This is a genomic window from Telluria sp. ZT3P26 (assembly GCF_059686035.1).
In genome coordinates this window covers 57,672-115,342 of sequence record NZ_JCASII010000003.1, presented here as the reverse complement: position 1 = coordinate 115,342, position 57,671 = coordinate 57,672, and the positions used below count along the sequence as shown (strand labels likewise).

Sequence of the window (57,671 nt, the reverse complement as noted above, 5' to 3'; positions counted from 1 at the left end):
CGCCGGCACGTCGCGCGACCATGAAGATGGCTGCGTGCTCGCAGCGCGCCGCGCCCTGGCGCAACTTGAAATCAACGGCGACGCCCTCGATGCCGCCATCGGCGCCGTGACCATGATGGAAGACGATGGTCGCTTCAACGCCGGCAGTGGCTCGGTGCTGGGCCTGGATGGCGCCACCGTCGAAATGGATGCGGCGATCATGGACACGCGCGGTCGCCTGGGCGCCGTCGCCTGCGTGCAGGCGGTGCAGAACCCGGTGCACCTGGCGCGCGCCGTGGCCGACACGCCGCACTGGCTGCTGGTCGGCGAAGGCGCCGGCCGCTTTGCACGCACGATCGGCATGCCGGATGCTTCCCCGGTATCTGAGCGCCAGCGCACGGCGCACCGCAGGCTGCTCGCGCAACTGGCGGGTTCGATGCCGGTGATGCCGGGCCTGGATCGCAGCCTGATCGAGCACTACTGGAACTACAATACGCCCATGCGACTGCCCGAAGGCGTGGCCTGCGACACCGTTGGCGCAGTCGTGCGCGGCGCCGACGGGCATTTTGCGGTGGCCTGTTCGAGCGGTGGCTCGGCGCCGGCCTTGCTGGGCCGCGTCGGCGACGCACCTATCATCGGCAGCGGTTTCTTTGCCGGGCCGGAAGGCGCGGTCGCTGCCACCGGGATCGGTGAGCAGATCGTGCGCCACCTGCTGGCGCGCACCGTGTACGGCTGGATTGCCGACGGCATCCCGCTGACGGACGCGCTACAGCGCGGCGTCGCCCTGTTCACACCGGACATCAAGGTCGGCCTGATTGCGGTCAGCCGCACGGACGCCGGCGCTTTCAGCAACAGTGATATGCCCACCTCGAAAATGGTACAACGATGAACCCAACTCTGAACGTACCGCGCAACGGCCACCTCGTCATCATTGGCGGCCACGAAGACCGCCAGCACGACATGCAGATCCTGTCGCGTTTTGTCGAACTGGCCGGCGGCATCGACGCCCGCATCGTCGTGATCACGGCCGCCAGCCAGATCGCCGATACGATGTGGCAGATCTACGATGAGGCATTCGGCGCGCTTGGCGTGACGCAGCGCAGCCACCTCGAGATCACGAGCCGCGACGACGCCAACGACGAGAATTTCGTACGCCAGGTTGCCGAAGCCGATGGCATCTTCATGACGGGCGGCGACCAGAAACGCCTGCTCGCGCTGATCGGCGGCACGGCGCTGGACGCCGAAATGCACGCGGCCCTCAAAGTGCGTGGCGCGACCATTGGCGGCACCAGCGCCGGTGCATCGGCAATGTCGGGTCACATGCTCGCGCAGGGCCGCACCGACCTGCTGCCTGAAAAAGGCTCCGTCAGCCTGGGCGCGGGTCTGGGCTTTCTGCACCGCGTCGTCGTCGACCAGCATTTCTCGGAGCGCCAGCGTTTGTCGCGCCTGTTGTCGATCGTCGCGCAGAACCCGTACCTGCAAGGCATCGGCATCGATGAAGACACGGCGCTCGTGATCGAGCGCGGCGTGGGCATCGAGGTACTGGGTGAAGGTGCGGTGACCGTCGTCGATGGCCGCTCGATGAGCAGCAACGTCGCCGAGATCAAGGACCGGGCCATCCCGGAACTGATCGACGTGCGCCTGCACCTGTTGCCCGCCGGTGCCAAGTATTCGCTGCCGATTGGCGACGAACAGGTGGGCAGGCGCATTCCCGCTTCGCTGCTGGACTTCCTGCAGATCGTCACGAAGCGCACGCCCCTCTCATGAAAATCATCGAAAAACGCTTGCTGCGGGGTCCGAACCTGTATGCCGGGACGCCGTGCCTGATGGCGGTGGTCGACAATCTGGCGACGAAGGGACGCGGCTTCGGCGCGCGCTTGCTGGCATTGATGCCGGCGCTGCCTGCGGCTGCGGCCGTGCGCTTGTCGGACGATGCCCTGCCCGTTGATGCGCTCGAACCCGTGATCATGGAACTTCAGCGTCTGGCGGGCGTGCCCGGTGAGTACAGTGCCACGCTGGCGGTGCTCGGCCGTGAACAACGCCGGCGCATCGTGTGCGGCTATGGCGTCGAGCAGGTGGCGAGTGAAGCGCTGCGCACCGGCGTCAAGCTGCTGACCGCGCTGACGCGGGATGAGCCGTTCGACCTCGATGCCGCTGTCGCGGCGCTGCAGGAGATCGCTTCGGCGCATGCGATCGGCACCAGTACCGGCGCCGTGCTCGATGCGGCGCACCGGCGCGGCATTCCATCGCGCCGTCTGACGGATGATGCCAACCTGTTCCAGCTGGGCTGGGGCAGTCGCCAGAAGCGCCTGCAGGCGACCATCACCGGCGCCACCAATTCGATCGCGGTGAGCATCGCCAGCGACAAGCACCTGACCAAGACCCTGCTCGCCCAGGCCGGTGTACCGGTCCCGCGTGGCGAGGTCGTGACCACGAGCGCGGCGGCCCAGCGCGTCGCGCGGCGCCTGGGCTGCGCGGTGGTGGTCAAGCCGCTGGACGCGAACCAGGGCAAGGGCGTGACGGTCAATTGCGCGACGCCGGACAGCGTCGAGCGGGCGTTCGAGCACGCGCGCCGCCACGGTCGCCGCGTGATCGTCGAGCAGTATCTGCGAGGACGCGACTACCGCGTGCTGGTCACGGGTGGCCGGATCGCTGCCGCGTCGTGGCGGCGCCCGCCCGGCGTGACGGGGGATGGCCATTCAACGATTCGTACGCTGGTGGAGCTCGAGAACCGCAATCCGGCGCGCGGCGACGGGCACACGAACATCCTGACCAGGATTCCCCTCGACGCACTGGCGATCGAGACGCTCGCCAGCCAGGGCTACGAGCTCGATACGGTGCTCACGTCCGGCATCGGCGCCGACTTGCGCGGCAACGCGAACCTGTCCACCGGCGGCACCGCCGAAGACGTGACCGACCTGCTGCCGGAAGAAACGCGCGACATCTGCCTGCGCGCCGCGCGCACCATCGGCCTGGACATCGCCGGCATCGACATCATCTGCGACGACATCGCCCTGCCCCTGCATGACCAGCGCGGCGGCGTCATCGAAGTCAATGCCGCACCGGGGATCCGCATGCACCAGTACCCGAGCCGCGGCGCGCCGCGCGATGCAGGTGACGCCATCGCCCGTGCCCTGTTCGGCGCGGACGATGGCCGGATTCCCGTGGTCGCCGTGACGGGCACCAACGGCAAGACCACCACCAGCCTGCTGATCGAGCATGCGGTGCGGCTGGCCGGCCTGCGCACCGGTGTCACGACGACAAGCGGCGTGTATCTTGACGGCCAACTGGCGTATGAAGGCGACTGCACCGGCTACCATTCGGCGCGCAGCGTCCTGGGGTCGCCCGAGGTCGACTTCGCGGTGCTGGAAACGGCGCGCGGCGGCATTCTCAAGCGCGGCCTGGCGTACGACCGCTGCGACGTGGCGGTGGTGCTGAATGTCTCGGCCGATCATCTGGGGCTGGATGGCATCGACACGATCGACGACCTGGCCAGGGTCAAGGCGGTCGTGGCAGCCAGGGCGACGCGCGCGGTGGTGCTCAACGCCGAAGACGCCCATTGCGTAAAGATGGCGGCCACGCTGGCAGAAGGCGTCGAGGTCATCTACTTTGCACTGGATGCCGAAGACCCGGTCCTGGTGCCGCACATCGAACACGGTGGCCGCGCCGTGTACCTGCAGGATTCGACGATCGTACTGGCGGGCGGCATGCGTCACGAGGCCTTGCTCGACGTGCGGACGATGCCCGTGTCGCTGGGCGGCCGTGCGCGCTACAACATCGCCAACGCGATGGCCGCAGCCGCCGCGCTGATGGCCAGCGGCTTCAGCAACCGCGACATCGCCGCCGGCTTGCGCGGGTTCGTCTCCGACAGCAAGCACAATCCGCTGCGCTCGAACCTGTTCGACGTCGATGGCGTGACGGTGGTCGTCGACTACGCCCACAACTGCGCTGCGTACGCGGCGCTGGCCGAGATGGCGCGCGCGATGACCGCTGGCCGCCTGGTCGGCGTGGTCGCCGCACCAGGAGATCGCCGCGACGCCGACCTGATCGACATCGGCATGACCTGCGCCGCCGGCTTCGACGAGCTGGTCGTCTATGACAGCGAAGCCCGCGGCCGCGCCGAGGGAGAGGCCGCACGCCTCATCGCGCGCGGTGCACAGCTGGCGAAGATCGCGCCCGAACACCTGCAGATCGAGCACGACGTCCACCGCGCGATCCGACTGGGCCTGGCACGCTGCGCCCCCGGCGACGTGCTGGTCTTCGGCTGCGGCTCATCCATCTCAGAACTGACCGAAGCCCTCCGCCCCACCCGCCCGGACCTGGCCAACAAGATCGAAGCCGCCGCAATCTAAGGGCATAAAAAAAACGGCCCCACACGGGCCGTTTTTCATGAATCCTGGGCTTACCAGAATCAATTGCAAAACAATTCGACACTGACCCCAATTAATTATTGCCTTACCACCCAACCTGAAGAAACTGAACAATTAGGGTCAGTGTCGAATTCTTTGACAACTTTTTTCCGATAAGCAATCCGGCATGGCTGAGACTGCTTACACGGTGAGTAATTGCTCAATAATTCTACTCTGACCCTAATTGTTCGTGATCTTTGGCCTATGCCGTTTGGGCGGCGATCAGGGCGGCGCTTTCGGGGTCGGTGACGCGGATGGCGTCGACGAACACTTGCAGGGATGAACCGCAGGCGAAGATCAGGACGTCGCCCGGCTTGCACAGGCTCAGGCCCAAACGGATTGCGTTCCCGACGTCCAGCTCGCGATGCAGCGTGTCGCTGATGCCCACGACTTCTTCGGCGCCGGTCAGGATCAGGTCGACCGTTTCGCCCGGTACGCGGCCACGGCTTTGCGATTCGTAGACGACCAGCTCGTCGAACCGCTCGCCGCAGACGCGGCCGATCTGTTCCAGGTCGGTGTCGCGGCGGTCGCCGGGCGCCGTCACGATGCCGATCAATTGACCCGGCAACATGCCGCGTGCCATGTCGGCCATGGCGGCGTAGGCAGCAGGGTTGTGGGCGTAGTCGACGATCACCGTCACGCCGCGCACATCGAACATATTTGTGCGCAGCGGGTTCGTGCGGCCATTCGAGACAAACGTCGACAGGCCGGCGGCGATCTGCAAGTGATTGAAGTTGGCGGCCATCAGGCCGGCAGCTGCGGCGAGCGCATTGGCGATGTTGAAGCGCGCCAGGCCGCCGAACGAGACCGGCATGCTTTCTACCCGCAGCACCGCTTGCTGGCTGTGGCCATCGGCCAGCACCACCGCGCCATCCTGCAGATACGCACCGCGTCCGCCATCTTCCAGGTGCTTGAGCATCACCGGGCTTTCCGGATCCATCGAGAAGAACAGCACTTCGGCGCCCGGCTTGATGCGGCGTGCCATCTGCACGCACAGCGCGTCTTCGGCATTGAGCACCACCGCCTTCGAGGCCGATTGCGCCACCACCGCCTTGACTTGCGCCAGGTCCTCGATCGTGTCGACACCATCCAGGCCGAGATGGTCCGCCGCGATGTTCAGCACGATCGCGACGTCGCAGCGATCGAATGCGAGGCCACGTTTCAGGATGCCGCCCCGGGCCGTCTCCAGCACCGCGACCTCGACTTCCGGCGCACCCAGCACCGTGCGCGCCGACCAGTAGCCGGTACAGTCGCCCTTGACGACCTGCTTGCCGTCGATGAACACGCCTTCGGTCGTCGTCACGCCCGTGACCTTGCCCGCCATGCGCGCCGCGTGCGCGACCAGCAGGGTCGTCGTGGTCTTGCCATTGGTGCCGGTCAGCGCGATAACGGGAATGCGCCCGTCGGTATTGCCCATCAAGCCTTCAACGATGGCGTCGCCGGCGTCACGCGGCTCGCCCGCGCTCGGGTACTGGTGCATGCGGATACCGGGAGCGGCATTGACTTCGATGACCGCGCCCCGCTGCGCCGCGAGCGGCTGCGCAATGTCCTGGCACACGATGTCGATGCCGGCCACGTCCAGACCGATCTTGGCGGCGGCGCGCACGCACAACAGGCGCGTCGATTCCGGCAGTTGATCGGTCACGTCTTCGGCGGTGCCACCGGTCGACAGGTTCGCATTGCCGCGCAGTTCGGCCGTGACGCCCACCGGCAGCACGCTGTCCACATCGAAGCCCTGGCGCGCCAGCATGTCGTTCGCGTGCTCGTCGAGCGTGATGCGGGTCAGGATGGTCGCGTGGCCGGCGCCGCGCGCCGGGTTCGCGTTTTCGATCTTCACCAGTTCGCGCACCGTCAGGATGCCGTCGCCGATGACGTGCGCCGGGCGGCGGCACGATGCCGCGGCCACACGGCCGCAGGCCACGAGCACGCGGTAGTCGCGTCCCTCGACATGGCGTTCGACGATCACGCGCCGGCCGAAGCCGCGCGCGAATTCGAATGCCAGCGCCACATCCTCGGGCGTCGCGCAGGCCACCGTGACGCCCTTGCCCTGGTTGCCGTCCAGCGGCTTGAGCGTGACCGGCACCGCCAGGCGCCGCGCCACGCGCTGCGCCGCTTCGACGGTGGTGACCACGTCGCCCTCGGGCACCGGCACGCCGGCTTCCTTCAGCAACGCTTTGGTCAACTGCTTGTCACTGGCAATCTTGACCGCGATGAAGCTGGTCTCGCCCGTCGTTGTCGCCTGCAGGCGCTTTTGCCGCACGCCCCAGCCGAGCAGGAACAGGTTCGCTTCTTCGGTGATGCGCTGGGTCGGGATGCCACGCTCGTGCGCCGCCGCCAGCACCGCTGCCGTGCTGGTGCCGATCGCGTAGCGTCCGGCGATGCCGCGCAGTTCCTCCAGGCGCGGCTCGAGCGCGAATGCTTCGCCGCGCGCCAGCGCCGTGACCAGATCGACCGCCAGGTCGAACGCCGGCTCGGCCAGCTTTTCGCAGGTGTATGCGACGACCACGCGGAACTGACCCGGATGCCCGTTCACCGGCCGCGTGCGGCCAAAGGTGGCAGGCGCGCCCGCCAGCACCTGCAGTTCGAGTGCGACGGTCTCGACGACGCGCCCCAGATAGGTGCCGGCTGCCAGACGCTGGGCAAAGCCGCCCGGGGCGCCGTCGGCGAGCAGCGCGCCGCCGAGTGCGGGCAGCAGCGCGAGCAGCGTCTCGTTGAAGCCGGGGATATCGCGGGTCGAGATGCCGTACAGGTCTTCCAGGTCGATGACGGACAGCAGGCAGGGCGAGTCGGCGTGGACGTTCGGTCCGCGCAGGAAGCGTTGTTCCAGGATTTGCACGTTGGTGTTCCCTTGTTATGGTGTTGATGAAGCGACGGCCGGCACACGCTCTCCACGTGGTCCGGCCGCTTTGTGCACGATCCGTACGCCTCAGGCGTCGAACAGTTGCGTATACATCCGGGTGGCCATCAGGCCCACCGTGGTGTGGTGCACTTCGGGCGACAGCAGGCGCGCCAGCAGCGCCATGGCTTCCTGCTTGCCGCTGCTGGCCGCGACTTGCTGCTCCAGCACGCGCAGCTCATTGCCCGTGTCCTGCGCGTCGGCGCCCGTGTGGCGGCGAATCAGGCCGCGCACCGGGAACGCGGTGCCCCGCTCGGTGCCCAGGCCATGCTGGTCGAGCGTGCGCTGGCGTGCGCGCGCGGTCAGCACGCGTGGGCCGGCCGCCTGCCCGCCTTCGGGGTTACTGGTAATCCAGTCGCGCAGCACCTGCAATTCGTAGGCATTGAAGACGCCGAACATCTCGGCGCGCTCGCCTTCGACCAGGCGCCAGAAGCGGCTGTGCTCGACCTGCTCGCCGCGCTTGATCCAGCCAGCTTCTTCCAGTGCTGCAAGGAAGGCCGGGATCTGCGCCGGCTCGGTCAGCCAGTCGTTGACGGAGCGCCCCGCGACGCGGCAATAATCCGAGTGCATGTTCTTGCCGACGACGCTCTTGGCCGCCATGATGTCCACCAGCTCGTCCTGCAGATCGAACTCGCCGATTACCGACGTGGTGCTCGCACCCAGTTCATTGAGGCGATAGCCATTGACGACACGCTGCCAGAAGGCATCGCGGTCGCCCACCCGTGGCATCAGGTCATGGACCGACTGCACGGCCTTGCGGGCATGGCCGCTGGCAGCATTGTCAACCGTCACGTGCAGCGTGAAGTAGTACGGGTCGATGCCCAGCTCGTTGAGCTCGTACGACGTGATCAACAGGTGCAGGGGCAGTTGCTCGTAGCCGAGGTTGTAGCCGATGATCTCTGGCAGGTAATGCTCGGCATGGTGACCCAGCGCCAGTTGCAGCGCGCCTTGCAGGAAATGGTCATCGTCCAGGCCGTCCCAGCTGTCGCAGCCGTGCGTGGCCAGCAGCTTGCGGTACAGCGTCACGTGGTTCTTGTCCGGCAAACCGTCACCCAGCTCTTCGAGGTAGGTCTTGATCAGCGGATGGAAGGCGACGTCATCCCACTGGCGCACCAGGCCATACAGCCAGGCGCCATCGACCAGCTTGGTCGGGGCCACGCCCTTGATGAAGTACAGCGCATGGGCACGCGTGCCGAAGTAACGGCGCGGCGCGCCATTCTTGCGCGCCGCCAGGTAATCGCGGTATTCCTGCCCGACGATCTCGGTGCGTTCTTCGATCCACGCCTGCAGGTCGTTGATATTCGATGGCAGATCGACGGGCAGCTCGCGCGCGCGCGCAATCTGCTCGTCGATGAACGATGTGGCGACCTCAGGCTGCGCTGCCGGGTCGGCATACAGCGAGAAGTACAGATTCCTGGCGCCCTGCCCGGTCGGCAGGGGGGCATTCTGGACGCCTGGCGCGTCGGCTAACAGCATTGGGCTCATGTCTCGATTCTTGAAATGCGTTCTATGGACGGTGACGCATTATCCGTGCTGAACGGTTTCAGGAAAATCGGTAGGCGCGCTGTGAGCCTGTAAGATAGGGATTACAAAAATATTATCGATTGACACGTTCAATCATGCCGCCGCCCCCAGCGCCAGGTCCGCCACCAGGCCGGCGCCCGCCAGCTGTACCGGCATTGCCCCGCCATCGAGCATGCGCACCAGCGCGCGGTCGCCGTCGTCCGCGTTGACATTCACGGCGCGGATCGCTTCAGTGGCGAGCAACACCTCGAAGCCAGCCGCCAACCCATCGAGCACCGTATTGAGCACGCAGTAGTCAGTCGCCAGCCCGCACACGACCAGGCGCCGGATGCCACGCTCACGCAACGCGTCTGCCAGGCCAGTGCCATTGAAGGCCGAATACGCATCGACGTCCACCGTGGTGGCCTTGGAGACGACGATCGCGTCATCCAGCTGCAACGCTGGCGCAAACCGCGCGCCGTCGCTGCCCGCCACGCAGTGAACGGGCCACGGGCCGCCTTGGCCAGAGAACGAGCAATGCAGCGCAGGATGCCAGTCGCGCGACACGTACACCGGCAACCCATGGGTGCGGTACAGGTCGATCAGGCGATTGATCGCGGCCAGCACGGCGTCGCCTTGCGGGACGCCCAGGCTGCCGCCGGGAAGGAAGTCGACCTGCGGGTCGACGATCAGGAGGGCGTCGCCCCCGCCCAGCACGATGGCACTCATGGTTGGTTCCTTTGACTATTCGTTCACAAGACGCCATGACAGCGTCGCCAACGAGAGCCTACCATGAAGCCCCCGCGCCGGCGGGGGACCAGCAACGCAGCTTACTGCGGCGTATTGTTCAGCAGTGAATGTTTGCGCGCATAGCCGAAGTAGACGGCCGCGCCGATGGTCAGCCAGATCGCAAACGCGACCCAGGTATGCCAGCTCAGGAACGACATCAGCACCAGGCAGAAGATGATCGCCAGGATCGGGATCAGCGGCACGGCCGGGCAGCGGAATGCGCGTGGCAGGTCAGGACGCTTCTTGCGCAGCACGATGACGGCGATCGAGACCAGCGTGAAGGCAGCCAGCGTACCGATATTGACCAGTTCGGCCAGCACCGTCAGCGGCACGACAGCAGCGATCAGGCCGAAGATGATGCCCACCAGCCAGGTCGCGAAGAATGGCGTGCCGTATTTCGGGTGCACCTTCGACAGGCGCGCCGGCATCAGGCCGTCACGCGACATCGCGAACAGGATGCGGGTCTGGCCATACGCCATCACCAGCATCACGGTGCTCATGCCTAGGATCGCGGCCAGGTCGACAAAGCCGGCGACCCAGTCTTCACCGGCCACCTGCAGCGCCAGCGATACCGGGTGATCGACACCCTTGAAGTCCATGTGCGGCACGATGCCGGTCATGATCGCGGCGACCACGACGTACAGGATCGTGCAGATGATCAGCGAACCGATGATGCCGATCGGCAGGTCGCGCGCCGGATTCTTGACTTCCTCGGCAGCGGACGTGACGGCATCGAAGCCGATGAAGGCAAAGAACACCAGTGCGGCGGCGCTCATCACGCCCGTCATGCCGTACGGCATGTACGGCTGCCAGTTCTCCGGCTTGACGTGGCCCACGCCGACGGCGATGAACAGCAGCACGACGCTGATCTTGATGATCACCATCACGTTGTTCAAACGGGCCGATTCACGCATGCCCAGCGACAGCAGGAACGTGATGGCCATCATGATCAGGAAGGCCGGCAGGTTGAACAGGGTCTCGACGCCAGGGCGCGCGCCGGGAGCGGCGGTCAGCGCGTCCGGCAGCACGACGCCAAAGCCCGACAGCAGCGACTGGAAATAGCCCGACCAGCCCACGGCAACGGTCGACGTTGCCAGGCCGTATTCGAGCAACAAGTCCCAGCCGATCATCCAGGCGACGAATTCACCGAGCGTGGCGTAGCTGTAGGTATAGATGGAACCAGCGACCGGGACGGTCGAGGCGAATTCGGCGTAGCACAGCGCGGCGAAGCAGCATGCCATCGCCGCGATGACGAACGACAGCGACAGGCCAGGGCCGGCCGTGACGGCGCCGGTGCCGGTCAGCACGAAAATACCGGTGCCGACGATGGCGCCGATGCCGAGCAGGATCAGATCGGTCGGGCCGAGCACTTTCTTGAGGCCGCCCGGCTTGGCGCTTGCGGCGATCATCGCGTCCAGATTCTTGGTTCTAAAAATACTCACTACGTGTTCTCCAATCAAATAATGGTGTGGTCCCGCGTCTTGTCATTACTGCGCCTGCCTGATGGGCTGGCGCACTCCCGGGATCCTGCCTGGTGGGCCGGCTTGCCTGACCTGGAAACCGCCGCTGCTTGTACCTGCCGTCGTCCAGCTTTTTTACAGGTGTGCCAATATAACCAGAATGTTGTCTCGAATCAAAGCAATCTAGCGAAACTGCTGCAATTTACGTGCCCACTGGCAAATCTGGCAAGCGTTGCGTAAACAGCGCGCCCGGTCCGACCTTTCTTGATTTCCCAAATACAACATTCGATAATGGATGGCAGATTCCATCCCATCTCGCATGGGCCGCCTCCCGCCGTTCGCACACCGTTGTTCCCCCGCCATGACTGTCACCGCAGGACTCCCGATCCCCGCGCTTGCCGCGCCCGCTTCCCGCAACGACGGATTGCGGCGCGCAGCGATGGCCAGTGCACTGGGGCTGGCGCTCGTGCTGGGCAACGCCGGCGCCGCGCCGCATCCGCTGGCGCGCCTCGATGAGATCGCTGCGATTGCCGAACAGGATCATGCGCTGGGGCGCACCACGCTGGTGCGGGAAGGCCCGACGCTGATCGCCGGCGCGCCCTATGCGGTGCGGATCCGCTATCTGTTCCTGCTGCGCCGGGTGCACGTTGATGGCGGCAATTTCCGCGCCGCCTATGAGACCAACGAACAGATCATCCAGCTGGCCACGGCCGCGCACGACCCGCGCAATCTGGCAGTGGCCAGCCTGGGCCGCGTGTATCGCCTGATCGAAAACAACGATCCCGCTGGCGCGCTTGGCTTGCTGGAAACGCTCGGCGCCCGCTACCACGATCTCGACAATCTGGAATTCAAGGGCGGCTTCGATGCGCTCCAGGGCGCCGCCTTCAGCGCCGTGGGCCAGTATGACCGCGCCCTCCACGCCTTCCTGCGCGCGCTCGAACTGGTCCAGAACCATCCCGACCTGTGGAGTCCGCGCAAGGCCGACATCCAGCTGGCCATGGCGCGCATGTACGTCAATGCGCGCGACCCCGTGCGTGCGCTCGAAACACTGCGCGACGTGCGGGCCGGCACCAGACGCCTGCCGCCGCGGCTGGATGCGGCGGCGTCATTCTTCGAAGGCCGCGCCCTCGTCGCGCAGGATCAGCCGGAGGCGGCCCTGGAGGCGTTCGAGCGGGCGCTGGCGCTGGCGCAAACCCACCAGTTGCTGTCGGTCCAGGCCAATGCGCTAGGCAATATCGCCAACGCCTATCTCAAACTGGACCGGTACGCCGACGCAGAAACGGCCGCGCGCGCCGCCCTGATACCCGCGCAAAGCAGTGAGGACAAAATCAGCCTGCACATGGCCACGGCGAACCTGGGCTTTGCGCTGTTCGGCCAGGGCCTCCATCAGGAAGGCATGCGCCTGGTTGACGAGGTTTGCGCGGCCATGCGCCGCGCCGGCGCGCTGTCCACGCTCGGACGCATCCTGGCCGAGAAAAGCCATGCACTGGAGCGCGCCGGACGGTTCAGGGAAGCGCTCGCCACGATGCGGGAACGCGACACCGTGATCCAGCAACTGTCGCTGGATGACCGCAACAAGGCGATCTCGGCGCTGCAAGAACAGTTCAAGGCGCGCGAGCGCGCCGCCCAGATCGACAGCCTGCGCCTGGAAAATGCCGCCAAGGATGCCGAACTGCGACACCGCACGCTGATCCAGACCGCGGCCTCGCTGGGCGCAGCATTGGCGCTGCTGCTGTGCTCGGGTGTGCTCTGGCTGTACCGCAAGTCGGAGCGCACGGGCCAGCGCCTGTCGGAACTGAACGCGGAACTGGCGCACCACTCGGCGCACGACCCGCTCACCGGGCTGCACAACCGGCGCTCGTTCCAGGACCGCATGCGCAGCCGCACCGGCGAAGCCGCGCCGCAGCCGGACGCTGCGGACTGCTTCACGCTCCTCGACATCGACCACTTCAAGCGCATCAACGACGACTACGGCCACGCCGCCGGCGACGCCGTGCTGGTCGAGGTGGGCAAGCGCCTGCGCGCGACGCTGCGCGAGTCGGACATGGTGCTGCGCTGGGGTGGCGAAGAATTCCTCGTGTATTCGCAGGGCGTCACGCCCGTGCAGCGACCACTGCTGGTACGGCGCATCCTCGATGCGCTGGCCAGTGCGCCGGTCGTGCTGGCCGACGGCACCCGACTGGCGATCAGCGCGACGGCCGGCGCCGTTGCGCTGCCGTTCGCAACGGCCGAGGACGAGCCGCCCGCGCCGGCGATGGACTGGCAGCAAGCCATCGCCCTGGCCGATCGCGCCATGTACAAGGGCAAGGAAGCGGGGCGCAACCGCGCGTATATCGTGGCCGGCCTGCGGCGGCCGGAAGGCGCGCTGCAACTTGACCTGGTGCTGCCGGGCGTAGCGGCCTGAGCGTCAGGCGGCCGGCACTGGCGTGCGGCGTGCATTGACGGCCGCCACGGTCTGCAGCAGCGCGGCCGGCACCAGCGGCTTGGCCAGAAATTCATCGAACCCCGCTGCCAGCACCTTCTGTTCGTCTTCCCGGCGCGAAAACGCCGTCAGCGCGATCACCGGCACGCTGGCGATCAGGCGGTCGGGCAAGGCGCGGACCTTGCGGATGAACTCGAAGCCATCGATGATTGGCATGCCGATGTCGCTGATGATCAGGTCGGGCCGGTGCAGCCCGATCAGGTGCAGCGCTTCCTGGGCGCCGGTGGCGGTCAGGATCGTGGCCTGGCTGGGCGCAAGCACTGCCTGCACCAGCTCGAGCGAATCGAGCGCGTCGTCGATCACCAGCACCGTCAGGCCCTGCAGGGCAAGTGCTGTCAGCGGCAATCCCTGGGCGGGTGCCGTCACGGCCGGCAGCGCGGCGGACGCTGCAGCGCTGCTGCCCGCCAACGGCATGCGCAGCGTGAACGCTGCGCCCTTCCCTTCGCCTTCGCTGGCCACGCTGAGCGTGCCGCCCTGCAATCCGACCAGCTGGCGCGCGATGGCCAGCCCCAGGCCCAGCCCCCCATGGCGCCGCGTCGACGACCCGTCGGCCTGGCGGAAGCGGTCGAACACGAACGGCAGGAACGCGGCCGGGATGCCAGCACCGGTGTCCTGCACGGTGATTTCACTGGCGCCCGACACCGCGCGCAGCGTCACCGTCACGACGCCGCCCGGCTCGCTGAACTTGATGGCATTGGACAGCAGGTTGACCAGCACCTGCTGCATGCGGCCGCTGTCGCCGAGGATGTTCCCGGCCGCCGGATCGAGTTGGCTGACCAGTGTCACCTGGCGTGCCAGGGCGGCCGGCCGCGTCGTGTCCAGCGCCGCGTCGATGAATTCCCGGGGCTGCAGCGGCGCGCTGTCGATCCGCACCTTGCCGGCCAACAAGCGGCTCATGTCGAGCATGTCTTCGATGAGTTCGGACTGCGCGCGCGCGTTGCGCTCGATCGTGCACAGGCCGCGCCTGAGCGCGGCTTCGTCACGCCCGCCCTGCAGCAGCAACTGCGACCAGCCGAGCATGGCGTTGAGCGGCGTGCGCAGCTCGTGCGACAGCGTGGCCAGGAAATCATCCTTCATCTGGCTGACGTTTTCGGCGTCGAGCCGCGCCTGCTGCTCGATCAGGAACAGCTTCTGGCGCTCGGCCGCAGCCACCAGCGAGGCAGCAATGGTTTCGTTGCGCGCCGCGAGCCGCGCATCGAAAATGGTGGCCAGCAAGGTGATGCCCAGCAGCGAGACCGTGGCGAGCGTGACGAGCGCCGCCAGGTAATCCTGGTCGACACCCACCAGCGCGGCGCGGCAGACGCTGCCCGGCGCGAAGTGCGCGGCGGCCATGCCGGTGTAATGCATGCCGGCGATGGCGCTGCCCATGACCACGCTGGCCGCCAGTTGCAGGCCCGGGCGGGCGCGCCCCTCGTCGTGCATCCGCATGCCGATCTGCAGCGCCAGCGCCGACACCCCGATCGCAATGGCGACCGATAGCGCAAACAGCCAGGGAACATACGTGATCGCAGGAAACATCTGCATGCTGGCCATGCCGGTGTAGTGCATGGCGTTGATGGCAAGCCCCATCAGCAGCGCGCTGGCGGCCAAATGCCGCGGCTTGACCGTGCGGTGACGTAGTTGCCATAGCGCGAGACCGGACGACACGACGGGTAATAGCCACGAGACAAAGGTCGTCATGGTGTCGTAGCCAACCGGCAGCGGCAGGCGGAACGCCTGCATGCCGATGAAGTGCATCGCCCAGATGCCGCTGCCCATGGCCAGGGCGCCACCGGCAACCCAGGCATACCGCGCGCGACCGCGCGTCTGCTTGACGCGCGCGACCAGGCTCAGCGCGGTATAGGACGCCAGCATGCCGACCAGGATCGAGACGATGACCAGCAAAGGATGGTAATGGCCATTTACCATGAAAAGTTCGGTAGTTGTGTGGATCAAATGCCGGCAGGCACCCTGTGCGAACGCCCGCGCCGGTGTGGATAGCTACCAAGTGTACAGGGCCTGGTGTGCGGCGCGGTTGAAATCCGGGCGCGTGGCGCCCGGTCAGACATTGTTTTCTTAGACAATCGATCATGCCAGATGGTCTGGCGCGGCAACGACTGTGTGGGCCCCTGCCGCCTGATCACGCCCAGAATGCAAAAAAGGCCTGCACGGTGACGTGCAGGCCTTGTCCGGTGAAGCAAATTCGTTGGTGGGAAGTGCAAGTTTCGAACTTGCGACCCCTGCAGTGTGAATGCAGTGCTCTACCCCTGAGCTAACCTCCCAGCGAGGCCGTATTATGCCACAGCCGATAAATTATGCCAAATGGCAATCGACTGCGTGCATCCGGACGGCGCACCGTACAACCTGGACAGAAACGAACAAGGCCAGCATGTCTGCTGGCCTTGAAAATTCTTGGTGGGAAGTGCAAGTTTCGAACTTGCGACCCCTGCAGTGTGAATGCAGTGCTCTACCCCTGAGCTAACCTCCCGAAGCGAGGCATATTATGGCACAGAATTACCTCAGCGTCACCCCTCAGCCGCAGAATTACGGCGCGTAATTCCGCCAGACGCAGTTGCCCTTCACACTTTTATCCAGGCCAGCCAGCACCGCATCGTGCTCGGCCAGTTCGTCGCTGGCGGCTGCCACAACGATGATGTCGCCCAGCGGCACGATCTCGAGCGCTTCGCCGTCGTTGCTCGTTGTTTCTTCCACGTCCATGGTCAGCGAATTCTGGCCGCGCGTCATCGCCAGATACACATCGGCCAGCAACTCCGAGTCGAGCAGCGCGCCGTGCAGCTTGCGGTGCGCGTTCGAGATGTCGTAGCGGTCGCAGAGCGCGTCGAGCGAGTTGCGCTTGCCGGGGTGCAGTTCCTTCGCCTGTACCAGCGTGTCGATGACGCCGTCGCAATACTGGACGAATGGCGGCAGGCCCATCCGCGTAAATTCAGCGTTCAGAAAACCCAGGTCGAACGGCGCGTTGTGAATGATCACCTGGGCGCCCTGGATGAAGTCGCGCAATTCGTGCGCGATCTCGTGGAACTTTGGTTTGTCGCTGAGGAACTCGGTGGTCAGGCCGTGCACAGCCAGTGCGCCCTCGTCCGACTCGCGTTCGGGATTGATGTAGCAGTGGTAGTTATTGCCGGTCAGCTTGCGATTGAAGATTTCAACGCAGCCGACCTCGATGACGCGGTCGCCGGTGCGGGGGTTCAGGCCTGTGGTTTCGGTATCGAGAACGATCTGACGCATGGTGCAATTCTTCAAAGTGGGTGCGGGCGCAGTATAACAACTGCGGTGGCGCGGTGTGCAGCGGGGGACGGATCAGCGCCGTACCGAGGCGGCGCCCTTGTTGGCCAGCACGTCGGCCCGCTCATTGCCGGGGTGCCCGTTATGGCCACGCACCCAGCGCCATTCGACGGCGTGCTGCTGCTGGGCCAGGTCGAGCGCCTTCCACAGGTCTTCGTTTTTCACGGGTTCTTTTGCCGCTGTCTTCCAGCCGCGCGCCTTCCAGCCATGGATCCATTCGGAGATCCCTTTCTGGACGTACTGGCTGTCGGTGTGCAGCACGACTTCGCATGGCCGGTTCAGCACGCCCAGCGCCTCGATCACGGCGCGCAATTCCATGCGGTTATTGGTGGTGTTCGGCTCGCCGCCGAAGATTTCCTTCTCGTGCCCGTTCGACACCAGCAGCGCGCCCCAGCCGCCCGTGCCCGGATTGCCCTTGCAGGCGCCGTCGCTGAAGATCTCGACCCGGGTCGGGCTGGTGTCGCTCTTTACTTCACTCATTGCTGTACTCGTTAAGTCGCTCATGCCCTGCTAATCACTTTCTGTTCGTTCAATGCGGTTTGCCGCCGGCACTGCTGCCGGCCGCTTGCTCGTTTTCTTGTTCCATGCGGGGCCGATCAGGTGCATGCCCTTGACGCGCTTGATCGCATGCACCACGTAGACCGCACCGAGGTAGGGCCACCAGCGCCCGCCGGCCGATTCCATCATCGCAAAGCGGCTGAGCCAATGGGCGGTGCGGCACGGTGGCGCGTAACAGCCGAAGTGGCTGCGCGTCGCGCTCAGATTGAGCAATTTTAGCCAGTCTTTCAGGCGCGGCATAGAAATGAATTCGCCGGTATCCGGCAGGTAGCCATTGCGCGTGACCCGCCCGATCCCCTGGCGCATGCCCCACAGGCTGGCCGGGTTGAAGCCGCAGATGATCACCTGCCCTTCCGGAATCAGGATGCGCTCGACTTCGCGCAGGACCTGGTGCGGTTCTGCCGTGAACTCGAGCACGTGCGGCAGCACCACGAGGTCGACGCTGCTCGATGCAAACGGCAGCTCGGTGAAATCGGCTGCCGCCGCGATCTGCCGACCGTTTGAGGCAAACGCGAGTTCGTCGGCGTTCGACGTGCGCGTGGCAACCTGCCACCGGTTGGGCATGCGGCTGGCGGCCAGCGCATCGAGCTGCGGCACGCCGATCTGCAGCGCGTTGTAGCCGAAAATATCGGCCGTCAGTTCTTCCAGGCAGGCTTGCTCGAACGCGCGCACGTAGGCGCCCGCTGGCGATTGGAGCCAGTTGTCGAGCGCTATAATGGATTTCTCGGCAGCGCTATCCATGCCACCTCTTGACCATACACATGACCATGACACCTCCACGGCAGCCGGCCCTGTCGGTACTGACAGTGCCGGCCTTCAAAGACAATTACCTCTGGCTGGTTCACGACGGCACGCATGCAGCCGTCGTCGATCCGGGCGACGCAGCACCGGTGCGCGCGGCGCTGGCCGCGCACGACCTGCGCCTGACTGCCATTCTACTCACCCATCATCATGCTGACCATATCGGTGGCGTGCCCGCCCTGCTCACCGAGTGGGATGTGCCGGTGTTCGGCCCGAAGAACGACGGCATCGACCTCGTCACCGACCCGTTGGTGCAGGGCGACCGCATCACCGTGCCGGGCATCGATCTGACGCTCGATGTACTGGACGTGCCGGGCCATACGCTGGGGCATATTGCCTACGTGCGGCGCGACGATGGAGCGCACTGGCTGTTCTGCGGCGACACGCTGTTCGGCGCCGGCTGCGGTCGCCTGTTCGAAGGGACGCCAGCGCAGATGGCCGCGTCGCTGGCGCAACTGGCTGCGCTGCCTGACGAGACGCTGGTGTACTGCGCGCACGAATACACGCTGTCGAACCTGGCGTTCGCGCAGGCCGTCGACGGGGGCAATGCAGCACTGGCCGCGCGCGTGGAGGCCGACGAGGCCAGCCGCGCCGCCGGTCAGTCGACGATTCCATCGACGATCGCGCTGGAAAAAGCCACCAACCCGTTCCTGCGCACGACGACAGCACCGATCGTGCTCAGCCTGGTCGCTGCCGGGCGCGTGGCGGAAGGCGCAGCGCCGCTCGAGGTATTCACGGCGCTGCGGGCGTGGAAGAATACGTTCTGACGGGGCGTCAGATTTCTTCGTACAGCGGCAGGGTCAGGAATTCGGCGAATTCTTCCGCCGTGGACATCTGCTCGAAGATGACGGCGGCGCGCTCGTAGCTGGCGTGCGTGCCGTCGGCCGCGACCAGTTTCACCTTGTCCAGCTCTTCCGGAATCATCGCGCGCACCATGTCGGCCGTCACCTTGCGGCCGTCTTCCAGCACCCCTTTCGCTGACCGGATCCACTGCCACACCTGCGAGCGGCTGATTTCGGCCGTCGCCGCATCTTCCATCAGGTTGTGGATCGGCACGCAGCCGTTGCCGGCCAGCCAGGCGCCCAGGTAATGGATGCCGACATTGATGTTGTAACGCAGCCCCGCTTCGGTGATCGGCGCTTCCGGCTTGAAGTCCAGCAGTTGCGCTGCCGTCACAACGACATCGGGCCGCTGCTTGTCGAACTGGTTCGGGCGCTCGCCCAGCACTTTCGTGAATTCTTCCATCGCCAGACCCACCAGCCCCGGATGCGCAACCCAGCCGCCGTCATAGCCATCGGTCGCATCGCGTGCCTTGTCGTTGCGCACGCCGCCCATCGCGACCTCGTTCTTCTCGGGATCGTTCTTGATCGGGATCAGCGCAGCCATGCCGCCGATTGCCGGCGCGCCCCGTGCGTGGCAGGTCTTGAGCAGCAGCAGCGCATAGGCGCGCATGAACGGCGCCGTCATCGTCACTTTCGCACGGTCGGCCAGGCAGAAATCACTGTCGCGCTTGAACTTCTTGATGCACGAGAAAATGTAATCCCAGCGGCCTGCATTCAGGCCGGCGCTGTGTTCGCGCAGCTCGTACAGGATTTCGTCCATCTCGAAGGCGGCGAGGATGGTTTCGATGAGCACCGTCGCCTTGATCGTGCCCTGCGGAATACCGAGCAGTTCTTGCGTCATCACGAAGATGTCGTTCCACAGACGCGCTTCCAGGTGCGACTCGAGTTTGGGCAGGTAGAAGTACGGGCCGGCGCCCCGTGCCAGCAGCTCTTTCGCGTTATGGAACATGAACAGCGCGAAATCGAAGATGCCGCCCGAAACGCGCTTGCCATCGACCAGCACGTGTTTTTCATCGAGATGCCAGCCGCGCGGGCGCACCAGTAATGTCGCAACCTTGTCGTTGAGGCGGTACGACTTGCCATTTTGTTCGAGCGAAATGGTCTTGCGGATCGCATCGAACAGATTGATCTGGCCGCTGATCTGGTTATCCCAGTTGGGCGTGTTCGAATCCTCGAAGTCGGTCATGTAGCTATCGGCGCCCGAATTCAGCGCATTGATGATCATCTTGCGCTCCACGGGCCCGGTGATCTCGACGCGGCGGCAGTGCAGCGCGGCGGGAATCGGCGCGATGCGCCAGTCGCCGTCGCGGATCGCGGCGGTTTCGGGCAGGAAGTCCGGGCGCTCGCCGGCGTCCAGGCGCTCTGCCCGCGCGGCGCGCGCGGCCAGCAAGCTCTGGCGGCGCGGCTCGAAGGCACGCGTCAGCGTGGCGACCAGCGCCAGCGCCTCCGGGGTCAGGATCTGCTCGTAGGCCGGCTGGATGGTGCCGGTAATTTCCATGCCTTGGGGGATGCTGAGGGACATATCGACTCCTGAAGATGAATGAAAATCGCGTGCGACGCCGGTGCGGGCTTGCCCTGCTTGGCGTTCAAGTTGGCTTCCAGTATATTCACCTCCGTAACGCTAAACGAGACAAATACGCACTTCATCTGTGTGTTTTTGTATTAAATCAACCCAGGCAACAGGACCGTGTGTATGAGCAAGTTTACCCAGATGACCACCTTCGTCGAGGTCGTCGCACGCGGCAGCCTGTCGGCCGCAGCGCGCGCCGAGGGCATCGCACCAGCCATGATCGGGCGCCGGCTCGATGCGCTGGAATCGCGCCTGGGCGTCAAACTGCTGCGCCGGACGACGCGCAAGCTCGTGCTGACTGACGAAGGCGTGGCGTTTCTCGAGGATTGCCAGCGCATCCTGGGCGAACTGGGCGAGGCGGAAGCGGCGATCTCGGAGCGCAGCGGGCACGCATCGGGCCACTTGACGATCTCGGCACCGGCCGGCTTCGGCCGCCAGCACGTGGCCCCGCTGCTGCCGTCGTTCCTGGCCGAACACCGCGACGTGACGGTCAACCTGAACCTGAACGACCGCGTCATCGACCTGGTCGGCGATGGCGTCGATGTGGCCATCCGGATCGCGCGCCTTGGCGACTCGAACCTGGTGGGCGTCAAGCTGGCCGACAACGGGCGCGTGCTGGTCGCCGCGCCCGCCTATCTGAAACGCCACGGTACGCCGCGCGCACCCGGCGACCTGGCGCGCCACAATTGCCTGGCGATCAGCAGCGAAGGCAGCCAGCGCGGCTGGACCTTCCTCGAGAACGGCAAGCCGGTCACGCTGAAGGTCAGCGGCAATATGGTGTGCAACGATGGCGCGGTGCTGCATGCCTGGGCACTGGCCGGCAAGGGCCTGGCGTGGCGCTCGATGTGGGAAGTGGGCGAACAGATCGCCAGTGGCGAACTGTGCACGGTACTGGACGACTTCGCAGCGCCCGGCAATGACATCCACGCCGTGTTCGCCCAGCGACGCCACCTGCCACTGCGCATCCGCGCCTTTGTCGACTTCCTGCGCCGCAGTTACGCTGCGCCGGACTACTGGCGGCAACGCTGACGCGTCAGGCCAGCGCGGACCAGAACGCAAAAGGTACAGACAAAAAAAATCCCCGGCAGTTCCGGGGATTTTGGTCTCGCAACGCCTGTTAGGCGATTACAGAGGCTGGATGTTCGAGGCTTGCTTGCCCTTAGGGCCGGTGGTCACGTCGAACGAAACGCGCTGGTTTTCCTGCAGCGACTTGAAGCCGTTGCTCTGGATAGCCGAGAAGTGCGCGAACAGATCTTCGCCGCCTTCATCAGGGGTGATGAAGCCGAAGCCCTTCGAGTCATTGAACCATTTAACGATGCCAGTTGCCATTACAATTTCCTATTTCGGTTAGTTGGGCTTACGCCCGTTTTAGATCGTTTGAAGAAGCAAGAAAGAAATGACAGACAGACTGCACTACTACCTCGAACCCAACGATCCCACATTATACCGAATATTTCTCGCGCATGCCCTTTTCGTTCAACAAAATACGTAAGTAGCCCCACGATTCCTGCTGTCAACAAACACGCCGGCGCAATTTTTTAATTCGGTATGCAGCAAAGAATAGAGGCAAGGTCCGTTGATTTGTTTGCGCTTGATCAAATTCCGGTCGGCTCGACAATTGCGCACGCGCCTTGCGCGGCGGCCGTTTCAGGTCAGCGCCTTGGGATCGCGCAGCGCGGCAGCGATGTACTCGTCGAGCTCGGCCCGCCAGGCCTGCCACTCGCTGGCGCCAACGGTTTCAAAGGCACGCAGCACGCGCAGGCGCTGCTCGAGAAGGCGTGCGTGGTGCCCCAGGCCGCGGAACCCGAAGGTCGCGGCCGAGCCGGCCAGCGTGTGGAGCATCGCCTGCAGCTCGCCCGCCGGGCCCGCCGGGTCGAACCCGGGGGCGCCGGCCGCTGCGAGCTCCTGCGACAACTCCGCCAGGCGCCCGAAGGTGGATGGCAGGCGCGCTGCGAACTTGTCGTTCAGTTCGGCCAGGCGGGCAAAGAATTGCTGGTCAGCCGGCTGCGTCATGATCATGCCGGCCTTACTTGGTGCCAAAGATACGGTCGCCCGCATCGCCCAGGCCCGGGATGATGTAGGCATGCTCGTCCAGGTGCGAGTCGAGCGACGCGACATACACCTTGACGTTCGGGTGCGCATCCTGCACGACCTGGATGCCTTCCGGCGCCGCCACCAGCGCCAGGAACAGGATCTGCTCGTCCTGCACGCCGCGCTTCTTGAGCACGTCGATTGCGTGCACCGCCGAGTTGCCCGTGGCGACCATCGGATCGCACAGGATGAAGGTGCGATCGGTCGTGTCCGGCAAGCGGACCATGTACTCGACCGGCTCGTGCGTCTCGGGATCGCGGAACACGCCAATATGCCCGACGCGCGCCGACGGCACGAGTTCCAGCAGGCCGTCGCTCATGCCGATGCCGGCGCGCAGGATCGGCACCACCGCCAGTTTCTTGCCAGCGATCACCGGAGCATCGATCGTCACCAGCGGCGTGCGGATCTGGCGCGTCGTCAGTGGCAGGTCGCGCGTGATCTCGTAGCCCATCAGGAGCGTGATCTCGCGCAGCAGTTCGCGGAAGGTGCGCGTCGACGTGTCGTGCTCGCGCATGTGCGACAGCTTGTGCAGGATCAGCGGGTGATTCAGGATGAAGAGGTTCGGGAAGCGCGGATCTTGGTTCATGGCGGGCTCGACAGAGTCAATAAAGCTTGAGAGCCAGCATTATCACAGGCACAACGTCGTTTGTCCCGGCCCGGGCCGAAAAAATTCTGCATCGACGCTGCCGGCATGCCCGCCGCGATCCCCTGGCGCGCCCTTCCCACCCGCCCGGATGCGTGTTACGGCTTGTTACCCGTCGTGCATCCGCAATCACCTTTACACGTGGACGCAGCCCATGAATGTGTCCTGAGCGCGGAATTCTCGTTGCATTAAGGCACTTAATTAACGGACAGACATTTTCTACTCAGCAATAATCAGCGACAATACGCGGATGGCCAGCGTAGACGTGCTGTCCGTCATGCATGAAGCGAACGCGCCGTACGTTGTTCATTCTGATGCACTACGGAATTTTTCAGTGATAGACTCGTCCCTGGCTTGTTCGCCCGGCACGGATAACAAGATGACATCGGCATGCATCGACATGCCGCGAAACGAGAGCCCTGACCGACCATGCACCTCCCCTCCTGCGACGCACCCCATTCGCCGCCGGCGCACCTGCCGCAGGCGAGCCTGCTCGACGGTCTGCTGGAAAGCGCGGGCGACGCCGTGTTCCGGGTGGCCGCGAGCGGCGTGATCCGGGCTGCGGGCACGCGCGCACAGCGCTTTCACGGCTACGCGCCGGGCTGCTCGCTGGTGGCGCTCGTGCACGACGTCGACCAGGCGGCCCTGCGCCATGCGCTGGATGGCGCTGCCATGGCGCACGAAGCAGCGCTGGTGCAGGCGCGCTTTCGCATCGGCGAGCAGGATATCTGGTTCGAACTGCGCATCGCCCGGCTGACCACCGGCGACGATGCGCAGATCCTCGTGATCGGGCGCGACATGTCGGCGCAGCATGCGACCGAAGAGCGGCTGCGCCACATGGCCACCCACGACGCGCTGACCGAATTGCCCAACCGCCTGCTGCTGGCCGACCGCATCCGCATGGTGATCTCGAATGCACGCCGCTCGGGCCAGGGGTTTTCGGTCGTTGCGATCGGCCTGGACGGGTTCAAGAAAGTCAACGACGGCCTGGGCCACCCGCTGGGCGACGCCGTGCTGCAGATGGCGGCCACCCGCCTGCGCCGGGTTCTGCGTGACAGCGACACCCTGGCGCGCGTCGGTGGCGACGAATTCGTCGCCGTGCTGCCGGGCACCTTCAGCGAGCCCCAGATCAAGCTCGTCACCGGGCGCCTGATGGCCACGCTGCAGTCGCCGTTCGAAACGGGCGGCCACACGATCTACCTCGGCGCGTCGATTGGCGTGACGATCTACCCGGACCACGCCGAAGACGAGGTTCGCCTGGTGACGCTGGCCGACGCTGCACTGTCGCGTGCGAAGGAAACCGGCAAGGGCCGCACCGTCGTCTACAGCCCGGCCGACCAGGGCCCGTCCGAACACGATATCTCCCTTGAGGCGGCCATGTTCAAGGCCGTGCGCGAAGGCGAATTCCTGCTGTACTACCAGCCGATCGTCGACGCCCGCACGCGTGTCATCGAAGGCTTCGAAACCCTGATGCGCTGGAAGCACCCGACGCTGGGCATGGTGCCGCCGGCGCGCTTTATCCCGATTGCCGAGAACAACGGCCTGATCAACCTGCTGGGCGCGTGGGCACTGAAAGCGGCCTGCATGCAGATCCGCCAGTTCCAGGAAGTGGCCGGGCGCGAGCTGTACATCTCGGTCAACATCAGCCCGCGCCAGTTCCGCAGCGACCGCTTCCTGTCGGTGCTCGACGAAGCGCTGGCGCTGTCCGGCGCGCATGGCCACCAGTTGGTGCTGGAAATCACCGAAGGCACGCTGATGGTCGATCCGGCCCATGCCGAAGCGGTCATGGCCAAGATGGTCGAGCGCAAGGTGCGCATCGCGATCGACGATTTCGGCACCGGCTACTCGTCGCTGGCGTATCTGAAGCGGTTTCCGATTTCGGTGCTCAAGATCGACCGCGCGTTCGTCAAGGACCTGCCCGGCTCGCAGAAGGATGCCGCGATCTGCCGGGTCGTGCTCGACCTGGCCCGGCACCTGAGCCTGGCGGTCGTGGCCGAGGGCGTCGAAACCGAAGACCAGCTGGCCTGGCTGGACGAACAGGGTTGCCACTACATCCAGGGCTACCTGACGGGCAAGCCAATGCCGGCCAACGTGGCCGTCACGGCCCTCAACGAAAACCTCTACACCGCTCTTCTGCCGGCCGACACCCGGACAGGCTCATCATGACTCCACCCATCACCACCGCGCGCTCGGCGAAAGCGCAAGCCACCCTCGCCCTGCTGTGGGAACGCATCCGCCGCCAGGGCGACATGCCCGGCTTCACCAAGGCGATCAATGCCATCCTGGCGTCGATGCGCGGCGAGGACGAGCGCGATTTCTCGATGACGCAGACGGTCCTGTCCGACCCCGTGCTGACCCAGAAGGTGCTGCGCCTGGCCAACAGCAGCATGTACGCGGCGTTCGGCCAGCACGTCAACACGATTTCCAAGGCGGTGCTGGTGCTGGGCACCGACAGCATCGGCCACCTGGCGCTGGGGCTGAAACTCATCGAGGAGCTCGGCCGCAGCACGCCGGACACCGAAGTCGCCCACATCGAGATGGAAAAAGCCGTGCTGGCCGGGATGGTGGCGCAGCAACTGGCCGCCGGCGCGCAGGCGCGCAATCCGGAAGAAGCCGTCGTGTGCTCGATCCTGCATTCGCTGGGCCGGATGATGGTCACGTTCTACATGCCCGAGCGCTGGACCGTGATCCAGGCCGCAGCGGCAGGCGGCGACGACACCGCTGCCGCGCAGGACGTGCTTGGCCTGCATCTCGAAGACCTCGGCCGCGCCACCGCCGCCCACTGGGGCCTGCCCGACAACCTGGTGGCCGGCATGCGCCGCGTCGAACCGGGCGAACGGGGTGAACGCTTCGAGCACGATGACTGGCTGGCCGCATTGGGCACCATGTCCACCCGCACTGCCGATGCACTGTGGGCCGACGACGCCGCCGGTGCTGCCAAAGTGGGTTTGCTGGCCGAGCAGTTCGCGCCGATGCTGGGCATCGCGCCGGCCGACATCCTGGCATCGATCGAACAGGCCCGGCTTGAAGCGGCGGCCGACCTGTCGATCGCGCCGCTGGCCCGGCCCGCCGAGAAACGGGCGCGCCTGGCCGCCGCCACGCGCAGCCGCATCGCCGGCAACAAGATCCTGATGGGTGGCGTGGCCGACATGCGCGAGGCGGGGCCGAATGCCACGGCCGGCCAGATGATGTCGCTGGCGCTCGAAACGATGCACGAAGGGTTGTCGTTCGCGCGCTCGTTTGCCTTCGTGCGCAACCGGCGCGACGGGCGCTACGCGGCGCGTCTGGCGCTGGGCGCCGACGCCAGGACGCTGCAGCCGGAACTGGTGTTCGACGATACCTACGAGGCCAACGTGTTCCACGCGGCGCTGGCCAGCGACCGCGTGATCTTCATCGAAAATGCGCACGACGCCAAGTTCGCGGCCAAGTTGCCGGACTGGTGGAAAGGATCGCTGTCGCAGGCGCGCTGCTTCATCGTGATTCCGCTGTGCGCGCACGGCCAGCCGGCTGGCTTCATCTATGGCGACTGGGACGACACTTACCCGCAGGTGATCCTGAACCAGACCGAGTTCGGCCTGCTCAACGACATGCGCGCGCTGGTGGTGCGCACCGTCGAGCGGCGCCTCCAGATGGAAGCGATCGCGACCCGCGCCTGAGCTGGTGGCGCCGGCCGCTGACGGTCAGGTCAGTTTTGGCGTGGCGACCCGGACGTCGCCGCACTGCGCGCGGTGCATCAGCGCATGGTCGATCAGCACCAGCGCCAGCATCGCTTCGGCAATCGGCGTGGCACGGATGCCCACGCACGGATCGTGGCGACCGAACGTTTCCACCAGCGCCGGATTGCCTTCCTTGTCGATCGAACGGCGCGGCACGCGGATCGACGAGGTCGGCTTGATCGCGAGCGACACCGTGATCTCCTGCCCCGTCGAGATGCCGCCCAGCACACCGCCGGCGTGGTTGCCGACGAACCCTTCTTGCGTCAGCTCGTCGCCATGGACCGAGCCACGCTGCGCCACCGAAGCGAAGCCGGCGCCGATCTCGACGCCCTTGACGGCATTGATGCCCATCATCGCGTAGGCGATGTCGGCGTCGAGCTTGTCGTAGATCGGCTGGCCCCAGCCCACCGGCACGCCGCGTGCGACGACGTTGATGCGCGCGCCGATCGAGTCACCGTCGCGGCGCAGCTGGTCCATCGCGTCTTCCATGCGCTGCAGCAGCGCGGCATCGCCCGTCGCGGCGAAGAACGGGTTGGCGTGCACGTGTTCCCAGCCTTCGAACGGCACGGCGATGTCGCCCAGTGCGCGCATGCAGCCCATGAACTCGGTGCCGTACTGTTCACGCAGCCATTTCCTGGCGACGGCGCCGGCGCCGACCACGGGGGCAGTCAGGCGCGCTGACGACCGGCCACCGCCGCGCGGGTCACGCACGCCGTATTTGTGCCAGTAGGTGTAGTCGGCATGGCCGGGGCGGAAGCTCTCGGCGATATTGCCGTAATCCTTGCTGCGCTGGTCTTCGTTGCGGATCAGCAGCGCAATTGGGGTGCCGGTCGTGACACCCTGGTAGACGCCGGACAGGATCTCGACCCGGTCGGCTTCCTGGCGCTGCGTGACGTGGCGCGACGTGCCGGGCTTGCGGCGATCGAGATCCAGCTGGATATCGGCTTCGGTCAGCGCCATGCCGGGTGGGCAGCCATCGATGACGCAACCGATTGCAGGACCGTGCGACTCGCCGAAGGTGGTGACGGAAAACAGCTTGCCAAATGTATTGCCGGACATGGATATGAAGGGGGTGCGGTTTGATCGAACTGGCATTTTAACAGGCGATCAAGCCAGCAGAAACGCATAATCTGCACATGGCCCTCGCCAAAATGTTGCCAACCGGCTATATTTAGCAAGTTACCAGCAGTCTGTACTCCCCCTTGTGCAACCGGCTATTTCCTTTGCAAATTACAAATGCCTATATACTGGACGTACACATGCCAAGCATCCCTGGAGACGTAGCACATGCCAGCTTCGACGCCGCCGTACGGACCACCGCAGGATGATCACACGATGGATGATCTCGTCTTCGCCGACGAAGTCGCCGTCGGACCCGTCACCACCTGTCCGCCGTGGCGGATTCTCGTGGTCGACGACGATGCCGACGTGCATTCGACGACGCTGTTCGCGCTGGCCAACGTCGACATGCAGGGCCGTCCGCTGTCCTTCCTGCATGCCTACTCGGCCGCCGAGGCCTTCGCCGTGCTGGGCCGGGAACGCGATATCGCCGTGATCCTGCTGGACGTCGTGATGGAACGCGCCGATGCCGGGCTACAACTGGTGCGCCGTATCCGCAACGAACTGAACCTGCATGATGTACGCATCATCCTGCGCACTGGCCAGCCCGGTTACGCGCCCGAGATGGAGGCGATCCGCGGCTACGACATCAATGATTACCGCACCAAGTCGGAACTGACCCGCACCAAGCTCTACACGGCCGTGGCCGCTGCGATCCGCTCCTACGAACAACTGTGCGCGCTCGAGGCGAACCGGATCGGCATGGAATGCATCGTCGCCGCCTGCGCGCAGCTGATGGCGCTGCACGGCGTGCGCGATGTCGCGTATGGCATCCTGGCACAGGCCGCCAAGTTGATCGGGCTAGCAGCCGATGGCGTGCTGTGCACCCGCGAGTTCGGCGACGGCACGGGCGCCAGCGCCTTCGGCCCGCTGGGCGTGGTGGCCGCCTGTGGCGCCAGCCGCGATCTGGAAGGCTGCGCGCTCGATGCGCACTATTACGACGATCCGCAGGTGACCCGGCTCGCGCAGGCCGCCGGGCGCGCGCTGGCGCGACGTACCTTTGCGGTCGACGACGGCATACTCACGTTGTTCTTTCCGGGCAAGGCCGGGCGCGATTTCGTCGCCTGCATGCCGCTCGAACGCGCGATCAGCGACGTCGAGACACGCCTGCTGAAAGTCTTCTGCGGCATGGTTGCTGTCAGCCTCGACAATTGCGAACTGGTCACCGACCTGCACAAATCGGCCTTCCACGACCCGCTGACCGGCCTGCCCAACCGCACCCGCATGGTCGAACTGATCGACGCCAAGCTGGCCGCCGGCCCCGGTGCCGACCCCGACCAGGACCCCGTGCTGGCCCTGGTCGACATCGATCATTTTGCCGAAACCAACGACGCGCTCGGCCACCGCTTCGGCGACCTGCTGCTGGCCGCCGTCGCCCAGCGCCTGTGCACGCGCCTGATCCCCGGCCTGCCGCCTGGTCTGGCGCCGTCTCTCAGTATCGGGCGTATCGGCGGCGATATCTTCTGCGTGCTGGGCAATGCCGCCCTCGTCCAGCCGGCCGCGCTGCAGACGCTGTTTCTCGACGCGTTCCACATCGACGGCCAGGACGTGCAGGTGTCGTCGACGCTGGGCCTGGTGCGCCTGCGCGAACACGACGGCAGCGGCGCCGATGCGCTCAAGGATGCCGACATCGCGCTCAAACGCGCCAAATTGCAGCAGCGCGCCGGCCACTGTTATTTTTCGCGCGGCATGGGCGTCGAGATCCGCGAGCGCGTGCGCATGATGCATGCGCTGCGCAGCGGCTTCCGGCGCGGCGAACTGTTCCTGGATTACCAGCCGCAGATCGACCTGGCCACCAACCGCGCCTTTGGCGCCGAAGCGCTGCTGCGCTGGCGCCAGCAGGACGGCCAGCTGGTCCCGCCCGACCGCTTCATCCCGATTGCCGAGTACTCGGGCCTGATCGTCGAGATCGGTGAATGGGTGCTGCGCCAGGCCTGCATGGAACTGCTGCGCCTGCGAGCGGCCGGCCACACGGCATTCACGATGTCGGTCAATGTTTCGCAGGTGCAGCTGCGGCACCCGCACTTTCTCGACATGCTGCGCCGCGCGCTCGACGACACGGGCGCGCCGCCCGAATTCATCGAGCTGGAAATCACGGAATCGATGGCGATGGAAGAACCGGCTGCGCTGGTCGAAAAGCTGGCGCACGTCAAGCGCACAGGCGTGTCGATCGCGATCGACGATTTCGGCACCGGCTTTTCGTCGCTGTCGCATCTGCAGCGGCTGCAGGTCGACCGGCTCAAGATCGACCGCACGTTCGTCACCGAGATTACCGGTTCGGCGCGCGGCAGCAGCATCGCGCAGATGGTGGTGCAACTGGGCCGCAACCTGGGCCTGTCGGTGATCGCGGAAGGGGTGGAAGACGAGCGCCAGGCGCAGATCCTGCGCCAGCTCGGTTGCCCGCTGGCCCAGGGTTATCTGTATTCGCGCCCCTTGTCGCCCGAGGCGCTGCTGGTCTGGCTGGCGGGAGAAACGGTCACGCAGGCAGCGTGACCTTCGGCACGGTCAGTCGGGCGCGTTCTGCTCGGCTGGCCAGTCGCGGATGTAGGCCTTGAGCATGCGGTTTTCAAAGCTTTGCGCTTCCAGCACCGCGCGCGCGACGTCGTAGAACGAAATCACGCCCAGCAACGTACGCGCATCCATCACCGGCAGGTAGCGCGCGTGCTTTTCCAGCATGATGCGGCGCACCTCATTGACTTCGGTCTCTGGCGTCACGGTAATCGGGCTGTCGTCCATGTGACGACGCACCGTGCCGGCGCCCACCGCGCCGCCGTTGGCGTGCAGCGTCTTGAGCACTTCGCGGAACGTCAGCATGCCCACCAGGTCGCCGTATTCCATCACGACGAGCGAACCGATATCGTTCTCGGACATCGTGGTTACCGCCTCGACCAGGGGCTGGTCGGGCGTCACGGTGTACAGGATATTGCCCTTCACTTGCAGGATTTCCGAAACTTTCATGCTGGCCACCCCCGCGCGGTCAATACTGCTGTTGGATAAATTTGTATAAGGCATAACGCCGACTGTAGCCTATGCCCGCTAAAAAATCCAGCATTGCGCCACCTCATGGTGCGGGCACGGCGGCAGAATGGTGCAGTGCAGATTGCGCAAACAGCCAACGCTGCTAGGATGGCTGGCTTCCATCAAGACAGGCTACCAGACATGCAACTCACGATCGACGGGCATCCCGTCTTTTGCCATACCGGCGACACCGCATTCGACGCCGCGCAGCCCACGGTGGTGCTGGTCCACGGCGCCCTGAATGACCATTCCGTGTGGGCACCGCAAAGCCGGGCCCTGGCCGCGCGCGGCTTTGCCGTGCTGGCGCCCGACCTGCCCGGCCATGGCCGCAGCAGCGGGCCCGCCCTGCACTCGGTCGAGGCACTGGCTGACTGGCTGCTGGCGTTGCTGGACGCGGCGGGCGTGGAACGCGCGCTGCTGGCCGGACACAGCATGGGTTCGCTGGTCGTGCTGGAAGCGGCGCAACGTGCGCCGCAGCGCGCCGCCGGCCTGGCCTTGCTGGGCGCGACCTTCCCGATGAAGGTTGCTGACGCGTTACTTGCGACTGCCCTGGAGGATGCAGGATCAGCCATCGACATGGTCGTGGCCTGGTCGCACGCGCCATCAAGCGACCCGTCGGTTGCCGACGCCGCGCGTGACCTGATGCAGCGGCTGGCAGCGGGCAGCAGCGAACCCTTGCTGCACATCGATCTGGCCGCGTGCAATGCATACGGCAACGGCATGACTGCGGCCGCGTCGATCACCTGCCCGGTCGTGTTCGTGCAGGGCACGCTGGACAAGATGACGCCGCCGCGCAAGGCCGCTGCGCTGACCGACGCGATCGCCCGGGCCACCGTCGTCACGGTCGAGACGGGCCACGCGATGATGCAGGAAGCGCCCGAGGCGGTATCCGGCGCGCTGCTGGCACAGGCGGAGCGAACGCTCAGCTGACCGGCGCGGCGATCGGGTCGCTGACGGGATCGTCGGCGTCCCCGGCGTCCCCGGCGTCGCCGAAATGCTCGCGCAGGGTCTCGCCCAGCCCCGCCTCGACCGCCTCTTCGACGTGGCGCGCCAGCTCGCCGGTATCGAGCGACAGGGCAGTATCGGGGCTGGCCTCTTCTTCGCGCTGCACGGCCTCTTCCACCGCGAAGTCGAACACGAACAGGCGGTACACGTCCGCCAGGCGCAGCGTGTCCGGGTCGGCCAGCAGCACCCAGTGTTCCTGGCTGGCGCGCTTCGTATGGCGCCAGCTGATCTTGGTCGGCGCCTGGTCATGCACGCGCCCCACCCAGCCCTCGGCCACCATCCGGTGCAGCAGGCGCGCCAGTTCGTCGTAACCGATGCGCGTGTGATGGCGAATCGTGCTGCCGGACACGAGCGCCGTGCCACTGAGCTTCGCACTGCCGTGCAACACCTTCAGCACCGACATCGCATCGACGAAAGCGCCGCCGGGCGCGGCCTGATACCACCAGCGTTCGTATTTGACGACCGGCAGCGCCGCCGTCAACACGGCGCCGACCAGCGTGATCATCCAGGTGACATAGATCCAGACCAGGAACAATGGCAGCGCGGCCAGCGCGCCGTAGATCAGCGCGTAGGTCGGAAACTGGCGGATGAACAGGCCGAATACGCGCTTGGCGACTTCGAATGCGATGGCGGCCGCCAGCGCGCCCCAGAACGCATCGCGCCAGGCGACGTGGCGGTTCGGCACTGCCACGTACAGCAGCGTGTAGCCGCCGGTCGTCACGGCAATCGACGCGAGCGTGAAGGCCAGCGTGGCCAGCACGCTCGCATCGCGTTCCAGGCCGCCGGTGACGTCGACCAGCTGCGACGTGAAACTGAGCGACGCACCGAACAGGATCGGGCCCAGCGTGAGCAGCGCCCAGTAGACCAGCAGGCGCTGCGTCCACGGGCGGGGCTGGCGCACGCCCCAGATCTGGTTGAAGACGCGCTCGATCAGGCTCATCGTCGCCGCCGTCGTGAAGATCAGCGCCACCGCGCCCAGCGCCGACAGGCCCTTGGCCTTGCTGGCGAACTGGGTCAGGTTGCCGCTGATCGTGCTGGCAATTGCCGGCGGCATCAGGTTCTGCACGAACCAGGCATCGATCATCGTGCGCACCTGGCCAAACGCCGGGAACATCGTGAAAATGGCCAGCACGATCGTGAGCAGCGGCACCAGCGCCAGCGTGGTCGTGAAGGTCAGGCTGCCGGCGACCTGCGGCAGGCGTTCTTCGCGCAGGCGGCGCAGCGCGAACCGCACCAGATCTTTGGCTTCGGCCCGGGTCAGGCTGCGCTCGAGCGTGCCGTCGGCGCTCTCGGTCACGACATGGGAAGGATGCTGCGGCGGTTGGTTCGGCATGGCCATGGAAATACCCGATTCAGGCCACGAATTGGGCGTCAACCCGGGCATGTCACTTCAACAAAGCGCACTATAATACCAAGGATGAACACGATCCCTTTGAGCATCCTGGTTTTGTACTACTCCCGCCACGGCGCCACGCGCAAACTGGCCGAACTGATCGCCCAGGGCGTCGACAGCGTCCCCGGCGCCGAGGCGCGCCTGCGCACCGTGCCGGGCGTGTCGTCGGTGGCAGAAGCAACTGCCCCGTCGATTCCCGACGACGGCGCGCCCTACGTCGAGGCAGCGGACCTGGCCGAGTGCGCGGGCCTGGCGCTGGGTTCACCCACGCGCTTTGGCAATATGGCCTCGAGCATGAAGTACTTCCTCGACGGCACGGCCGCCGAATGGGTCAACGGCACGCTGGCCGGCAAGCCGGCCGTCGTGTTCACGTCCACCGGCAGCCTGCACGGCGGGCAGGAGGCGACCCTGCTGTCGATGATGATCCCCCTGCTGCACCACGGCATGCTCGTGATGGGCCTGCCCTATACGCATCCCGAACTGATGAACACCGCCAGCGGCGGCAGCCCGTACGGCGCCACCCACTGGGCCGGCGTCGATGGCAAGCGCGCCATCACCGACGATGAGCGCGCCCTGTCGATCGCGCTCGGTCGCCGCCTGGCAATCGCGGCGCTCAAACTGCACGAAGGTCAATAATGAACAAAGGCAGAGTCTTTCATATCGGCGCGGTGCTCAGCCTGGTCTGGCTGATCGGCTGGCTGGTGGCATGGGAAGCGTTCGTGGCGCCGCTCAAGCCGGGCAGCTGGCTGCTGGCCCTGAAAGCGCTGCCACTGCTGTTGCCACTGCGCGGCGTGATCAAGCGCGACCTGTACACGCTGCAGTGGTCATCGATGCTGATCCTGATCTACTTTGCAGAAGGCGCCGTGCGGGCCTGGGCCGATACCAACCCGCTGTCACGCCAGATGGCCATCGGCGAAGTGGTGCTGGTGGTCGTGTTCTACGTCTGCGCCCTGCTGTATCTGCGCCCGTTCAAGAAGGAAGCCCAGCGCATGGCCAAGGAATTGCTCGACAAGGTCAAAGTACCGCATGGTTGACCAGCCGGCCGCCGCCTTCCTGCAGCAACTTCGCTCGCTCGTGGGCGTCGACCACGTCATCACGATCGATGCCGACATGGCGGGCTACCTGGCCGACTGGCGCGGCCGCTACAGTGGCCGCGCCCGCGCCGTCGTGCTGCCGCTGGACACCGGTCAGGTCGCCGCCGTCGTGCGCCTGTGCGCCGGCGCCGGTGTCCCCATTGTCCCGCAAGGCGGGCGCACTGGCCTGGTCATGGGCAGCGTGCCCGACACGTCGGGCGACGCCATCGTGCTGTCGCTGCGCCGCCTGAACCGCATCCGCGCCATCGATCCGGCCAATCGCACCATGACGGTCGAAGCCGGTTGCATCCTGGCCGACATCCAGGCCGCAGCGGCAGCCGCTGGCATGCTGTACCCGCTGTCGCTGGCCGCCGAAGGCTCGTGCACGATTGGCGGCAACCTGTCGACAAATGCCGGCGGCACGGCCGTGCTGCGCTACGGGAACACGCGCGAGCTGTGCCTGGGCCTTGAAGTCGTCAATGCCCAGGGCGCTGTGTGGGACGGTCTGCGCGGCCTGCGCAAGGACAACACGGGTTACGCGCTGCGCGACCTGTTCATCGGCGCCGAAGGCACGCTGGGCGTCATCACGGCGGCCGTCCTGAAGCTGTTTCCGGCGCCGCGCGGCATGCTGACGGCCCTGGTCGCGCTGGACTCGCCGCGCCAGGCGCTCGCGCTGCTGAACCTGCTGCAGGCACGCTGCGGCGCGGCGCTCACCGGCTTCGAGCTGATGTCGGCCGTCTGCCTGGACCTGGTCGCCCAGGAGTTTCCCGCGCTGCCACGCCCGTTTGCCACGCGTCATCCGCAGTACGCGCTCGTGGAATTGTCGAGCAATGAATCCGAAGCGCATGCACAGGCGCTGCTGGAATCCGGCATCGGCGCCGCGCTGGAAGATGGCATCGCACGCGACGCCGTCGTGGCCACATCCAGCCAGCAGGCGCTCGGCCTGTGGCGCCTGCGCGAGCACATCCCGCTGGCGCAGGCGGCGGCCGGCAAGAACATCAAGCACGATATCTCGCTGCCGGTCTCGACGATCCCGGATTTCATCGCGCACACCGACGCCGCGCTCGAGCGCGCATATCCCGGTTGCGTGCTGGTCACGTTCGGCCACCTTGGCGATGGCAACCTGCACTATAACGTCGCGCCGCCGCCCGGTATCGCGCACGAAGCGTTCCTGCAGGAGCAGGATGCAGTCAACCGTATCGTGCACGACGCAGTGGTGGCGTTTGCCGGCTCGATCTCGGCCGAACACGGCATCGGCGCGCTGAAACGCGACGAACTGGCGCGCACCAAGTCGCCGGTCGAACTTGGCATGATGCGTGCCATCAAGGCCGCGCTCGACCCGCTGGGCATCATGAATCCCGGGAAAATACTATGACCGGGGGCCTGCCATGCGTTGCCTGTGGTGTCTTGTCTTGTGTACGACATGCTGCGCCGTGTGCCGGTGGGCCACGGCCGGTGCCGTCTACAAATGTCATGAGGGAATTCACGTGAGCTACGCCGATCGACCGTGCGCTGGCGCCGGCGCGCCACTGGCGCTGCCGCCCACCCCGGCGCCCGATCCGGTGCAGGCCACGCGCCTGAACGCCGCCCGCACCGCGCTGGCGGACATCGACCGGACGCGCGCCGCGCAGGCGCAACGTGACGAAGTGGCGCGCGAACGTGCCGGGCGCGCCGCGCTGGCCCTGCGCAAGCGCTGTGACAGGCTGCGCCTGCAGGCGCGCTGGGCCGACGAAGACCTGGCACGCAGCAGCGATGATGCCAAAGCCGTCGCGCGCATCAAGGCGCGCCGCCAGGCCGACACACTGGCGGTCGAATGCCCGGGTTGAGCCGGCTCACGCGCTGGTTACTGATCGGCGAGTGGCGTGCGCACCCGGTGCGCGCGCTGGTGGCGATTGCCGCGATTGCCGTCGGCGTGTCGATGGGCTTTGCCATCCACCTGATCAACGCCGCCGCCTTCAATGAATTCTCGGCCGCCGTCAAGAGCCTGTCGGGTCAGGCGGACATCCAGGTCCAGGGGCGCGAGCTGCTGTTCGACGAAGCGGTGTACCCGCGCCTGGCCAGCCACCCGGACGTCGCGCTGGCCGCGCCCATCCTCGAGGTGCAGGCCGGCGTGCCGGGCCAGGACACCCCGCTGCGCATCATCGGCATCGATGCCTTTCGCGCCGGCTACATTTCGCCCGACCTGACCGGCGTGCCAGGTGAAGGCCGCATGCTGGATGTGCTGGCCGACGACGCGCTGTTCCTGTCGCCCGCCGCCGAAGCCTGGCTGGGCAAGCGGCGCGGCGACACACTGAACCTGCGCGCCGGCACCGGCATCGTCACGCTGCGCGTGGCCGGCCCCGTGCAGCGGGCGCGCAGCGGCCAGCGTCTGGCGGTCATGGACATCGGCGCGCTGCAGTGGCGCCTGGACCGCGTCGGCAAGCTCTCGCGCGTGGACCTCAAACTGCGCAGCGGCGTTGACCGCGCCGCCTTCCAGCGCGCGCTGACGGCCGATCTCGAGCGCACCTGGCCGGGCCGCTTCACGGTCGGCCAGCCGAACGACGCCGACCAGGAAAGCCGCACCGAAAACATGAGCCGCGCCTACCGCGTCAACCTGACCGTGCTGGCACTGGTCGCGCTGTTCACCGGCGCCTTCCTCGTGTTTTCGACCCAGGCGCTGTCGGTCATGCGCCGGCGCAGCCAGTTCGCGCTGCTGCGCGTGCTGGGCTTCGAGCGGGGCCAGTTGCTGCGTCAGGTGCTGCTCGAAGGCGCGAGCCTGGGCGTGGCCGGCAGCCTGCTGGGGATTGGCGCCGGCTACGCGCTGGCCGCCACCGCGCTGCATTATTTTGGCGGCGACCTGGGCGCCGGCTACTTCCCGGGCATCCGTCCGCAAGTGGCGTTCACGCCCGGTGCGGCCATCGTCTTCTTCGGCCTGGGTCTGGGCGTGGCCCTGCTCGGTTGCCTGGCGCCGGCGTGGGAAGCAGCGCGCGCACGCCCGGCCGTGGCGATCAAGTCCGGCGCTGACGAAGCGCCGCTGTCGCGCCTGGCGCGCGTGTGGCCATCGCTCGCGTGCCTGACGATCGCCGCGCTGTTCGCGTTCGCGCCGCCCGTATTCGAGCTGCCGCTGTTCGGCTACCTGGCGATCGCCCTGCTGCTGGTCGGCGGGATTGGCCTGATGCCGCGCTTTGCCGCCGTCACGTTCCGCGCGCTCGAAGCGCTGCTGGCAAAGAAACGGCATCCAATGCCGGTACTGGCGCTGTCGCTGGGGCGCCTGGCCAATGCGCCGGGCCAGGCCTCGATTGCGCTGGGCGGCATCCTGGCCAGTTTCAGCCTGATGGTCGCGATGGGGATCATGGTGTCGAGCTTCCGGGTCTCGGTCGATGACTGGATGGGGCATATCCTGCCGGCCGACCTGTATCTGCGCACGGTCGACGCCGGCGGCACCGGTTACCTGAGCCCGGCGCAGCAGACGGCGCTCACCGCGCTGCCCGGCGTGCAGCAGATCCAGTTCCTGCGCACGCGGCGCGTGTCGCTGGCGCCCGAGCGCCCGCCGGTCGTCGTCATCGCGCGCGACATCGACGTGCGCGATCCCGCGCGCTTGCTGTATCTGGTGGGTGCCAGCGCCCCGATTCCCGCCGGCGCGCGCCCGGCCTGGGTCTCCGAAGCGCTGCTCGACCTGTACGGCGCGCGCGTCGGCCAGACGCTGCGCCTGCCGCTGGGCGGCGCCGAGACGCCGTTCTTCGTTGCCGGCGCCTGGCGCGACTACGCGAACCAGAGCGGCTCGGTCGTCATCCAGCTGGCCGATTACCGCCAGTTGACGGGCGAAGGGGCAGTCACCGATGCGGCGCTGTGGACGCTTGACGGCGTCGACGCGGCCACGCTGGAAACCCGTTTGCGCGCGCTGCCGTTCGGCGCCGCGCTCACCTTCATGCGCCCGGGCGACATCCGCGCGGCGAGCCTGAAGATCTTCGACCGCAGCTTCGCCGTGACCTATTTGCTGGAAGCGATCGCAATCGCCATCGGGCTCTCGGGCATCGCCGCCAGTTTTTCGGCCCAGACTTTGGCACGGGCGCGAGAATTCGGTATGCTGCGCCACGTCGGCGTCACGCGGCGCCAGGTCTTGCAGCTGCTCGCCTTCGAAGGCGGCCTGCTCACCGGTCTGGGCGTCGTGGCCGGATTCGTGCTCGGGCTGGTGATCAGCCTGATCCTGGTATTCGTCATCAACCCGCAGTCGTTTCACTGGACCATGGGCCTGCACCTGCCCTGGCCATTGCTGGGCAGCGTGGCCGCGGTGCTGGTCGCCGCGTCCGTCGCCACCGCGCTCGTATCGGGCCGCCAGGCCCTGTCGGGCGGGCCGGTGCGCGCTGTCAGAGAGGATTGGTAATGCGTTTCATCCTGGGTCTATTGCTGTCGCTGTTGACGCTGCTGGCACTGCCAGCGCGCGCTGAACCACCCGTGTTTGCCCCCGTCACGCCCGGTGCGGCGCTGGCGTTCCCGCGCGACTACGGCGCTCACCCCGAGTTTCGCACCGAATGGTGGTACGTCACCGGCTGGGTCGAGACGCCCGACAAGCGCCCGCTGGGTTTTCAGGTCACGTTCTTCCGCAGCCGCACGGGCGTCGACGGCGCCAACCCGAGCCACTTCACGCCGCGCCAGCTGGTGATCGGCCACGCAGCGCTGTCCGATCCCGCGGTCGGGCGGCTCGTGCACGACCAGCGCAGCGCGCGTGAAGGCTTCGGCCTGGCCTGGGCCCGCCCCGGCAACACCGACCTGAAACTGGACGACTGGCGCATGGTGCGCGACAACGACGGCACCTACCGCGTGACGATCCGCTCGAACCAGCTGACGCTGGAACTGCGCCTGCGCCCCACGCAACCGGTCCTGGCGCAGGGCCAGGGCGGCTATTCGCGCAAGGGTCCGAGCGCGCAGCATGCCAGTTACTACTACAGTGAGCCGCAACTGGCCGTCACGGGCAGCGTGGGCCGCGCCGGCATGGCCGCCACCGCGGTCACCGGGAGCGCCTGGCTCGATCACGAATGGTCGAGCGAAGCGCTGCAACCCGACGCGGTGGGCTGGAACTGGGTCGGCGCCAACCTCGACGATGGCGGCGCGCTGATGGCTTTCCAGATCCGCGACAAGCAAGGTGGTAAACTATGGGCGCACGCCACCCGGCGCGACAAGGCGGGCAAGGTCACGCATTACGCGCCGGAGCAGATCACGTTCACCCCGCAAACGCTGTGGACGTCCCCGCGCACGCAGGCGACCTACCCGATCGCCACCACGATCACCACCGGCGACCAGGTATGGCAGATCGCGCCGCTGCAGAACGACCAGGAACTCGATTCGCGCCGCTCGACCGGCGCCGTGTACTGGGAAGGCGCGGTCACGATCCAGCAGAACGGCCGCCGCGTCGGCCGCGGCTACCTCGAGATGACCGGCTATGTGCAGCCGATGAAATTATAAGAATCCCACGAAGACACGATGACGACGCGTACCACCAGCTCCACCGCCTCCCCCGACGCAGACAGTTCCCGCAAGAGCAGCCTCTCGACCCTCAAGGGCTTGACGCCGTTCATGGCGCCCTACCGCCGCCAGTTCATCCTGGCCGGCATCGCGCTGCTGTTCGCGGCCGGCGCCACGCTGGCCATCCCGGCCGCCTTCAAGCAGATGATCGACCTGGGATTCGGCGCCTCGGCCACCGCGCGCGGTATCGAGAACGTCAACGCGACCTTCCTGGCGCTGTTCGGCGTGGCCGCCGTGCTGGCAGTGGCCACGGCCGCGCGCTTCTACATGGTCTCGTGGCTCGGTGAGCGTGTGACGGCCGATATCCGCAGCGCCGTGTACCGCCACGTGGTGCGCCAGAGTCCCGAGTTCTTCGAGACCACGCGCACCGGCGAAGTCCTGTCGCGCCTGACCACCGACACGACGCTGATCCAGGCGATCGTGGGCACCAGCATCTCGCTCGCGCTGCGCAACACGCTGCTGTTCATCGGTGGCCTGGTGATGCTGTTCATCACGAGCCCGCGCCTGACGTCGATCATCCTGGGCCTCCTGGTACTGGTCGTGCTGCCGATCGTGCTGTTCGGCCGCCGCGTGCGCAAGCTCTCGCGCGATTCGCAGGACCGCATCGCCGATGCCTCGGCCGTCGCTGGTGAAATCCTCAACGCGATGCCCACCGTGCAGGCCTTCACGCGCGAAGGCTATGAGGCCGGGCGCTTTGGCGTCGAAGTCGAAAGCGCGTTCACCACGGCCATGCGCCGCATCCGCGCACGCGCGACGCTCACGCTCCTGGCCATCGTGCTGATCTTCGGGGCGATCGTGTTCGTGCTGTGGCTGGGCGCGCACGCCGTGATTGCCGGGACCATGACCGGGGGCGAGCTGGGACAGTTCATCCTGTACGCCGGCATCGTCGCCGGTTCGGTGGGCGCCCTGTCGGAAGTGATGGGCGACGCCCAGCGCGCCGCCGGCGCCACCGAGCGCCTGCTCGAACTGCTGGGCGCGCGCTCGGACATCCAGGACCCGCTGCACCCGGCCACGCTGCCCGCGCGCACCGCCAACGGCGCGCGCGTGACGCTCGACCAGGTGACCTTCGCCTACCCGTCACGCCTGCAGGAAGCGGCACTTTCGCATCTGGCGCTCGAGATCCAGCCCGGCGAGACGGTGGCCGTCGTCGGCCCGTCCGGCGCCGGCAAGACCACGCTGTTCCAACTGCTGCTGCGCTTTTATGATCCGCAATCGGGCAGCATCCGCCTCGATGGCGTCGATGTGCGCGACCTGACGTTGCAGACGCTGCGCAGCGCGGTCGGCATCGTGCCGCAGGATACGGTCGTGTTTTCGCTCGACGCGATGGAAAACATCCGCTACGGTCGCCCCGACGCCACCGACGACGAAGTGATCGCGGCAGCGCGCATGGCCGCAGCGCACGAATTCATCGAGCGCCTGCCGGAAGGCTACCGCTCGTTCCTGGGCGAGCGCGGCGTGCGTTTGTCCGGCGGCCAGCGCCAGCGCATCGCGATTGCGCGCGCGCTGCTGAAGAATCCGCCGCTGCTGTTGCTCGACGAAGCCACCAGCGCGCTGGATGCAGAATCCGAGCGCCTCGTCCAGCGCGCGCTCGAAGCTGCCATGATCGGGCGCACCACGATCATCATTGCCCACCGCCTGGCCACCGTGCAGCGCGCCGATCGCATCGTCGTGCTCGACGGCGGCAGGATCGTCGAGATGGGCACGCACCACGAACTGGTCGCGCTGCGCGGCGTATACGCCAACCTGGCGGCGCTGCAATTCCAGGCACACGCGCCTGTCGCAGCGTGACCAGTTGCGGGGTGTCGGGATGGAATGATGGCGTAGTTACCAGGCTTGCCATGTATTCACGTCACAATCCGTTGTAACGTTGCATCGGAGCACCATCAGGAGCATCCAAAAGTCACTAATTATTGCCTCAAGAAAAGTTTGCAGCGTATGATCCGGGGTTATACCTTCCATCATCCCTCAACTATCATGAGCAACCAAAAATATAGTTTAGCCAGCTGGAATGTCGGCACCCGCATCAGTGTGGTCACATTCGCCCTGGCAGGTGTCATTCTCGCCGTACTGATCGCCACGATCACCCTCTCCACATCCAGCATGCTGGAACAGCGCGCCATGCAAAGCGTGAGCAGCGAACTCAAGGGTGTTGCCAACACCGTCGAGCTCTTCAACAAGACCGTGTCAAGCCAGGCCGTCAGTTTCGGCCGCATCTTCAGTTCCGGGCTGACCGGCGCCTACACGCTCGATGAAGCAACCACCGTGGACATCGGCGGGCGCCAGGTACCGACGCTCAGCGTGGACGGCAAGCCGCTGAACCTCGATTTCGCGGTACCGGACAGCTTTACCGAGCGCACCGGCGCCAACGCCACCGTGTTCGCCGTCACGGGCGACGACTTTGTGCGCGTGACCACCTCGGTCAAGAAGGAAAACGGCGAACGCGCCGTCGGCACCGCCCTCGACAAGACGGCACCGGCCTACGCCGCGCTGCGCGAAGGCCGCACCTACGTCGGCCTGGCCACGCTGTTCGGCAAGCAGTTCATCACCCAGTACGAACCGGTGCGCGACGCCGCCGGCAAGGTCGTCGGCGCCCTGTACGTGGGCGTCAACATCAGCAAGGACATCGCGTTCCTGAAAGAGCGCATCAATGCGATCAAGGTCGGCGACAGCGGCTACTTCTACGTGCTGTCGGCAGCGCCAGGCAAGACCTACGGCGACCTGCTCGTGCACCCGAAGAGCGAAGGCAAGAATATCCTCGACAGCAAGTCGGCCAATGGGCACGAGTTCGTCAAGGAAATGCTGGAGAAGAAGGAAGGCACCGTCCGCTACGACTGGCAGAACCCCGGTGAGACCGGCGCGCGCGAGAAATTTGCGGCGTACACGCACATGAAGGACTGGAACTGGGTCATCGCCGGCGGCACGTATGTCGACGAGATCACCGCTGCCGCAACCCAGCTGCGCAACCGCTTCATCCTGTTCGGCATTGCCGCGCTGGCGGTACTGGCCACGCTGCTGTACCTCTTGGTGCGTGCGACGGTGACGCGCCCGCTGGCTGAAGTCGAAGAAGTGGCCCGCCGCATCGCCGGCGGCGACCTGACCGCCCGGATCGCGCCCCGCAACAACGACGAAATCGGTCGCCTGACCGTTGCCATCAACGACATCGGCGAGAGCCTGTCGGGCGTGGTTGGCAAGGTGCGTGACGGCGCCGAACACATTGCGGCCGCCTCGCAGCAGATCTCGACGGGCAACCTGGACCTGTGCAACCGCACCGAAGAACAGGCGGCCAGTCTGGCCACCACCGCGTCGTCGATGGACGAACTGACCACGACCGTGCGCCAGAATGCGGACAATGCGCGCCAGGCCAATGAGTTTGCCCGCACCGCATCGAGCGTGGCCCAGAAAGGCGGCGACACCGTGTCGCAAGTGGTCGCCCGCATGGATTCGATCACGATCGCCTCGCGCAAGATTTCCGACATCACGAGCGTCATCGATGGCATCGCATTCCAGACCAATATCCTGGCCCTGAACGCGGCCGTCGAAGCGGCGCGCGCCGGCGAACAGGGTCGCGGCTTCGCGGTCGTGGCATCCGAAGTGCGCAACCTGGCGCAGCGCTCGGCCGCAGCGGCCAAGGAAATCAAGGGCCTGATCGACGCCTCGAACCACGAAGTCGGCGCCGGCAGCGCGCTGGTGGCGCAAGCGGGTACCACAATGCAGGAAGTGCTCACGAGCGTGCAGCGCGTCACGGCCATCATGGCCGAGATCAGCAACGCCAGCCAGGAGCAGACCCAGGGCATCGAGGAAGTCAACCGCGCCGTGGTCGAGATGGACACGACCACGCAGCAGAACGCCGCGCTGGTCGAAGAAGCCAGCGCCGCGGCGCAGGCGATGCACGAGCAGGCCGATGCCCTCGCCCGCTCGGTGCGCAGCTTCCGCCTGGCCGAAGACGGCCCGAGCCTCGGCTACGATGCACCTGCACCGGCCCCGCGCCGCGCAGCGCTGACCCACGGCTGAATGTCGGCCGATTGAGCGCATCGCGCCCGGCCATCCGGCCGGGCGCTTCCTGAAGCATCCCCGCGCGGTGTAGAGTAGCGTTCCTGTCCCTTCGGAGTGCCCCTTGTCTGAATCCGCGCTGCAGCGCCGCTGCCACACCATTTTCCCCGGCCACCGCCAGCGCCGTCCTGCGGAACATTTTGCAGCGATGGCCGCCTGGTGCGAGCAGCACGACATCGATCACGACGTGTATGGCAACGGCGACCTGATCCAGTCGTTCGAAGCGAAGGTGGCGGCCACGCTGGGCTTCGAGGCCGCCGTGTTCTGCGTCAGCGGCACGATGGCGCAGGTGACGGCGCTGCGCCTGGCCTGCCTCGAGCGCGCCAGCCGTCTGGTGGCGCTGCATCCGACCTCCCACATCTTCGTTCACGAACGCGCCAACTACCAGCTGCTGGACCACTTCCAGGCGCTGCCCGTGGGCGACCGGCACCGGCCCTGGTCGGCCGCCGACCTGCTGGCGGTCCCGGACCGCCTGGGCGCCGTGGGCCTCGAGATTCCGATGCGGGAGATCGGCGGGCAGCTGTCGCCCTGGGACGAACTCGAGGCGATCAAGCGCAGCTGCCGTGAGCGCGGCATCCACCTGCACATGGACGGCGCGCGCCTGTGGGAAGCGGCGGCCGGGTACGGGCGCAGCGCGGCGCAGATCGCGGCCGGCTTCGATTCCGTGTACGTGTCGCTGTACAAGGGCCTGGGCGGCCTGGGTGGCGCCATGCTGGCCGGCAGTCACGAATTCGTGGGGCGCTGCGCAGAATGGTTCCGGCGCCAGGGTGGCAACGTGATTCACCGCTCGCCGTATGTGGTCGCAGCCGCGATGGACTTCGATGCGCGCCTGGCGGCGATGCCTGATTATTTCAGGCGCACCCGGTTCCTGTACGCGGCACTGCGTGCCCACCCGGCAATCCGCGTGAACCCGGCCGCGCCGCAGGCCAATATGCTCCACCTTCACCTGCCCGTGTCCCGCGATCAGGCGCTGGCGATCCGCGACGCGCTGGCGGCCGAACACGGCATCTGGCTGTACAACCGCGCCGCCCATGGCGCGCTGCCCGACACCAGCGTCGTCGAACTCTACGTGGGTGACAACCTGCTGGCGATGCCCGACCCGGTGCTGCTGCTGGCGCTGCAACGCTTTGCCGAGCGGCTGGCCGCGCCAGCCTGTGCCCGCCCCGGCGCCCCCATCTGCAGCGGATGATAGAATGACGGGTTGTTCGATCCTTCACACCACAACCCGCAATGCGCCAATATCTCGACTTCATGCGCCATGTCCAGCAGCATGGCGCCACCAAGACCGACCGCACCGGCACCGGCACCCGCTCGGTGTTCGGCTACCAGATGCGCTTCAATCTGCAGGAAGGCTTTCCGCTCCTGACGACCAAGAAAGTGCACCTGAAGTCGATCATCCATGAACTGATCTGGTTCCTGCAGGGCTCGACCAACATCGGCTACCTGAAAGAAAACGGCGTCTCGATCTGGGACGAATGGGCAGACGCCGACGGTAACCTCGGCCCGGTGTACGGCTACCAGTGGCGCAACTGGCCAACGCCCACCGGCGAGCACATCGACCAGATCGCGCAGGTGCTCGAGCAGATCCGCACCACGCCCGATTCGCGCCGCATGATCGTCTCTGCCTGGAACGTGGCAGACGTGCCGTCGATGAAACTGCCGCCGTGCCACGCGCTGTTCCAGTTCTACGTGGCCGACGGCAAGCTGTCGTGCCAGCTGTACCAGCGCAGCGCCGATATCTTCCTGGGCGTGCCATTCAATATCGCCTCGTATGCGATCCTGACCCACATGATGGCCCAGCAGGCGGGCCTGGAAGTCGGCGACTTCATCTGGACCGGGGGCGATTGCCACCTGTACGCCAACCACATGGAGCAGGTCGACCTGCAACTGTCGCGCGAGACGCGCGCCCTGCCGCAACTGGTCATCAAGCGCAAGCCGGACTCGCTGTTCGACTACCGCTTCGAGGATTTCGAGATCACCGGGTACGACCCGCATCCGGGGATCAAGGCGCCGGTGGCCGTCTGACGGCGGCTGCTCCAGCAGCGCCACGCTCGCTTGTGTAACTCGCCGTGAGCTTCAGGTGTGGTGTAGAGCAACCGCAGCAGCACATCCATTCCCGAATTCTGAAAGGATCGACATGACATACATACCAAGTGCGCTGCCCCTGCGCATCGCTGGCGTTCTACTTTGTGCGTCAGTGGCAGCCAACGGTCATTGCGCGAGCGCGCAGGCGCAGGCGCAGACCGCGACTGCCAGTACGAACGCCGTTCCCTACGGTAGCTTCGAGCGTCCTTATGCGGCCAGTTCGCTCTGGAATTCGCGTCCTGTCGATCCCGTGTTTGGCACGTTCGTCATACCGAAGTCGAGCTATTTTCCGACAATCGCCTCTGGCGCGTATTCCACGGGAGTGTTCCTCGCGTCGCCTACCGACAAAGCCATGACTGTCGTCGGTAGCGGCTCCAATAAAACCGCCACCGTAGGCGTGGCCGATCCGGATAACGGTACCAGCCGCGTAATCACCATACCGCGCTGGCCTGCCAGCGTTTTGCCAGCGTCGGGCACGGATGGCCACGCAGATATCGTCGATCCAGTGACGAAGATAATCCACTCGTTCTGGCAACTCAAGCAAGTCGACGGGAGATGGACTGCAGCCCTTTATTCGTGGAGCAACCTCGCTGGCACCGGCTGGGGCGATCCCGCGCACTACTACCAGGGTGCACGCGCGGTCGGCATCCCTGCGTCCGCAGGCTTGATCCGCAAGCATGAGATCAACGATGGCAGGCCGGCTTATACGCACGCCCTGGCAATGTCATTGACATTCAACGCATTGGCCAACGGCATAACTGGCCCGGCATACGTATTTCCAGCCACGTCGGCAGACATCGATTTTTCAAAGAATACTGGTTCAATTCCCCAAGGAGCACTCATGATGCTACCGCCGGACTTCGACAGCAGCAAGATTTCCAGCGCCAAGCTCAAGAAAGTGGTTGAGACACTCAAGACATACGGCGCTTATGTCGTCGATCGAAATACCGGGACGCCTTTTGTCATTTATGTTGAGAACGACTCTGGCTTCAGCCTGTCGAAAGGCTGGGACAATGCGATTGCCAACCAGCTCGACCTCATCCGTGCGGGCCTTCGTCAGGTTACTTCTGCAAAAGGCTGGGTCGATGGAAATGGGAATGCCCTTCCCGACGCCATGAAGACGCCGCAATGGAAGAATATCCTGTCAATGCGCGGCCCATGGATCAAACAGTCAGGTACGGCAGCGGTAGCGTACGACGCCACCACCGGGAGTCTATTGTTCGATGCCTCGACGACAAAAACCGTGCAGATCAATGCCAGCAACGCAGGTATGACTCCTGTGAAATGGGCGATACCCAAGGAGGGTGACGAGATGAAATTCACGGTCGCCGCGACTGGCGGCGCAACGTTGCGCCTACAAGTGAAATCCAATGGTCTCGTCAAGTACGAAAGTCAGGATTTGACCCATGGCCAGTCGGCGCGATTAGAATGGCCCGCAAACGCAACTGTCACGCTGATCGCTACCAGCGGTATGAAGGGCGCGTCGTCGGTCAAAGCAGCGCTGATGCAATCACACTGATGCTTGCCCCGTACTAACCGACAGCCGAACCAGAAATTGAGTGGCTTGGCAATTTTGGAATACTTGTCAAAAGAGTACAAGTCCCAGAATTGGTTATACTGCAGTTCGGAATTATTATTTCATCAGGGACAGAATGCAGGATAAAAGCGATTGGGAGTGTGATTTGGCGCGATATGGAATGCGGCGGCCCTTCCTCAGGGAGCAGTCAATTTGGGCTGTCTGGCTATACCGCCTGGGGCGACGCATTGACCAGCGTCCTGCTGGCATTGGAAAAAGATGGCGCACGACGCTGTACTGGCTGGCGTTTCGCATGGTCGAAACTACGACTGGCGTAAGTCTTCCGAAGTCTGCCACGATCGGCCCAGGCCTGCGGGTCTGGCACTTCGGCAATATCTTCATCCACCCTGAAGCGACAATCGGCGCCAATTGCACCTTACGTCAGGGAGTAACAATCGGTAATCGTCATGTCGATGGTCCCGTCCCGGTACTGGGGGATAATGTCGAAATCGGCGCTTATGCGCAAATACTCGGCGGAGTGACCATCGGAAACAACTGCCGCATCGGCGCCATGTCGGTCGTGCTGCATGATATGCCGGACGGTAGCACGGCAGTGGGCGCACCCGCACGCCTGATTCTGTGATCCGATTCCGAGGTAAAGGTGTCAATGGCGTAGTCCATTCCTACGCCCAGTGACGGCCCTCGCGAGTTGCCACATCTCATGAGATATGCAACGCGCGGCGGCCGTGCAATTATCGAGACTGCCATGTGTGCCACCTTGTCACGGCATCCCCTGCCAGTGATAGATTCTCAGTTTTTCAAGTTTCATCCCTATATCCCAATTAGCACCTGCACTGAGCGCCGTCTCTAAACCCGATTGGGTGGAATCGGTTTGGCAGCCGCATGCGCAGACGAAACCTGAGATGAAAGTCACCGATCCTTTCTGGCGTTCAGGCGCGGAAGGTGTTGCAGCGATGCCAGACAATCATATACCCGGATTTAGTAAAACCACAATTCGTCAATACGAATAATTTGTTGATCGCAATATCGAATTGGCGAAATGGCTCGTGATATCCAGGGTTTGCTGGCTGGCGAATTAGACCATGCTGTGCTGAACAGGATATTCCAGCGCTCGATGAGCCTCCGTTCGTCGCCATACAGACGAGTATCTCTCCGCTCCTCGCTTCCTCCCCCTGAACCTGCCGCAAGTACCAGGATCTGCCCGGACATCTCGAACTTCCTGATTTCACGTTGCAACGTATTTACAAGATCATTTTGCCTCGTCGAAATTCCTGCTCTGGAATGTCTGCAGGCGCATGGCCGTCAGAGGTGAACAGGCATCATGGTGACCATTCGGTTTCAATTTGCCAACGAAGACCAATAACTATTCTTTAATAGAGATAGGAATTTCTACAAGCTTATGTCTCATCTTTTCCAAAATAGCTAATAAAAACATCTTTTGCCGTGCGGAATCTATTGCTCTCGCATAATAATGGAGTCCTTGAATAGGCCCTTGCTGAGCGCCTGATGCAGCAACCACACCTCCTGAATTTTGAAGAGATCGACATGACATTCCCATTCAACACAACGACCCTGAGGATCCTCTCGACGCTTGTCTGTACTTCGCTGGCAGCATGTGGCGGTGGTAGTGGTGCAGCCACGGGTGGCGATTCCGTGACGGCAGCGCAGTCCGTGTCTAAGGGAGTCGTGCCAGCCATCGAAACGACTTCGCCGGTTATTTCACCGACGGCCGCTTCACCGGCTGTTCCCGTTGCAGCGTCAACTAATAGCAGCGGTAGTCAAGCAGCTGCCGCTGCCACGGTCGCACCGGCTACGCCGTCAACGGCCGCTTCACCTGCTGTTCCCGTCGCAGCGCCAAATAACACCAGCAGTAATGGAGCAGCTGGCGCCGCAGCTGGGGCACCGGCTACTCCACCGACGGCTGCTTCACCTGCTGTTCCTGTTACGGCGCCAAATAATACCAGCAGTAATGGAGCAGCTGGCACCGCAGCAGGCGCACCGGCAACGGCGACCGGACCTACTGCAAGTCCAGCAGTCGCTGACTCGGCAAGTAGCGCTTCTTCTAACTACGGTAACTACCTGCGTCCTTACGCGGTAAATTCGTTGTGGAACTCACGTCCGGTCAATCCTGTTTTCGGCACCTTTGTTATTCCGACGTCAAGTTACTTCCCTGCAATATCCTCGGGGGCTTACTCCACAGGCGTCTTCCTGGCTTCTTCCACGGACCAGCCAATGACTGTCGTGGGTACCGGATCGACTGCGACAACGACGGTAGGCGTCGCCGATCCTGATAGCGGTGGCAACCGCGTCATTACTATTCCACGCTGGCCAGCTGGCGTGTTGCCGGCCACTGGCACAGATGGCCATGCGGATATTGTTGATCCGATTACAAATATCATTCATTCATTCTGGCAGCTCAAACAGGTCAACGGCCAGTGGAGGGCCGCATTGTATTCATGGAGCAAGCTCGGTGGCACGGGCTGGGGTGATCCAGCTCATTACTACCAGGGTGCACGTGCCGTTGGCATCCCTGCGTCGGCTGGCCTGATTCGCAAGAGTGAAATCAAGGATGGGCTGCCGACCTACCCCCACGCGCTGGCGATGTCGCTGACCTTCAACGGCTTATCCAACGGTGTTTCCAGCCCCGCCTACGTGTTTCCAGCCACGTCAGCCGACAACTCCGCTTCAGCCAACACCGGGTCTATCCCGCAGGGTGCGCTTCTCATGCTGCCACCGGACTTTGACAGTAGCGGAATCGTCAACGCCGACTTGAAAAAAGTGGTCGAGACGCTCAAGTTGTACGGCGCCTATGTGGTAGACCGCAACACCGGCACACCATTCGTTATTTATGTAGAAAATGGCTCGGACTTCAACCTGATGCCGAAGGGATGGGACAACAGCATCGCCAGCCAGCTCGACAAAATTCGGGCCGGCCTGCGCCAAGTGATGTCGGCACAGACGTGGGTCGATGGGACCGGCAAACCTGCTACCGACGCCATCAATGCGCAACGAGCCATGAACATCCTGTCAATGCGAGGCCCCTGGGCGAGGCAATCTGGCACGTCCGAGGCAACCTACGACACGTCGACGCAAACGCTATTATTCAGTGCAACAACAGCGAAGACTGTCCATTTCAACGCAAATAATACGGGAATGACACCCGCCAAGTGGGCGGCTCCGGTTGCGGGAACCTACGTAAAATTCACGGTCCGTGCGACTGGCGGCGCTACCCTGCGCATGCAACTTGGTGCCGGTGGCGTCACGACCACAGACACCGGCGCTTTGTCGGACGGGCAGTCGCTGCGCTTCCTGTGGCCGGCGAACGGTAAATTCACCTTGATCGCCTATAGCGGAACAAACGGCGCGTCTTCTGTCAAAGGCGAGCTCATTACGTCGCAGTGATCAGGGCACAGCGCTGAAATAACAGTCGGAGCACGAGCCTCAATGCCGTTTGGTGAAGACTGAACGGCATTTTTGCGCGTCAAACGGAAACACCGGTCGCCCAGCGTTATCCGAAAAATTCGCGGCGCAGCCCGCGTCCCATCAGGCGCAATCGACCAAGCCGGGAAACCAGCTCAATCGGCCGCTTGAGAAGCCAAGGGTGAAAAATATAAGTCGACAGAATATCTTTCGAACGGCTATGTGACCCCGTGTGGCCAGTCCGGTAAATAGCACCGGGAAACGGAAGAGCGGACAGAGGTGTGCCTCTCTCCGCCAGATGCCCGGTAATGAATACATGGCTGCCAAGCATACGCTTGATATAGCCGTCCTCGGCGCCCTCGAAACTGGCGGGCAGGGCAAACAGGTCGGCACGAATGATGTGAGACGTCCCGCACAACATGGAGAAATTTGGACTGCGATAGATCACTTTCCTGCCCGGTGACCAGACAAATCCGTGATGCACAAACCAACCGTTCTCGCCCTGGTGCTGCCTGACGAAACCGGTCAAGCCGCTGCTGATCAGATCGTCGTCATCGACCACCATGAAGTAGTCGGTCTGGCCGACTGCGAGCATTCCTGCCAGAATTCTGCGTCCTTTGTCGAGACGCACCGCTTCATGGAACGCTTCACGATCGGCAGCACCTTGTTCGTGCAGCGAGTTAGGGGGGAAGTCGACCCATGCCACCTCCACACCCGCCGGTAGCGAAGGTAGTTCTGAACCGCGATTTGCCACCACGACGGCACGCCAACCGGGTTCTGACTGATTCGCGATGGACGCCAGAGTGACAGCGAGATTGCTCTTTAACTCACTCCAGTCGCGTGCATTTGCAGGGTGACGTACAGGGATGACGAAGGTGAGCATAGTTTTCATATTGATAATTAACAGTTAGACTACGTGCAGAATAGCCTGTGAGTTGTCGATAGTAAACTGCGGGACTACATTAGCCCATGCATGTCAGAGCCATCCGCCGAGCATATGGCTGAAACTTACCTCAGCCGTGGGCGTCGCCGCTGTAACTGCCAAGTCACCACACCCCCTCCGGCATCGATCTCCGCACACGGTCTTCTACAAAAGCAATATAGTTACATCCAGACACTGTCCACCGGCCAATCCTTGAATCGCGCTATACCCGCCGGACCGGTATGGGGATCACGAGTTCAGGGAGTTTCTCAGCGATGACTTCGCGCGCGAGTTATCTATCAAGAGGAATATCGCTTATTATATTGACCTGGATCAAACAACATCAAAACCGTCGGGAGCAATTGTTTCCCTTGGTCACTATCGAGCACTCTTACAGGGTGCGAGCTCTGCGTCAACCGCTTCGCACCTCTCCGTCGTGTCAATTTCAGGAAGGATTGCTTTGGCGTCTGCACTTTCAATTTGCCTTTTAGTATTACTTTGTATCGTCATGGTGCCGGTGCTCGTATTGTTCACGCAGGCGCTCCTGGCGATGCTGCCGATACGTGTAACGGCGCAGGTGCCCGGCCCGCGCCCTCGCATTGCGATCCTGATACCTGCCCACAATGAAGAAACGGGCTTGCTGGCGACGCTGGCCAGCCTGCAGCCACAGCTGAGTACGAATGATCGCATTCTTGTCGTGGCAGACAACTGCAACGATCGCACAGCCGAAGTAGCCCGCCAGGCCGGTGCCGATGTAGTGGAGCGAAGCCACGCGCAGTTGCGTGGCAAGGGGTATGCGCTGGACTTCGGAGTACAGGCGCTGGCGGCAGCACCGCCAGATGTCGTCGTGATCGTCGACGCTGACTGTATCGTTGGCGAAGGAGCCATTGCCCGTTTGGCGGGACTGGCCGTCAGTCATCACCGGCCGGTCCAGGCACTTTACTTGATGCACACGCCTGCCGGCAGCGGCCCATTGAAAAAGATTGCCGAATTTGCCTGGATCGTCAAAAACAAGGTACGGCCGCTGGGTTGGTTCCGCCGTGGATGGCCATGCCAACTGATGGGTTCGGGGATGGCCTTCGAATGGCACTCGATTCGCGCTGCCCGGCTCGCAACCGGCCATATTGTCGAGGACATGAAACTGGGAATGGACCTGGCACTGGCCGGGTTGCCCCCCATGTTCTGCCCGGACGCGATGGTATATAGCTGTTTTCCGACCAGCACCGAAGGCGTGAAGAGCCAGCGGACCCGTTGGGAGCACGGCCACCTGAGCATGATCGGCAGTACTGTCCCGCGTACCCTCCTGGTCGCCACGCGCCGTGCCAGCCCTTCCCTGTTTGCCTTCGGCCTCGACCTTTGCGTGCCTCCACTGGCCCTGTTGGTGCTGATGGTATGCACTCTCACAGGTCTCGGTTTGTTGCTTGCGTTATTTGGTGGCCCAGTCGGGCCGCTGTTCCTGGGCGTCGCGACCGGGGCCGCGCTTGGCGCAGCAATCCTGATGGCGTGGTGGCGGCACGGTCGTACCACTTTGAGCAGCAAAGAATTGATGCTGGCCGCTGTGTATGTCGCGGCGAAAATACCGCTGTATTTCCGCTTTCTGTTCCAGCGTCAAGTCGCTTGGGTAAGGTCGAAACGTGACAGTGAATAATCCCCTCTCTGTACCGCTTGACACCGCGCCTGTCGTTACCGACTTTTCGCGCCGTGTGTATTGCGTTCTGGGCCTTCCGTTCGATGCGGTAGATGTAGAAGAAACGGTCGAACTGCTCATTAAGTGTGCAGCCAACGTCGAGCGCTGCTTTTTTTCGACGCCCAATTTGAATTTCTTGATTACCAGTTTGGGCGATCGCGCCTTCCGGGACTCAGTAATGCGCTCTTCCCTGTCGCTGGCCGACGGCATGCCGATCGTCTGGCTGGCACGGCTTCTGGGCTTACCCATTACCACTCGTGTTGCCGGTTCGACTGTATTCGAACAGCTGCGCGCGCAACGCGCCATGCCGATCAAGGTGTTTTTCTTCGGCGGACCGGATGGCGTGGCGCAGCAAGCGGCCGACGTGCTGAATGCCGACGTCGGCGGTATGCACTGCGTGGGTGCTTGCTCGCCGGGCTTCGGTACCCTTGAAGACATGAGCACGCCCGCCATCATCGGACGAATCAATGCCAGCAATGCCGATCTGCTGGTAGTGGCTCTTGGCGCCAAGCGCGGCCAGGCCTGGATCGAACACAATCTCGGCACCCTTCGCACGCCCTTGGTCAGTCACTTGGGTGCGGTGGTGAATTTCGTTGCAGGCACCGTTAGCCGCGCCCCATCCGGCGTAGGCAAATTTGGCCTGGAATGGCTATGGCGTATCAAGGAAGAGCCGGCATTATGGCGGCGCTACTGGAGCGATGGAATGGCACTGCTGAGCCTCCTGATCAAAAGTGCCCTGCCTGCCGCACTGGACGCACGGCGCATGCGGGCGGCAACGGTCGCGCCCGTGCTGCAGGAGCGCGACGAGGGCCCGCATTACACTCTCGCGCTGGGAGGCGCATGGCATGATGAGGCGCTTGGGGAACTGCGCAAGGCCTTGGCGCGCGCCACCGCGCGCCAGCAGGGTGTCCGCCTTGAACTGCTGGCCGATTGCAGGCTTGACAGTGCAGCGTTAGGCCTGCTGCTGCTGCTCTATGGCCATCAAAGCAAGATTGGCGCAGCATTGGCTGTCCGGGCGGAGGGTGCTGCAGTACGGCGCACGATGCGCCTGCAGAACGTCGCCTTCTTGCTGGAGGGACTGGATGGCGCGGCTACCTCCGCAGCGCCCGCTTGATGCAAAGTCCCTCTGTCGTTATTTGCTGACACCACTGGCAGCACAACGCAACTTGATGCTGCCAGGGTGCCACCCCCATCCAACCTCGCTCGCGACAAGTGTTTGCGCAGAGCCGTTTCAATCAAACATATCGGAGCATGCAGCATGGACTGGCTCGTATTATCCCCTTTTGTCAAAACCACCGAGCCCGGCTGGCTGATGCCCTACATCGATGGACAGATGCACAGTACCCGCCAGATCCCGGCGCTGTATGAACACGATCGGTCACGCGCGGTGTCGTCGGGACGCCAATGGTTAGATTATTTTGGCCACGCGTGGCAGGGGTACAAGCAGACCTTCAGCAAGCATCCGACCGGCATCGTCACCGCATTCCCGCAACTTGCGGTGACGGTTGCCCTGCTAAAAAAACTCAGCGGCCGCAAGAAGGTGCCGCTGATCGCCTGGTGCTTCAACTTGGCTCAGCCCTACGGCGGCATCAAGGGGAAACTGGCACGCTTTTGCCTGCCGGCCGTGGACTTGTTCGTGGTGCATTCGCGTGCGGAGATCGAGATCTACAGTAACTGGCTGCGGTTGCCGCGCGAGCGCTTCGTGTTTGTCCCGCTGAGCGCTGAATTGCCCGCGGGCGACACGTGGGCCGAGCAACTCGATGAACCCTACATCGTGGCATTGGGCACTGCCAATCGCGACTACGCGCTGTTGACCGAAGCTGCCGGCCAGCTCGGCTATAAAACCATCATTGTGGCCGGCCAGCATGCGACCGCGCACATCCAGCCGCCGCCCTGCGTGAGTTTCCGATCCGGCCTGACGCTCGATCAGTGCCACCAGTTGGCGCTACACTCGCGCGTCAATGTAATCCCGATCGCCGACGTCAATGCGCCATCCGGCCAAGTCACAGTGATTGAGTCGATGATGCGCGGGGTCCCTTTGGTCGCAACCGCCTGCGCTGGCACAAGCGACTATATCGAAGACGGCGTTGATGGCATTCTGGTCGCGCCAAAAGACGTGGCGGCCATGGTCGACGCGTTGCGTGCCCTATGGGAGGATGCAGCATTACGAAACAGGCTATCGCAAGCTGCCCGTCAGGCATCGCTGGAAAAGTTCAGCTTTCCAGCGGCCGCCGCGCGACTGACGGAATTGATGAATCAGCTGAGCCGTCGCTGACACTACCAGCGCAGCTGGTGCTCATGGCACCGGCTAGCGCCATCGCAGCGATCTTTTGCTACCCCATCGATTGTCTGAGCAGACGCGCTAGCTTGGTCGCCTCGGTGTCGACCGCGTGCCGTTCCAGCACACGACGATGGCCGGCCTCCCCCATTGCCTGCAACTGCTCCGGTGACGCGCCAAGGCAGGCTTCAAGTGCTTTCGTTAGTTCAGCCACATCCCCTGCTGGGAACAACCAGCCATTCTCGCCGTCACGCACCAGTTCAGGGATGCCCGCAATGTAAGTGGTCAACACGGGACGACGCAACGCCATCGCTTCCATGACAACCACGGGCAAGCCCTCGGCAAAACTCGGCAATACCATGGCGCGTGCCGACAGCATTTCCTCTCGAACCTGGTCGCCATTGATCCAGCCGGTAATGCTGACGTGGTCTTGCACACCGCAATCTGCGATAAGCGTCTCGAGCGCGCCGCGCATCTCGCCATCACCGGCCAGTACCAAGTGGACGGCGATCCCTTTGGCCACCAGCGCCTGCACTGCACGTACCAGCAGCATCTGTCCCTTTTGCTCACATAGCCGGCCAACGCAAACCAGCCGCGGCGCTGCAGGAATGCGCTGCGGCGGCACTGCGTGGAAGCTCGGGTCGATGCCGCAATGCACCACTTGAACCTTGGCCCAGTCCCCGTACGCAGCCCAGCGGAACAATTGGCTGCGGCCGAACGAACTGACGGCGACAACAAACGCCGAGCGGCGAATCTTTTCGGCCAGCCAAAGAAATTCGGGCTTATCGAACTCTTCCGGGCCATGTACCGTGAAGCTGTATGCCGGTCCGCCCAGCATGTGTGCCAACATTGCCACTTCGGTAGAGTTGGTGCCGAAGTGGGCATGCAGATGGCGCGCACCGTGTGCTTCCATCCAAGGGACGATGCGGCAGGCTTCCGCCAGATAGATCAGGTGCAGCGGCAGCGGCCGGTCCGAACGCAAACCCATGCGGCAGGCCACGCCCAACGCCTTGAAGAACAGTCTGGGCCGCTTGGCGACCATACGCAGCACGTCCATCGCCATCGGCACAGCCCCGTCTCGCAATACATAACGGGTGATGGCGCGTTCGCGCACGTCTTCCTCGTCACGTAATTCGTCGGCCCAGCCGCGCATGGCCAGGCGCTGCACCTGGTAGCCTTGCCGCTCCAGCGCCAGAACTTCGCGGCGGATAAAGCTATGACTGATTTTGGGATACTGGTTGACCAAGTACGTAATTTTCAAATTTTACCTCTATAAACGTCCAGCGGACGCGCGGAGTCCGGTTGTGACTGGGATTGCAGGTGCACCAACGAGCAGGCGCCACCTACTGAAAACCAGAAGTACCAGTTGAAGGCCAGGTAGCGGAACATGTTGTCCGAGTATGAAACGATCAGGTACTGCATCACGATCGCGAGTAGCAGAAACCCGGACACCCGATCCATGCGAAGTATTAAGCGTATTGTCCACAAAACCCGGGCATACAGCCAGAGGTAGCACATCAGGCCTACTGCGCCAATTTCAAAGAAAAACTGTACGTAAACA

General features: G+C 64.5%; 44 protein-coding genes and 2 tRNA genes (2 of these 46 cut by a window edge). 26 read left to right on the top strand and 20 right to left on the bottom strand.

What is annotated here, in order from left to right; genetic code table 11:
* The 3 genes in view from AC56LN_RS11265 to cphA (AC56LN_RS11255) are tightly spaced (each overlapping or abutting the next) and all read left to right on the top strand, a layout consistent with a single transcriptional unit that may run on beyond the window.
* On the top strand, window positions 1-868 hold the 3' portion of the coding sequence (locus AC56LN_RS11265; protein WP_499571752.1) for an isoaspartyl peptidase/L-asparaginase. It extends 44 nt beyond the left edge of the window; only the last 868 of its 912 coding nucleotides appear in the window; the start codon falls outside the window, past its left edge; its stop codon occupies window positions 866-868.
* Window positions 865-1,746 carry a cyanophycinase gene (locus AC56LN_RS11260; RefSeq protein WP_499571751.1) on the top strand — a complete coding sequence of 294 codons (882 nt, stop codon included), beginning with the start codon at window positions 865-867 and terminating at the stop codon, window positions 1,744-1,746. The genes AC56LN_RS11265 and AC56LN_RS11260 overlap by 4 nt, the downstream gene beginning before the upstream one ends.
* Window positions 1,743-4,331, top strand: coding sequence for a cyanophycin synthetase (cphA, locus tag AC56LN_RS11255; RefSeq protein ID WP_499571750.1), 2,589 nt, complete (start codon window positions 1,743-1,745; stop codon window positions 4,329-4,331). The genes AC56LN_RS11260 and cphA (AC56LN_RS11255) overlap by 4 nt, the downstream gene beginning before the upstream one ends.
* Before the next feature lie 259 nt (window positions 4,332-4,590).
* On the opposite strand, the gene cphA (AC56LN_RS11250) is transcribed toward cphA (AC56LN_RS11255), so the two are convergent.
* From cphA (AC56LN_RS11250) to bcaP, 4 genes are all read right to left on the bottom strand, one after another.
* A complete protein-coding gene (gene cphA, locus AC56LN_RS11250; protein WP_499571749.1) occupies window positions 4,591-7,224 on the bottom strand; it encodes a cyanophycin synthetase in 2,634 nt (877 codons plus the stop codon).
* A 90-nt stretch (window positions 7,225-7,314) separates the two neighbouring features.
* Window positions 7,315-8,769, bottom strand: coding sequence for an iron-containing redox enzyme family protein (locus tag AC56LN_RS11245; protein ID WP_499571747.1), 1,455 nt, complete (start codon window positions 8,767-8,769; stop codon window positions 7,315-7,317).
* Window positions 8,770-8,901: 132 nt separating this feature from the next.
* Window positions 8,902-9,516: an isochorismatase family protein gene (locus AC56LN_RS11240; RefSeq protein ID WP_499571745.1), complete on the bottom strand. Its 615-nt coding sequence runs from the start codon at window positions 9,514-9,516 to the stop codon at window positions 8,902-8,904.
* 101 nt (window positions 9,517-9,617) lie between these two features.
* Complete coding sequence (gene bcaP / locus AC56LN_RS11235) at window positions 9,618-11,018, bottom strand: branched-chain amino acid transporter BcaP (RefSeq protein ID WP_482898645.1); 1,401 nt, start codon at window positions 11,016-11,018, stop codon at window positions 9,618-9,620.
* A 379-nt stretch (window positions 11,019-11,397) separates the two neighbouring features.
* Between bcaP and AC56LN_RS11230 the strand changes: the two genes are divergently transcribed.
* A complete protein-coding gene (locus AC56LN_RS11230) occupies window positions 11,398-13,440 on the top strand; it encodes a GGDEF domain-containing protein (protein ID WP_499571743.1) in 2,043 nt (680 codons plus the stop codon).
* A gap of 3 nt (window positions 13,441-13,443) precedes the next feature.
* On the opposite strand, the gene AC56LN_RS11225 is transcribed toward AC56LN_RS11230, so the two are convergent.
* The 6 genes from AC56LN_RS11225 to AC56LN_RS11200 form a co-directional block, all read right to left on the bottom strand.
* Entirely contained in the window at window positions 13,444-15,426 is a 1,983-nt protein-coding gene (locus AC56LN_RS11225; protein WP_499571741.1) for an MHYT domain-containing protein, read from the bottom strand.
* 278 nt (window positions 15,427-15,704) lie between these two features.
* Window positions 15,705-15,779: transfer RNA gene (locus AC56LN_RS11220), tRNA-Val, on the bottom strand.
* Between the two features lie 131 nt (window positions 15,780-15,910).
* Window positions 15,911-15,985 (bottom strand) — tRNA-Val (locus AC56LN_RS11215).
* A 56-nt stretch (window positions 15,986-16,041) separates the two neighbouring features.
* Window positions 16,042-16,743: a DNA polymerase III subunit epsilon gene (gene dnaQ, locus AC56LN_RS11210; RefSeq protein ID WP_499571740.1), complete on the bottom strand. Its 702-nt coding sequence runs from the start codon at window positions 16,741-16,743 to the stop codon at window positions 16,042-16,044.
* 72 nt (window positions 16,744-16,815) lie between these two features.
* Entirely contained in the window at window positions 16,816-17,280 is a 465-nt protein-coding gene (gene rnhA, locus AC56LN_RS11205) for a ribonuclease HI (RefSeq protein WP_499571738.1), read from the bottom strand.
* 30 nt (window positions 17,281-17,310) lie between these two features.
* Complete coding sequence (locus AC56LN_RS11200) at window positions 17,311-18,099, bottom strand: class I SAM-dependent methyltransferase (RefSeq protein ID WP_482898640.1); 789 nt, start codon at window positions 18,097-18,099, stop codon at window positions 17,311-17,313.
* 26 nt (window positions 18,100-18,125) lie between these two features.
* Here AC56LN_RS11200 and gloB point away from each other — a divergent pair, with 26 nt between their 5' ends.
* Window positions 18,126-18,926, top strand: a complete 801-nt coding sequence (gloB, locus tag AC56LN_RS11195) for a hydroxyacylglutathione hydrolase (protein WP_499572478.1) — start codon at window positions 18,126-18,128, stop codon at window positions 18,924-18,926.
* 7 nt (window positions 18,927-18,933) lie between these two features.
* On the opposite strand, the gene aceB is transcribed toward gloB, so the two are convergent.
* Window positions 18,934-20,523: a malate synthase A gene (aceB, locus tag AC56LN_RS11190; RefSeq protein WP_499571736.1), complete on the bottom strand. Its 1,590-nt coding sequence runs from the start codon at window positions 20,521-20,523 to the stop codon at window positions 18,934-18,936.
* Between the two features lie 171 nt (window positions 20,524-20,694).
* On the opposite strand from aceB, the gene AC56LN_RS11185 reads away from it, so the two are divergent.
* Window positions 20,695-21,600 carry a LysR family transcriptional regulator gene (locus AC56LN_RS11185; protein ID WP_499571734.1) on the top strand — a complete coding sequence of 302 codons (906 nt, stop codon included), beginning with the start codon at window positions 20,695-20,697 and terminating at the stop codon, window positions 21,598-21,600.
* Between the two features lie 96 nt (window positions 21,601-21,696).
* On the opposite strand, the gene AC56LN_RS11180 is transcribed toward AC56LN_RS11185, so the two are convergent.
* The 3 genes from AC56LN_RS11180 to upp all read right to left on the bottom strand — a co-directional run bounded on the left by AC56LN_RS11180 (window position 21,697) and on the right by upp (window position 23,248).
* Entirely contained in the window at window positions 21,697-21,900 is a 204-nt protein-coding gene (locus tag AC56LN_RS11180; RefSeq protein ID WP_137176112.1) for a cold-shock protein, read from the bottom strand.
* Window positions 21,901-22,218: 318 nt separating this feature from the next.
* Window positions 22,219-22,590: an Hpt domain-containing protein gene (locus AC56LN_RS11175; RefSeq protein ID WP_499571732.1), complete on the bottom strand. Its 372-nt coding sequence runs from the start codon at window positions 22,588-22,590 to the stop codon at window positions 22,219-22,221.
* A 7-nt stretch (window positions 22,591-22,597) separates the two neighbouring features.
* Window positions 22,598-23,248 (bottom strand): uracil phosphoribosyltransferase, encoded by a 651-nt coding sequence (upp, locus tag AC56LN_RS11170; protein WP_499571731.1) that lies wholly within the window; start codon window positions 23,246-23,248, stop codon window positions 22,598-22,600.
* A gap of 486 nt (window positions 23,249-23,734) precedes the next feature.
* On the opposite strand from upp, the gene AC56LN_RS11165 reads away from it, so the two are divergent.
* Complete coding sequence (locus AC56LN_RS11165; RefSeq protein ID WP_499571730.1) at window positions 23,735-25,471, top strand: putative bifunctional diguanylate cyclase/phosphodiesterase; 1,737 nt, start codon at window positions 23,735-23,737, stop codon at window positions 25,469-25,471.
* Window positions 25,468-26,961, top strand: a complete 1,494-nt coding sequence (locus AC56LN_RS11160) for an HDOD domain-containing protein (RefSeq protein ID WP_499571729.1) — start codon at window positions 25,468-25,470, stop codon at window positions 26,959-26,961. Before AC56LN_RS11165 ends, AC56LN_RS11160 begins: the two co-directional genes overlap by 4 nt.
* A gap of 24 nt (window positions 26,962-26,985) precedes the next feature.
* Here the strand turns inward: AC56LN_RS11160 and aroC are convergent, their stop codons facing one another.
* A complete protein-coding gene (gene aroC / locus AC56LN_RS11155; RefSeq protein WP_499571728.1) occupies window positions 26,986-28,080 on the bottom strand; it encodes a chorismate synthase in 1,095 nt (364 codons plus the stop codon).
* A 228-nt stretch (window positions 28,081-28,308) separates the two neighbouring features.
* On the opposite strand from aroC, the gene AC56LN_RS11150 reads away from it, so the two are divergent.
* The gene (locus AC56LN_RS11150; protein WP_499571727.1) at window positions 28,309-30,633 is read left to right on the top strand and encodes a two-component system response regulator; all 2,325 of its coding nucleotides are present in this window, start codon (window positions 28,309-28,311) and stop codon (window positions 30,631-30,633) included.
* A 12-nt stretch (window positions 30,634-30,645) separates the two neighbouring features.
* Here AC56LN_RS11150 and AC56LN_RS11145 read toward each other — a convergent pair whose 3' ends face one another.
* Complete coding sequence (locus AC56LN_RS11145) at window positions 30,646-31,098, bottom strand: CBS domain-containing protein (RefSeq protein WP_183552023.1); 453 nt, start codon at window positions 31,096-31,098, stop codon at window positions 30,646-30,648.
* A 201-nt stretch (window positions 31,099-31,299) separates the two neighbouring features.
* Between AC56LN_RS11145 and AC56LN_RS11140 the strand changes: the two genes are divergently transcribed.
* Window positions 31,300-32,088 (top strand): alpha/beta fold hydrolase, encoded by a 789-nt coding sequence (locus tag AC56LN_RS11140; protein WP_499571725.1) that lies wholly within the window; start codon window positions 31,300-31,302, stop codon window positions 32,086-32,088.
* Here the strand turns inward: AC56LN_RS11140 and AC56LN_RS11135 are convergent.
* Window positions 32,081-33,502, bottom strand: coding sequence for a YihY family inner membrane protein (locus AC56LN_RS11135; protein WP_499571723.1), 1,422 nt, complete (start codon window positions 33,500-33,502; stop codon window positions 32,081-32,083). The genes AC56LN_RS11140 and AC56LN_RS11135 overlap by 8 nt on opposite strands.
* Before the next feature lie 78 nt (window positions 33,503-33,580).
* Between AC56LN_RS11135 and wrbA the strand changes: the two genes are divergently transcribed.
* From wrbA to AC56LN_RS11070, 13 genes are all read left to right on the top strand, one after another.
* Window positions 33,581-34,192, top strand: coding sequence for an NAD(P)H:quinone oxidoreductase (gene wrbA / locus AC56LN_RS11130; RefSeq protein WP_499571722.1), 612 nt, complete (start codon window positions 33,581-33,583; stop codon window positions 34,190-34,192).
* A complete protein-coding gene (locus tag AC56LN_RS11125) occupies window positions 34,192-34,590 on the top strand; it encodes a DUF2069 domain-containing protein (protein WP_499571720.1) in 399 nt (132 codons plus the stop codon). Before wrbA ends, AC56LN_RS11125 begins: the two co-directional genes overlap by 1 nt.
* A complete protein-coding gene (locus AC56LN_RS11120) occupies window positions 34,583-36,004 on the top strand; it encodes an FAD-binding oxidoreductase (RefSeq protein ID WP_499571719.1) in 1,422 nt (473 codons plus the stop codon). The genes AC56LN_RS11125 and AC56LN_RS11120 overlap by 8 nt, the downstream gene beginning before the upstream one ends.
* Before the next feature lie 112 nt (window positions 36,005-36,116).
* Window positions 36,117-36,455 carry a DUF4124 domain-containing protein gene (locus tag AC56LN_RS11115; RefSeq protein ID WP_499571717.1) on the top strand — a complete coding sequence of 113 codons (339 nt, stop codon included), beginning with the start codon at window positions 36,117-36,119 and terminating at the stop codon, window positions 36,453-36,455.
* Window positions 36,443-38,992, top strand: a complete 2,550-nt coding sequence (locus tag AC56LN_RS11110; protein ID WP_499571716.1) for an FtsX-like permease family protein — start codon at window positions 36,443-36,445, stop codon at window positions 38,990-38,992. Before AC56LN_RS11115 ends, AC56LN_RS11110 begins: the two co-directional genes overlap by 13 nt.
* Entirely contained in the window at window positions 38,992-40,071 is a 1,080-nt protein-coding gene (locus AC56LN_RS11105) for a lipocalin-like domain-containing protein (RefSeq protein ID WP_499571714.1), read from the top strand. The genes AC56LN_RS11110 and AC56LN_RS11105 overlap by 1 nt, the downstream gene beginning before the upstream one ends.
* An 18-nt stretch (window positions 40,072-40,089) precedes the next feature.
* The gene (locus AC56LN_RS11100; RefSeq protein ID WP_499571712.1) at window positions 40,090-41,919 is read left to right on the top strand and encodes an ABC transporter transmembrane domain-containing protein; all 1,830 of its coding nucleotides are present in this window, start codon (window positions 40,090-40,092) and stop codon (window positions 41,917-41,919) included.
* 186 nt (window positions 41,920-42,105) lie between these two features.
* Entirely contained in the window at window positions 42,106-44,142 is a 2,037-nt protein-coding gene (locus tag AC56LN_RS11095) for a methyl-accepting chemotaxis protein (protein ID WP_499571711.1), read from the top strand.
* A gap of 103 nt (window positions 44,143-44,245) precedes the next feature.
* Complete coding sequence (locus AC56LN_RS11090; protein ID WP_499571709.1) at window positions 44,246-45,370, top strand: threonine aldolase family protein; 1,125 nt, start codon at window positions 44,246-44,248, stop codon at window positions 45,368-45,370.
* A 41-nt stretch (window positions 45,371-45,411) separates the two neighbouring features.
* On the top strand, window positions 45,412-46,206 hold the full coding sequence (locus tag AC56LN_RS11085; RefSeq protein WP_499571708.1) for a thymidylate synthase: 795 nt from the start codon (window positions 45,412-45,414) through the stop codon (window positions 46,204-46,206).
* Window positions 46,207-46,318: 112 nt separating this feature from the next.
* A complete protein-coding gene (locus AC56LN_RS11080) occupies window positions 46,319-47,785 on the top strand; it encodes an Atrophin-1 multi-domain protein (protein WP_499571706.1) in 1,467 nt (488 codons plus the stop codon).
* A gap of 133 nt (window positions 47,786-47,918) precedes the next feature.
* A complete protein-coding gene (locus AC56LN_RS11075; RefSeq protein ID WP_499571705.1) occupies window positions 47,919-48,425 on the top strand; it encodes a serine O-acetyltransferase in 507 nt (168 codons plus the stop codon).
* Window positions 48,426-50,035: 1,610 nt separating this feature from the next.
* Window positions 50,036-51,205, top strand: coding sequence for an Atrophin-1 multi-domain protein (locus tag AC56LN_RS11070; RefSeq protein ID WP_499571703.1), 1,170 nt, complete (start codon window positions 50,036-50,038; stop codon window positions 51,203-51,205).
* Window positions 51,206-51,311: 106 nt separating this feature from the next.
* Here the strand turns inward: AC56LN_RS11070 and AC56LN_RS11065 are convergent, their stop codons facing one another.
* The gene (locus tag AC56LN_RS11065) at window positions 51,312-52,106 is read right to left on the bottom strand and encodes a galactosyl transferase (protein ID WP_499571701.1); all 795 of its coding nucleotides are present in this window, start codon (window positions 52,104-52,106) and stop codon (window positions 51,312-51,314) included.
* Window positions 52,107-52,605: 499 nt separating this feature from the next.
* Between AC56LN_RS11065 and AC56LN_RS11060 the strand changes: the two genes are divergently transcribed.
* The 3 genes from AC56LN_RS11060 (at window position 52,606) to AC56LN_RS11050 (ending at window position 56,107) form a co-directional block, all read left to right on the top strand.
* A complete protein-coding gene (locus AC56LN_RS11060) occupies window positions 52,606-53,793 on the top strand; it encodes a glycosyltransferase family 2 protein (protein ID WP_499571699.1) in 1,188 nt (395 codons plus the stop codon).
* Window positions 53,786-54,946, top strand: coding sequence for a WecB/TagA/CpsF family glycosyltransferase (locus AC56LN_RS11055; RefSeq protein ID WP_499571697.1), 1,161 nt, complete (start codon window positions 53,786-53,788; stop codon window positions 54,944-54,946). The genes AC56LN_RS11060 and AC56LN_RS11055 overlap by 8 nt, the downstream gene beginning before the upstream one ends.
* Window positions 54,947-55,090: 144 nt before the next feature.
* Window positions 55,091-56,107 (top strand): glycosyltransferase family 4 protein, encoded by a 1,017-nt coding sequence (locus AC56LN_RS11050; protein ID WP_499571695.1) that lies wholly within the window; start codon window positions 55,091-55,093, stop codon window positions 56,105-56,107.
* Between the two features lie 58 nt (window positions 56,108-56,165).
* On the opposite strand, the gene AC56LN_RS11045 is transcribed toward AC56LN_RS11050, so the two are convergent.
* The gene (locus AC56LN_RS11045) at window positions 56,166-57,371 is read right to left on the bottom strand and encodes a glycosyltransferase family 4 protein (protein ID WP_499571694.1); all 1,206 of its coding nucleotides are present in this window, start codon (window positions 57,369-57,371) and stop codon (window positions 56,166-56,168) included.
* Window positions 57,368-57,671: the 3' portion of an O-antigen ligase family protein gene (locus AC56LN_RS11040; RefSeq protein ID WP_499571692.1), read on the bottom strand. 1,061 nt of this gene lie beyond the right edge of the window; only the last 304 of its 1,365 coding nucleotides appear in the window; the start codon falls outside the window, past its right edge — the gene reads right to left on this strand; its stop codon occupies window positions 57,368-57,370. Before AC56LN_RS11040 ends, AC56LN_RS11045 begins: the two co-directional genes overlap by 4 nt.

Coding starts and splice junctions, on each gene's coding strand:
- AC56LN_RS11260 (WP_499571751.1), top strand. CDS start 865: ATGAACCCAACTCTGAACGTACCGCGCAACGGCCACCTCGTCATCATT.
- cphA (WP_499571750.1), top strand. CDS start 1,743: ATGAAAATCATCGAAAAACGCTTGCTGCGGGGTCCGAACCTGTATGCC.
- AC56LN_RS11245 (WP_499571747.1), bottom strand. CDS start 8,769: ATGAGCCCAATGCTGTTAGCCGACGCGCCAGGCGTCCAGAATGCCCCC.
- AC56LN_RS11240 (WP_499571745.1), bottom strand. CDS start 9,516: ATGAGTGCCATCGTGCTGGGCGGGGGCGACGCCCTCCTGATCGTCGAC.
- AC56LN_RS11230 (WP_499571743.1), top strand. CDS start 11,398: ATGACTGTCACCGCAGGACTCCCGATCCCCGCGCTTGCCGCGCCCGCT.
- AC56LN_RS11225 (WP_499571741.1), bottom strand. CDS start 15,426: ATGGTAAATGGCCATTACCATCCTTTGCTGGTCATCGTCTCGATCCTG.
- dnaQ (WP_499571740.1), bottom strand. CDS start 16,743: ATGCGTCAGATCGTTCTCGATACCGAAACCACAGGCCTGAACCCCCGC.
- rnhA (WP_499571738.1), bottom strand. CDS start 17,280: ATGAGTGAAGTAAAGAGCGACACCAGCCCGACCCGGGTCGAGATCTTC.
- AC56LN_RS11200 (WP_482898640.1), bottom strand. CDS start 18,099: ATGGATAGCGCTGCCGAGAAATCCATTATAGCGCTCGACAACTGGCTC.
- gloB (WP_499572478.1), top strand. CDS start 18,126: ATGACACCTCCACGGCAGCCGGCCCTGTCGGTACTGACAGTGCCGGCC.
- aceB (WP_499571736.1), bottom strand. CDS start 20,523: ATGTCCCTCAGCATCCCCCAAGGCATGGAAATTACCGGCACCATCCAG.
- AC56LN_RS11185 (WP_499571734.1), top strand. CDS start 20,695: ATGAGCAAGTTTACCCAGATGACCACCTTCGTCGAGGTCGTCGCACGC.
- AC56LN_RS11180 (WP_137176112.1), bottom strand. CDS start 21,900: ATGGCAACTGGCATCGTTAAATGGTTCAATGACTCGAAGGGCTTCGGC.
- AC56LN_RS11175 (WP_499571732.1), bottom strand. CDS start 22,590: ATGATCATGACGCAGCCGGCTGACCAGCAATTCTTTGCCCGCCTGGCC.
- upp (WP_499571731.1), bottom strand. CDS start 23,248: ATGAACCAAGATCCGCGCTTCCCGAACCTCTTCATCCTGAATCACCCG.
- AC56LN_RS11165 (WP_499571730.1), top strand. CDS start 23,735: ATGCACCTCCCCTCCTGCGACGCACCCCATTCGCCGCCGGCGCACCTG.
- AC56LN_RS11160 (WP_499571729.1), top strand. CDS start 25,468: ATGACTCCACCCATCACCACCGCGCGCTCGGCGAAAGCGCAAGCCACC.
- aroC (WP_499571728.1), bottom strand. CDS start 28,080: ATGTCCGGCAATACATTTGGCAAGCTGTTTTCCGTCACCACCTTCGGC.
- AC56LN_RS11150 (WP_499571727.1), top strand. CDS start 28,309: ATGCCAGCTTCGACGCCGCCGTACGGACCACCGCAGGATGATCACACG.
- AC56LN_RS11145 (WP_183552023.1), bottom strand. CDS start 31,098: ATGAAAGTTTCGGAAATCCTGCAAGTGAAGGGCAATATCCTGTACACC.
- AC56LN_RS11140 (WP_499571725.1), top strand. CDS start 31,300: ATGCAACTCACGATCGACGGGCATCCCGTCTTTTGCCATACCGGCGAC.
- AC56LN_RS11135 (WP_499571723.1), bottom strand. CDS start 33,502: ATGGCCATGCCGAACCAACCGCCGCAGCATCCTTCCCATGTCGTGACC.
- wrbA (WP_499571722.1), top strand. CDS start 33,581: ATGAACACGATCCCTTTGAGCATCCTGGTTTTGTACTACTCCCGCCAC.
- AC56LN_RS11125 (WP_499571720.1), top strand. CDS start 34,192: ATGAACAAAGGCAGAGTCTTTCATATCGGCGCGGTGCTCAGCCTGGTC.
- AC56LN_RS11120 (WP_499571719.1), top strand. CDS start 34,583: ATGGTTGACCAGCCGGCCGCCGCCTTCCTGCAGCAACTTCGCTCGCTC.
- AC56LN_RS11110 (WP_499571716.1), top strand. CDS start 36,443: ATGCCCGGGTTGAGCCGGCTCACGCGCTGGTTACTGATCGGCGAGTGG.
- AC56LN_RS11105 (WP_499571714.1), top strand. CDS start 38,992: ATGCGTTTCATCCTGGGTCTATTGCTGTCGCTGTTGACGCTGCTGGCA.
- AC56LN_RS11100 (WP_499571712.1), top strand. CDS start 40,090: ATGACGACGCGTACCACCAGCTCCACCGCCTCCCCCGACGCAGACAGT.
- AC56LN_RS11095 (WP_499571711.1), top strand. CDS start 42,106: ATGAGCAACCAAAAATATAGTTTAGCCAGCTGGAATGTCGGCACCCGC.
- AC56LN_RS11085 (WP_499571708.1), top strand. CDS start 45,412: ATGCGCCAATATCTCGACTTCATGCGCCATGTCCAGCAGCATGGCGCC.
- AC56LN_RS11080 (WP_499571706.1), top strand. CDS start 46,319: ATGACATACATACCAAGTGCGCTGCCCCTGCGCATCGCTGGCGTTCTA.
- AC56LN_RS11075 (WP_499571705.1), top strand. CDS start 47,919: ATGCAGGATAAAAGCGATTGGGAGTGTGATTTGGCGCGATATGGAATG.
- AC56LN_RS11070 (WP_499571703.1), top strand. CDS start 50,036: ATGACTGTCGTGGGTACCGGATCGACTGCGACAACGACGGTAGGCGTC.
- AC56LN_RS11065 (WP_499571701.1), bottom strand. CDS start 52,106: ATGCTCACCTTCGTCATCCCTGTACGTCACCCTGCAAATGCACGCGAC.
- AC56LN_RS11050 (WP_499571695.1), top strand. CDS start 55,091: ATGGACTGGCTCGTATTATCCCCTTTTGTCAAAACCACCGAGCCCGGC.